Consider the following 54,776-nt stretch of genomic DNA (forward strand, 5'->3'; position numbering starts at 1 on the left):
TCGGCCAAATTGCTGCGCGAATTGGGTGGCGACGCGGTGATCGGGCCCATGCTGGTCGGACTGGAAAAGCCGGTCCAGATCGCGCCGATGACCTCGACCGCGAGCGAGTTGGTCACACTGGCGGTGCTCGCTGCGGGCGGGGTCGCGCGGTGAGCCCGGCGATGGGCGTATGGGTCCTGCTGCCGCAATGGCTGGGGACCGCCGCCGCATTCTGGCTAGTCTGGTGGGCCGCGCAGTCGCGCGACGCAACGGCGCTCAAGATCGTCGGGCTGGTATTGGCGATCGTGCCGGCGCTGCTGATGCCGATCCTGTCGCTGATGATTCCCCTTTATCGCGGCTTCTCGTCTGCCGCGAGCATCGGGACCACGTTCGCGCTCATCAGCGCCGCTGTCGGTATCGCGCGTGCGCTGTTCCTTGCCATCTGGGCGATCGCGTCGAAAGACGCGGCGATATTGCGAATAGTCGGCGGGGTGATCGCGGGGTTGCTGATCGTCTTTTATCTGATCGCAACCATGGCAATGGCGACTATGGGTTTCATGCACTGAGAACACGCCTCTTGCTGCTACGTTTGTAGCATGCTACAAACGTAGCAGGAGGTCGTGATGATCGATTCGTTGCCGCGCCGCGAGCGCGAGATTTTCGAGATCCTGTGCGGCCTGGGGGAGGGCACCGCGTCGGCCGTCCGCGGCGCGATGACCGACCCGCCCAGCGATTCAGCGGTACGCGCGTTGCTCGCGCGGCTGGTGGCCAAGGGGCTGATAGCGCACCGCACCGAGAACCAGGCCTATGTTTATGCGCCCGTGCCGCAGACCGATGCGGTTGCGGAAGGAGCACTGCAGCGATTGGTGCAGACCTTCTTCCACGGCTCTGCCGCGAGCGCGGCGACCGCGTTGCTGGGGATGGAGCCCAAGCTCGCGCCCGACGAGATCGATGCGCTCCAGCGCATGATCGACCAAGCCCGGCGGGATGCGAAATGATGCTGGGCTTGCTGATCGACCTCGGCTGCAAATCGACGCTGATCGCCGGCGCGGCCTTACTCCTCAGCACCGCGATGCGCGGCCGGCCGGCGGCGGAGCGCGCCGCTTTGCTGCAGGCGGCGCTGGTCGCTTCGCTCGCGTTGTTCCTGCTCGCGCCGTTGTTGCCGCCACTCGATCTCGCCTTGCTGCCGGCATCCGAGACCGTATCGAACGCGGTTGCAACGTGGAGCATCCCGGCGACTGCGGCCGAAATGCCGCGCGCGCCTGCTGCGACGCTCGACGGCGCGGTCATGGCGGCGATGCTCTACGCTGCCGGGGTCGTGCTGCTCCTGGTCCGTTTCCTGACGGGACTGTGGACGTTGCGGCGCTGGACGCACGCCGCTCAGCCCGCGATCGATCCGCACTGGCGGCGGGTGATGGATCAGGAAGCCGCCGGCTTCCGCCGACCGCTCCGCTTGCTGGTTTCGCCACATGCCGCGACGCCGCTCAGCTGGGGAATCGTGCCCGCCTGGATCCTGATCGGCCCGGCGACGCATGATCACCCCGAACAGGCGAAGGCGGTCATCGCGCACGAAATGGCGCATATCCGCCGCTTCGATTGGCTGGGGCTGGTCGCCGCCCGCATGGCCATTGCCTTGTTTTGGTTCAATCCATTGGTGTGGCTGGTCGCTCGTCAATTGATGCGCGAGGTCGAGCTGGCGGCCGACGCCGATGCGTTGGACCGGGTCGACCGCTACGATTATGCCCAGGCGTTGCTCGCGGTCGCCGGCGGACGTCCGGTCCATTCCGAAGCCAACGGCATGGCGTTCTCGCGGACCGCGCTGGCGCGCCGGATCAACACCGTGCTCGACGGTGACGCCGGGCGGCGCATGCGGCCGCTGGTGCCGGCGTTGCTGCTCGTGGCGGCGCTGGGCACTGCCGTGCCGCTCGCGGCTGCGCATATCGTGCGCATTGCTCCCGCGCCGCCGGCACCGCAGCCGCCGATTCCCGAACCGCCGGCGCCACCTGTCCCGCCCTCAGCAGCGGCAGCAGCACCGTCGGCTTGGCCCGATGCCGTGCGCAGCACCGGCCACGCTGGCGGCCGAATGTTGAAGCGCCTCGGTAGCGGGATCAAGGGGAGCTCGACCGCACGGTTCGCATTGGCGGCCACGGGCGGTACGGATCGCCAGGTGGCTGGCATGCCGGATGCGCGGGCAGTGATCGATGACTCGCCGCAGGACGCAGAGGCCGCCGCGGCGAAGCGCGAGGAAGAGGGGGGCGCTGCTGCCGCCAAACGCGGCGCGGAGGAACAGCGTCGTGGCCTTGGCGAAGGGATGCGCGGCACCGCCGTGGGATTTCGCGCGCGCGCCGAAGAGCTCGAACGCGTCGCCAATCTGCCAGGACAATCCAGCGCCGTGCGGGCGAGCAATCTGGCTATCGCGAAGGGATTTCGCGGTAGTGCCGACGACCTCGACAACAAGGCCGACAAACTGAGCGGCACCTAGCCGCCACTATCCATCGACGTCACCCAGGCAAGCGCGATTCCGCGCCACGGGACCGGCTTGCCCAATTTCAGGAGATACGAATGCGGGTCACTATTTGTGCTGTCGCAATCCTGCTTGGCGCCTGCGCCGATCATTCGGCATTGGCGAGCGAGCCTCGGCTGAGCATCCGGGTCGCGGACGTTTCGACCGATACGCCATCGGGGCGGGCCGAATTGCGGCGACGTGTGGTCGATGCGACGCGGCGATTCTGCGCCGATCATGGCGCCGAGATCACGCCCTACGAATCGCGGGAGGATCCGCATTATTGCCCCGACATGGCAAGATCCTGGGCGATGAGTGGCATGACGCGCGACATGCGCCGTGCCTATAGCCTGGCGCGGCACGAGGCGAAGGTGGTCGGCAGCGCGCCGTGATTTCGGGTCGCCGTCCGCAGACCTGCTCGGCCGCGCCCCGCCGCCACGAGGCTGGACATAACGCTCAGCCGCCATACATCTAGTCCATGGCAGGTGGCGCGCATGGCTGACGCTCTGGGTGGCTCGTTGCCGCTATATATCCTGATCGGCATCGTTATCGTGCTGATGCTGCTCGCTCGGCGGTTTCGGGTGGTCGGGCGCCTGTTATCGATGACGGCGCTGGTCGTCTCGCTCGGGCTGATCGTGATGCTGGTCGGCGAGCGCGGGCGGTTCGATCCGATGTTCGCGCGTGTCGCCAAGATGCTGCACCTTGAGGACGGGCAACAGGTCGTCGGCAAGGAAATGCGCGTGCCGATGGCTGATGACGGCCATTTCTGGGTTACCGTCCGGTTCGGCCATGTCGAACGCAAGATGCTGGTCGACAGCGGCGCGACGGTGACCGCTTTGTCGACCGATACCGTGGACGCGGCGGGGCTGCGGCTCAGCCCGAGCCCATTCCCGATGATCATCCAGACCGCTAACGGATCGGTTCGCGCCGATACCGCGACGGTGCCCGAATTGCGCATCGGCAATATCGTCGCGCGCGATCTGCCCGTCGTCAGTTCGCCGGCCTTCGGCGACATGGACGTGATCGGGATGAACTTCCTGTCGCGGCTCAAGAGCTGGCGTGTGGAGGGGCGGACGCTGATTTTGACGCCGAACCATCCGCAGAATGGAAAAGGCACGGCGGCTTCCTAACCCCCTCCCTTTGGGCGCGTCGGGTCGGTCATGCCCCCGGCATGACCTGAATGGCGCGGGGCGCCATTCACCCGACGCGGGTCGAGCTGCGAAGTAGCGAAGGGTGAGGGCAGGGGCGGTCGCTGCCCTCACCCTTCCGCGCCTGCGGCGAGTTCGAGCGAGGTCCGGTCCCCCGGACCGGACCTTGACCTGCCGGGGGCAGGCCAAAGCTCGAACTCTCCCTCTCCCACAGGGAGAGGGAATTTCGGCCCTAGGCGTCGATCGACGTGCCCACTTGCGCGTTGACCAGGCCGCCATCGACCACCAGCGTATCGCCGACGACATAATCCGACGCGCGGCTGGCGAGGAAGATCGCGGCGCCGGCCATGTCCTCGTCGGTGCCGATACGGCGCATCGGAATGCTCTTGGCGACCTCCTCCCCATGATCGCGCGCGGCGCGGTTCATCTCGCTCGCGAAGGCGCCGGGGGCCAGGCTGGTGACGATGATCGCGTCCTTGATCAGCCGCGCCGCCATCCGCTTGGTGAGATAGATCAGCGCCGCTTTCGAGGCGTGATAGCTGTACGTCTCCCACGGGTTGAGCCGCAGGCCGTCGATCGAGGTGATGTTGATGACCTTGCTTGGCTTGTCGTAGCTCGCCTGCGCCTTGAGCAGGCCATGCAGTGCCTGGGTCATGAAGAAGGGCGACTTGACGTTCAGGTCCATCACCTTGTCCCAGCCGCTTTCCGGGAAGTCCTCGAACGGCACGCCCCAGGCGGCGCCGGCATTGTTGACCAGGATGTCGAGATGATCCTCATGCTCGGCCAGTTTGGCGGCGAGTGCCTTGCAGCCGTCGACGGTCGAGACATCCATCGGCAGTGGAATGCAGTTGGGTCCGAGTTCGACGGCGGTCTCTTCGCAGGCGGGGGCCTTGCGCGACGAGATGTACACCTTGGCCCCCTGCGCGATGTATCCCGCGGCGATCATCTTGCCGATGCCGCGCGATCCCCCGGTGATCAGCGCGACGCGCCCTTCGAGGCTGAAGAACTTGCTGGTGTCCATGTCTGTCTCCCGTTTTCCAAAAATCGTCATCCCAGCGAAAGCTGGGATCTCGCGTCGCAGAGGGCACGGTCGTCGCGCCGTCGCTTGAGGCCCCGGCCGCCGCCGGGGCGACGGCTTGTTGCGCTCCGTCCGATCACCCCCCGCGCTTCAACGTCTCGCGCGCGATGATGAGTTGCTGGATCTGGCTGGTGCCTTCGTAAATGCGGAACAGCCGCACGTCGCGGTACAGCCGCTCGATGCCGTAATCGGCGATATAACCGGCGCCGCCATAGATCTGCACCGCGCGGTCGGCGACGCGGCCGACCATCTCGCTGGCGAAATATTTGGCGGCGGCGGACTCCATCACGACGTCCTTGCCTTCGTCCTTGGCCGCGGCGGTCTCCAGCACCAAAGCGCGGGCGGCAAGCGCCTCGGTCTTCGAATCGGCGATCATCGCCTGGATCAATTGGTGCTCGGCGATCGGCTTGCCGAACTGCTTGCGCTCGCTGGCATAAGCGACGCAATCGGCGATCAGCCGCTCGGCGACGCCGACGCACACCGCCGAGATGTGCAACCGCCCGCGATCGAGCACGCGCATCGCGATCTTGAAGCCCTCGCCCTCGGCGCCGAGCCGGTTCTCGATGGGGACGATCACGTCGTCGAAAATGACATCGGCGACCTTGGCGCCCTTTTGCCCCATCTTCTTCTCGGGCTCGCCAATCGACACGCCGGCAAGGTCGCGCGGGACCAGGAAGGCGGAAACACCGCGTCCGCCCGGCGCGTCGCCGGTCCGCGCCATCACGGTGAACAGATCGGCCTTGTCGGCATTGGTGATGAAGCGCTTGGTGCCCGACAGGCGATAAGATTGGCCATCCCACACCGCCTTGGTCTTCACCGCGCCCGAATCGGAGCCTACATCGGGTTCGGTCAGCGCGAAGCTGGTAATGATCTCCCCGCTCGCGATCCGGGGCAGCCACTCTGCTTTCTGTTCGGGACCGCCGGCCATGACGAGCCCCTGGCTGCCGATGCCGACATTGGTACCGAAGCTCGAGCGGAACGCCGGGGTGGTGCGGCCGAGCTCGATCGCGACCTTCACCTCTTCGAGCATGGTCAGGCCGAGGCCGCCATATTCCTCGGCGATCGACAGGCCGAACAGGCCCATCGCCTTCATCTCCGCGGTGACGTCGTCGGGGATGGCGTCCTGTGCTTCCACCTCGGCTTCCAGGGGGCGAAGCCGCTCGGTCACAAAGCGGCGGACGGTGTCGATCAATGCGTCGAAGGTTTCGGCGTCGAGCGCCATGACGTTCCTCTCCCCATGTCCAACTCGTCATGCCGGGCTTGTCCCGGCATCCAACGTGCAGCAACGGCTGGATTCCGTTGTGGCGGGTTGGACCCCGGAACAAGTCCGGGGTGACGGTTGGTAGTTTGGCGCAAAGCTCGCTGCAACATCAAACAAACCCGAAATTCGAAAAGCCGGATTGACCGGCCTCAAGCCCCCTCTATGCTGCAGGAAAAATACATGCAGGAGAATGGAATGCGGTTTCAGGGCAAGCGCGCCGTGGTCACTGGCGGCGCCTCCGGTATCGGCCGTGCGACGGCGCTGCGATTGGTCGAGGAAGGCGCCGACGTCCTGATCGGCGACGTCGATGTCGCGGGCGGCCAGGAGCTTGCCGAAACCTCGAACGGCCGCATCCGCTTCCAGAAAACCGACGTGACGCAAGTCGCCGATATCGAGGCGTTGCTGGCCGCCGCCGATGCCGCGGGCGGGCTCGACATCCTGTTCAACAATGCCGGCGCGGCGGGCGCGCGCGACAAGATCGACGAGATTTCGCCCGACGATTGGGATCGCACGATGAGCCTGTTGCTGCGATCGGTGGCGATGGGTATCCGCTATGCCGCGCCGCTGATGGCGAAACGCGGTGGTGGGGCGATCGTCAACACGTCGAGCGTCTCCGCGCTGGGCAGCGGCTATGCGCCGACCGCTTATTCGACCGCCAAGGCGGGCGTGTTGCATCTGACCAAGGTCGCCGCCGCCGACCTCGCCAAGCACAATATCCGCGTCAATGCGGTGGTGCCGGGGTTCATCACCACCAACATCTTCACTTCGGCGCTGGGACTCGAAGGCGAGGTGCGCGATCATGTCAACGGCGTGATCGCCCAGACCGCCGCGCACGCTCAACCGGTGCAGCGCGCCGGACGGCCTGAAGACATTGCCGCAGCGGTCGCTTATCTGGCGAGCGATGACGCCAGTTTTGTCACCGGCACGCATATCCTGGTCGATGGTGGCATGCTGATCGGCACGCGCGCGAGCTGGGACGACAGCGTGCCCGGCCTGTTCTCATCACTGGAGGCGGCGGCCTCGTGAGCAAGCTGGCGACGCCGGCACCGCGCCGGCTTTCGAACTGGACTACGGCAAGCTACGGCTTCGGATCGGTCGCGTACGGCGTCAAGGATGCCGGGTTCGGGACGTTCCTGCTGATCTTCTACAACCAGGTAGTCGGACTCGACGCCTCGACTGTCGGGTTGATCATTTTCATCGCGCTCGTCTGCGACGCGTTCGTCGATCCGCTCATTGGCGTGTTGTCGGACCGCACGCGCGGGCGCTGGGGGCGGCGTCATCCATGGATGTATTCGGCGGCGCTGCCGATTGCGATCGGATGGCTGTTATTGTGGAACCCGCCGCATCTGAGCGGCGGCGCCACGCTCGCCTGGCTGTTCGTGACCGCGGTCGTCGTGCGCAGCGCGGTTAGTTGCTATGAAGTGCCGTCCCAAGCACTGACGCCGGAACTGACGTCGGATTACGACGAGCGCACGCGGATCACCTCCTATCGCTATCTGTTCGGATGGGCGGGCGGCCTGTCGATCCTGTTGCTCGCTTACGGCGTGTTCCTGACGCCGTCGGCCGCCTATCCCAACGGCCTGCTCAATCGCGTCGGTTATGGTCACCTCGCAATCGCCAGTACCGTCATCATGGTTGTCGCGATCCTGGCATCGGCGCTGGGCACGCATCACGAGATCGCGCGGTTGCCCAAGACGGTCGTACGCAGCCAGTCTCTCGGCGAGCATTTCGGCGAGCTGTGGGAAACAGTCAAGAATCGCGGGTTCCTGATCCTGATGCTGGCGGGCGTTTGCGCCTATACCAACCAGGGGATCAGCTACGCGCTGTCCAACTACACCTATAGTTTCGTCTGGCAGTTCAAGTCCTGGACGCTGCAACTGCTACCGTTCGCGCTGATGCTGGGTGCGGCGCTCGCCTTCGTCATCGCGCCTGCGGTCGGCAAGCGCACCAGCAAGCCGCATGCGGCGATGGCGTTCGTGCTGGCGGCGACGGTGTTCCACACCATGCCCTATTGGCTGCGCTTCGCCGGCGTCTTGCCGCCACCGGGATCGAGCGCGCTGGTGTTCCTGCTCCTCCCGATCTTCGTCACCGCGACCGCGCTCAGCGTATCGTCCTTCATCCTGGGCGCATCGATGATGGCCGACGTGGTCGAGGATTCGGAAGCGCGGACCGGCCGCCGGTCGGAAGGCGTCTATTTCGCCGGATCCTTCTTCGTCCAGAAATGCACCTCGGGCCTGGGCATCATGATCGTCGGCCAGCTGCTCGATCTTGTATCGTTCCCCAAGGGTGCGAAGCCCGGCATGGTGCCGGTGGCGGTGATCGACCATCTGACGCTGGCCTTCATCCTGATCTACGGCTCGCTGGCGATCGTGGCGGCCATTCTGTTCTCCAAATTCCCGTTCGGCCGCACCGAACACGAAGCGCGGCTGGCTCGGATGATCGCGGCGGCGGAGGCCGAGGGCGCGCCGCACTCGCCGTGACACCGGTAGCGATTCGGCGGATTTCGGCCACAAAATATGGCTGCCTCAGGCGTGAATTGGGTCCAGGCGGCACCGCATTTGGGCATTCACCGGCGACGAAACACAGTTCGTCGTGAAAGGTTCCATTCATCCTGCCGACAGGGTTCCCATGTCGGTTTTGTCCACCTAACCCACCATCAACAGTTCAACGGACCTTTTGGGGGGTCGCATGAAATTTGGTGGTTTGGCAGCGCGATTCGCGCTGGTGGCGCTCTGCGCCCTGGCGACGACGGTGCCGGCTCAGGCTCGGTTCTGGCAGTGCGCTCCTTATGCGCGCGAGATTTCGGGTATCCAGATTTTCGGCAACGCCAACACCTGGTGGTCGCAGGCCGCCGGCAAATATGAGCGCGGCAACACCCCGAAAGTTGGTTCGGTCCTCGCCTTCGCTTCGTTCAGCCGCATGCCGCTCGGCCACGTCGCGATGGTGTCGGGCATCGTCAACGACCATGAGATCCTGTTGACCCACGCCAATTGGTCGCGCCGCGGCGGCGTCGAGTATAATGTCCGCGCGATCGACGTCTCGCCCGAAGGCGACTGGAGCCAGGTCAAGGTCTGGTACGGCCCGATGGGCGGCCTGGGCACGACGACTTATCCGACCAAGGGTTTCATCTATGGCGCCGGTGCGCCCAAGATGGACAATGGCGATGACGACCAGTTCGACGCGTCGCGCAGCCAGACGGTCGCCACGATCGCCCCGGTTGGTGCGCGCGGAGTGGTCGGCGTTCGCGACTGAGCGAGCCGCTACTATCGGTTGATGAGCCCTACGCCTTACCCGGCGTGAAGGTCATCGCCGCTCCGTTCATGCAGTAACGCAAACCGGTCGGCTTGGGGCCGTCGTCGAACACATGGCCGAGATGCCCGCCACAACGGCGGCAATGGACTTCGGTCCGGGTCATCCCCAGCGAACCGTCGTTACGCGTCTTCACTGTATTGGGCAGCGGCGCCCAAAAGCTTGGCCAGCCGGTGCCGCTCTCGAACTTGGTCTTCGACGAATAGAGCGGCAGCGCGCAGCCCTTGCACGAGAAGATACCGGCACGGTGCTCGTTGTTGAGCGGACTGGTATAGGGCGTCTCGGTCGCCTCGTGGCGCAGCACCTGGTAAGAGAGCCCGGGTAACCGCTTGCGCCATTCGGCGTCGCTCAAATGGAACTCGAACTTTTCGGGCGGCGCGACGGGCGCGGCGCGACAGCCGCCGAACAGCATCGTCGCGGCACCGGTGCCGGCCAGGGTCAGGAAATGGCGGCGGTCGAACGTCATCATACAGGCTCCATCGATCGGACCTATATAAGTACGGACGATAAACGCTGCCGGTTTCAATCCGCCGCGACGCGTCAGCTCAATATTTGCTGATCTCGACCGGCAGCTTGCGATAGCCGTGGACGAAACAGGCCGCGACGCGCTCGGGCTCGCCCAGCACGTTCACGCGCATCCGGCGCTTGGCCATTTCCTCGAGCAGCACGCTGATCTGGAGTTCGGCGAGGCGAGCACCGACGCAGCGGTGGATGCCATGACCGAACGCCAGGTGCCGGCGCGCATTCGGGCGGTCGACGACGATATTGTCGGCGTCGTCGCCGAACACCGTCTCGTCGCGATTGGCCGACAGATACCAGAGTGCGAGCTTGTCGCCTTCCTTGATCATCTGGCCACCCAGTTCGTAATCCTGCGTCGCGGTGCGGCGCATATGCGCGAGCGGGGTCTGCCAGCGGATGATTTCCTGAACCGCATTGGGGATCAGTTCGGGATTCGCCTCGAGCTTGGCGCGCTGATCGGGGAACAGGTCGAGGCCGTAAGCCGCCGCCGACATCGAATTGCGTGTCGTGTCGTTGCCGCCGACGATCAGCAGGATCAGGTTTCCCAGGAACTCATACTGATCCATTTCCGCCATGGCGTCCGAATGGATCATCATGCTGATCAGGTCGGGGGTCGGCTCCTTGCCGACTTTCTGGTTCCACAGATTTTGGAAATAGGCGCCGCACTCGAACATGTGCGTCAGCCGCTCGGCACGCAGTTCGGGTGTCTTCACCAGTTCGATATCGCCGGCCCAATCGGACCAGAAGGTCAGCTTGCGGCGATCTTCCCAGGGAAAATCGAACAGGATCGCGAGCATCTGGGTAGTCAGTTCGATCGACACCGTGTCGACCCAGTCGAACGGTTCGCCATAAGGCAGCGTGTCGAGGATTTCGGCGGTGCGGCGAACGATATCCTCCTTCATCCGCACCATCTCGCTCGGCGTGAAGGCGGGGGCGACGGTGCGGCGCTGGCCGGTATGTTTGGGCCGGTCCATCGCGATGAACATCGGCATCTTGACGTCGCTGTCGGGCAGGAAGTCGGCAAGCGTGATCCCGCCCACTTCGGACGAGAAGACGTCCGGCAGCGATTCCGCCTCGAGGATCGGCTTGTAGGTGGAGATCGACCAATAGGGGCCGTAATCCGAATTCTCGACCTTGTGGACCGGCGACTCGGCGCGGAGCTTCTTGAACGGCTCCTGCCAGACATCGTCGCGATAAAGTTCGGGCCGGCTGACGTCGAGCGGATCGACCGGGCCTTCATATTTGAAGGTCGGACCCTTCGCCAACATCTCGGTCAATTCGGCTTGAGTCGCCATGCCCACTCTCCCATTTATCGGGCGAGACAAACCTATACTTACACAGATGTCAATAGTGGAGCGGCTAGCTGCTCGCCGGCTGCGGCTGCTTGCGTTTGCGCTTGGGGCCTTCGCCCGACTTCAGCACGCCGCGACGGAACCAGCGCGCGCCGAGCGAGATCACCAGCGACACCCAAAGCAATTGCCACAGGATCGCGACCGCGTGCGGCCACAAAGCGGACGAATTGGCGGCATGCGCGGCCATCGCCATCGGTGAGCTGAACGGGAAAATCTCCGCGATCCAGGCGATCGTGCTTCCGGGGCGACCGGCCGCCGCGGTCGACATGCCGACATTGGCCATTTGGACGACGGTCATCGGCAGCGCCATCAGCTGAAGCTCACGCTGGGTAGAGGCCTGCGCGCCGAGGATCAGATAGACCGCGCCGATCAGGAGATACGACATGACGAAATAGGCCAGGAACAGCAACGCGAAGACCGGCTTGCCGACGGCCGGCGCCACACCCGCAAGCGCCGCCGCTGTCCCGGCGGGCAGGATGCTGGTGATCTGGCTCGCGACCGTGCCCCAGAAACCGACGAACAGCAAAGCGACGCCGAACATGCCGATCAGCTTGCCGAAGAACACCGATTCGAGCGGGACCGCGGCGGCAAGGACTTCGATCACCTTGTTGCTGCGCTCTTCCGCCATCGTGCCCATCGTCAGGCCGGCGAGGAACAGGGTCAGCAGGAAGATCGCCATGACCGCGAACAAGGCCGCGGCGTTATGGCCGCTGGTGGTCACCACGGTGCGGACGATCTTCGTCTTGGTCGGCACGCTGAGCGGCGCGGTCGAGCCCAGTTTCTGCGCACGCATGACCTGTTCGGCCAGGCCCGCGAGATAATCCGCCTCATCGCGTCCGCCGCCACCGTAGACGATCGTCGGGCGTTCGAGTGGACCATAAAGCGCCGCGTCAACATCGCCATCGCGGCCCGAGACGCGCGCGCGCGCTTGTGCGGCGGGATCGCCCGACGGCGTCAGGACGTCGAGCGGCGGCGGAATGTCGCCGCGGCCGAACACCCGGCGCAATTGCCAGTCGGTCGCGATGATCGCTGGCGCCTGGTCGGGAGCTGCGATCACGACAATGCGCGCGCGGTCGGCGGCGCCCTGCGCCATGCTCGACGCGCCGAACCCGCCGGCGGCGCCGAACAGGATCGTGAACATCGGCGACAACAGGAACAGCAGGAACGTCGGGGTGAACACGGTGGCGATGAAATCGCGCCGCGCCACGGTCAGCGCCTGGCGCAGCCCGCGACCGATATTACCGCCCATCACAGCGCCTCCGCTTCGGCCTGGGCCAGCGCTTCGGCGCCGACGATGCGGACGAAGGCGTCATGCAATCCAGGACGTTCGATCGACAGGCCCGCCACGCCAAATCCCGATTGAGTCAGCTTGAGCAGCACTGCCTCGACCGCGTCATCGGGGACCGGAAACACCCAGTCGCGGCCGTTATGCTGCGCGTCGGCGGGCAGGATCGCCGCCACTTCGGGTCCGTCGCGCTCGGGTTGGTAATGCGCGCGCATCGGCAGCATGCCGCGGGCATCGGCGACGGTGCCCTCGAACCGGCGCTTGCCCCCGGCGATGATCGCCAGCCGGTCGCACAGTCGCTCGGCATGCGCCATGACATGGGTCGAAAACAGGACGGTGGCGCCGCGCGCCTGCTCGGCACGGATCAGCTGTTCGAGCCCTTCCTGGTTGACCGGATCGAGCCCCGAAAAGGGTTCGTCGAGGACGAGCAGATCGGGCTGATGAACGACCGATCCGAGCAATTGGACCAGCTGGGCCATGCCCTTGGACAATTTGCGGATCTTGAAATCGACCGCATAGCCGAGGCCAGCCTGCTCCATCATCTCGATCGCGCGCTTGCGCCCGATTTTCCAGGGCAGGCCGCGTAACGCGCCCATGAAGGCGATCGCTTCGCGCGCCTTCATCTGTGGATAGAGGCCGCGCTCCTCGGGCAGATAGCCGACATGGTCGCTCGCGTCGCGCGGACGATCGCGGCCGAGCAAGGTGCGCTCGCCTTCATCGGGTTCGATGATGCCGAGCAGCATGCGCAAGGTCGTGGTCTTGCCCGCGCCGTTGGGGCCGAGCACGCCGTAGATCGTGCCGGTCGGCACCGCGAGGTCGACGCCGTCAACCACCCTCCGCCCACCGAAATTCTTGACGAGGCCGTGGGCGGTGACGGCCAGAGACTGAGACACGCGACCTCCCTCGATTGGTTCGTCCGTGGTAGCGGGGCGAAGTGACCGAACACAAGCTATTCGAAGACCGCTTGCGCGACGAAGCCTTAAGGCTCGGTTTCGCCGCGGTCGGCATTGCGCGCGCCGACGCCGCGCCCCGCTCGGGCGAGCGACTACGGCAATGGCTGGCCGAGGGCCGCCATGGCGAGATGATCTGGATGGAGGAGCGCGCGCATCACCGTGCCGCGCCGACGGGGTTGTGGCCCGAGGTCAGGAGCGTGATCGCGCTCGGCATGAGCTATGCGCCGGGGCGTGACCCGCTGGCGCTGGCGGGTGAGGGGGGGCGCGGACGGATCTCGGTCTACGCGCAGGGCAGCGATTATCACGATCTCGTCAAGCGGACCTTGAAGGCTTTGGCGCGGTGGATCGTGGCGGAAGCGCCGGGCGCCGACCTCAAGGTGTTCGTTGACACCGCGCCGGTGATGGAAAAGCCGCTGGCCGAAGCGGCCGGGCTGGGCTGGCAGGGCAAGCACACCAATCTCGTCAGCCGCGATCATGGCAGCTGGCTGTTCCTCGGCGCGATCTACACCACGTTCGACCTCGCGCCCGATCAGGCGGGGCGCGATCGCTGCGGCTCGTGCGATGCGTGCCAGCGGTCCTGCCCGACCGATGCTTTCCCGGCGCCCTATCGGCTCGATGCACGGCGGTGCATCTCTTATCTGACGATCGAGCATAAGGGGCCGGTGCCGGAGGAGTTCCGGGAGGCGCTGGGTAACCGCATTTATGGCTGCGACGATTGCCTGGCGGTGTGCCCGTGGAACAAGTTCGCCTCGGCGGCGGCGGCCAACCGGGCATTCCTGCCGCGTGCCGAGCTCGCCGCGCCGCGGCTGGCCGATCTGCTGGCGCTCGACGATGCTGGGTTTCGTCAGGTGTTTGCGGGGTCGCCGATCAAGCGGATCGGGCGGGATCGGATGGTGCGCAATGCGGCTTATGCGGCGGGAAATAGTGGGGATGTTGGGCTGGCGCCGGTACTTGAGGCGCTGCGCGACGATCCGTCAGAGGTTGTGGCGGACGCAGCGCGCTGGGCGCTGGGACAGCTATCTAGCCCCTCCCCTTCAGGGGAGGGGTTGGGGGTGGGGGATGCCTCGCAGAGCGCGTCGCCCGCGATTGCCCCACCCCAGCCCCTCCCCTGAAGGGGAGGGGCTTATATGGTTACTTACCCCCACCCCTCCGAGCCAACGCCGCGACGCAGCTCGCGCGGTCGATCGGACTTCCATCGGGCTGGCGGGCGTCGAGATAGGTCACGGTCGGCTCTCCGCCGTTCTTGCCGGGATAGAGATAGGTATCGAGCACGCAGAACGTGCCCTGGAACTGCAGCTTGCGCGCCGTGCCTTCGCGGACATCGGCATTGGGCGGCCCGAATGTCTGGGTCAGACCGGCGGCATTCTGCCCCATCACGCGCTCGAGCCCGTTGGCCGGCAGCGGCGGCTGCTTGATCACCGCGCTGACCGGCGTCGCCGGACGCGCCATGGTTGATTCGCCGCAACCCGCAAGCAGCAGCGCCAACCCCGCTATCGCCAGAAGTCGCTTCATCCTTTCCTCCCGTGAAACAAATGCGCCGCCATCGCCGCGCCCAAGACCGGCGCGAACAGGTTGATAACGGGCACGGTCAGCAGTCCCGATACGATTACCCCTAATTCCCAGCGCACCCAGCGGGTCGAGGCGCGCCATGCCTTCATCTCGGACGGCGCGATATGCCGCGCCGCGACCATCTCGCCGAGATCGACTCCCAACAGCCAGCCATTGGCGGCGAAGAACAGCAACGGCGTGCCGAATCCGGTCAGCAGGAGCAGGATATAGGCCGGGAGGAGCACCAGGTTGATCGCCAGCGCGCGACCTGCGGATCGCAATCCCATGTGCAACGACCGCGCGAACGGCACGTCATGGGCGCTCGCCAGCGCGTCGGGATAATGTTTGCGCTCGACCGCGATCACGATCTGATCGCCAAACAGGCCGATCACCGCGATCGCCACCGCGCGGAACAATACCCAGCCGAACATGATCGTCACGACGAACTCGCCGATGATCGCGAGACCGGCGGCGTTCTCACCCCAGCCGAGTTGATCGACGAACAGCCATTGCGTCCCGAACCACAGTCCGGCGCCAAGCAGCAGGAAGACCAGCAACGTCAACCCGATCGATTTGAGGAAGACGCGCAGGATCGCGGAATCGGTGAGCTGGCCGAGCGACAGGAGGAAAGCGCGGATCATCGTTGCTTCTGTCTAGCGGCGGCGATACGGCGCGGCCAACCATTTCCCGGAGATATCTGACTTGACCAGCCCCGCTTATGACGTGGTCGCGATCGGCAATGCCATCGTCGACATCCTTTCGCAGTCGACCGACGAGTTCATCGCGGCCGAGGGCATGACCAAGGGATCGATGGCGCTGATCTTCGATCCCGCCGCCGCCGACGATCTCTATTCGCGGATGGGTCCGGGGCAGGAAGTGTCGGGCGGGTCGGCGGCGAACACGATCGCTGGGCTCGCGGCCTTGGGCCAGCCGACCGGCTTCATCGGCCAGATCGCCGACGACCAGCTCGGCAAGGTGTTCGCGCACGACGTCCAGTCGCTCGGCGTGCATTTCGCCACCCCACCGGCGACCGGCGGCGACCCGACCGCGCGTTGCCTGATCCTGATCACGCCCGACGGCCAGCGCACGATGAACACGTTCCTGGGTGCGGCGCAGTATCTGCCCGAAAGCGCGGTCGACGCGGAGACGATCGGCGCCGGCGCGATCCTCTATCTCGAAGGCTATCTGTGGAACGCCGAACAGTCGCGCGATGCGATGAAGCGGGCGATCGCGTTGGCGCGCGACGCGGGACGCAAGGTAGCGCTGACGCTGTCGGACACCTTCGTGGTGGAAGGGCATCGCGACGAGTTCTTCGCGTTGATCGACGCCGGCCAGATTGATTTGCTGTTCGCCAATGACAATGAAGTCCGCGCGATGATGCAGACCGACGATATCGAGGCGGCGGTGAAGGGCCTGGCGGCGCGGGTGCCGACCTTGGTGTGCACGCACGGCGCGCATGGTGCCGAGGCGCACCATGCCGACGAGCATGCCCGCGTGCCCGCCGAGCCGATCGATCACGTGGTCGACACGACCGGTGCGGGCGACCTGTTCGCGGCGGGCTTCCTCGCTGGCCAGGCGCAAGGCCGCGATCTCGCGACCAGCCTGCGCATGGGCGCGATCTGCGCCGCCGAATGCATCTCGCATGTCGGCCCGCGCCCGCTGGCGGATCTCAAGAAGCTGGTGGCAAGCAAACTGGGCTGAGCAGAAACCCCCTCTCCCGCAAGCGGGAGAGGGGGGGGCCGCCGCGAAGCGGTGGGAGGGTGAGGGTCTTCTTCCTTCTTCCAAGCGGACGAGGCTGAAAAAGAAGAAAGAAGACCCTCACCCAACCTGCGCCGGGTGAACAGCGCCCCGCGCTGTTCAGGTCATGCCGGGGGCATGACCGACCCGGTGCACCCGCAAGCGGGAGAGGGCCTAAAAAAGAAAAGGGGCCGGAGTATCGCTACTCCAGCCCCTTTCTTGTTGCCTGGATCAGGCGCTCACTCGGTGCCGGGCACCGGAGGCTCCAGCTCGCCATATGCTTCGTGTTCGGGAACATCGATGATGCCCTGACCGACATGGCTGCGGCTGCGACTGTAGAGGAAATAAACGACCAAGCCGATTGCGCCCCAGCCCACCAGGACCAGCTTCGACGTCGTATCCAGCGCAAGATAGAGGACGATGCAGCCGATGATCGCCAGTGGCGCGACGATCCATACACCCGGCGTGCGGAAGCTGCGCTTGCGCGTCGGATCTTTGACCCGCAACACCAGCACCGCCAGCGCCACCATCGCGAACGCAAACAACGTGCCCGAGTTCGAATAGTCCGCCAGGCTGCCCACCGGCAGCAGCCCCGCAAAGATGAGAGCGAAAAGGCCGGTGACGGCGGTCACGACATACGGCGTCCTGAACTTCGGGTGCACCTTCGCGAACGACGCGGGGAGCAGACCGTCACGCGCCATCGTGAAGAATACGCGCGTTTGGCCGAACATCATCATCAGCACGACCGACGGCAGCGCGATGATCGCTGCAAGTCCGACGAGCCAGCCGATGACGGGATAGCCGATCGTCTGAAGCACGTGTACCAGTGCGTGCTTCGAACACACCAGCGGCTCGGTCACTCCGCTCGCCACGATCGCGGTACAGCGTCCTGCCATTTCGGGCGATCCGGGCGCGAGGAACGCACCAGCCGCCGACGTTACGGGCTGAGCCCCCATCGTGCCGATCGCGCCGGCCGCCACCAGCAGATAGATAAGCGTGCAGATCATCAGGCTGCCGATCAATCCGATCGGCACGTTGCGCTGCGGGTTCCTGGTTTCCTCGGCGGCAGTCGAAACCGCGTCGAAGCCGACATAGGCGAAAAAGATAGATGCGGCCGCGCCGACATAGCCCGTTCCGCTGGTCAGATTGCCGAACCCGGTGGGCGTGAACGGGCTGAAATTCGCTGTGTGCATCGCCGGGAGCGTCAGCACCATGAAAGCCGTCAGGGCGACCAGCTTGACGACGACGAGCACCGCGTTGACCATCGCGCTTTCGGTCGTGCCCTTGATCAGCAGCGCCGTCACGGCGAGAACGACGACGACAGCGGGCACGTTGATATAGCCGCCATGCTGCGCAGCGGCGAGAAGGTCAGGCGTTGCTTTACTGCCGAACGCCAGCGAGACCTTGGCCATCAAGCCGTCTGCGTTGCTGATAATCGCGGGAAAATGGAATCCGCTGTCTGCTAGCGCACCGACCAGATGGTTCGACCAGCCGACGGCAACCGCACTCGCGCCCAGGGCGTATTCGAGGACGAGCGCCCAGCCGACCATCCAGGCGAGCATTTCGCCCATCACGGCATAAGTGTAAGTGTAGGCCGATCCCGCGACGGGGACCATCGAGGCAAGCTCCGAATAGCACAACGCGGCGACTGCGCACACGAACCCGGCGATCATGAAGCTGAGCATCATGCCCGGCCCTGCCTTTTGCGCCGCGACGGCAGTGAGGACGAAAATGCCTGTGCCGATCACCGCGCCGACGCCCAGCATGGTCAACTGAAACGCCCCCAATGATCGGTGGAGTCCCTTCTTCTCGGCGGTCGCGAGAATCGCGTCCAGTGACTTTACGCGGTCAAAAATCATGAATAGCCAACCCCCAAGGTGGTATTTTGGTGCTGGCGGGGGAGCCTAGTCGCAAAACCCCCGCGCGCAATCCCTTATTGGTTACGCCTGCGACGAACTCAGCGCGCGAGCATCGGGCCCAGCGCCTGCCCGCCGAACAGGTGGACGTGGAGATGCGCGATCTCCTGATGGCCGTGCAGCCCGACATTGGCGAGCAGGCGATAGCCGGGTGCCACGAGGCCGAGGTCGCGTGCGACCGTGCCGACCGCGCGGACGAAGCCGGCGATCTCCGCGTCCGACGCCCTGGCGCTGAAATCGTCCCACGACACGTACGGCCCGCGCGGGATCACCAGGACATGGATTGGCGCCTGTGGGTTGATGTCGTGGAACGCGACCGCCCATTCGTCCTCATAAACGCGCTTCGACGGTATTTCGTCGCGCAGCACCTTCGCGAAGATGTTCTGGTCGTCATAGGGCAGGGTGGCGTCGATCGGCATTGTTACCTCATGTTCCCCTCCCGCTTGCGGGAGGGGCTAGGGGAGGGCTTGTGGCCTCCAATCCGGGGGGTGTGGCGATTTGGACATGCCCTCCCCCGACCCCTCCCGCAAGCGGGAGGGGAGAATTAAGACTTCCGATTGGCTTTTTCGGTAAGGCCCGAGGTGCCCGTACGTCGCGCCAGTTCGTTGCGTACATCGTTGAGGCACAGACCGGAATCGGCGAGTAGGACGAGCAGGTGATAGATCAGATCGGCGGCCTCGCTGGTCAGTTCCTTCTTGTCCTTGCGCATCGCCGCGATCACGGTTTCGACCGCCTCCTCGCCAACCTTCTGCGCGATCTTGGCACGGCCGCGGACGAACAGTTCTGCGGTGTACGAACTGGAGGCGCTCTCGCCCTTGCGCGAGTGGATCAGCGCGTCGAGCGCGTCGAGCGGATCGTTGTTCATGGCGCGAGCGCTGCCTGTCCGCGCCGCCGCCGTCAATCCTTTGGCGTAGCTGTGGTCGCATCTGCCTGTTTGGCGAAGCGCTTGCGCAGCGCCCGCCGCGCCAGCCAGACACCCGCGACGGCCATGCCGAATAACGCGATGTCGGACAGTTCGGGCATCGATCGGGTGTGAATCACCCCGCTATGCGGCGGCACCGAGGCCAGCGCGGGCGTCGCGATCAGTAGGAGGGGCAAGGCGAAGAGGTAGCGCATTTGATGGGCGTGATACCGCGCGGCTCTTAACTTTCCGTCATGCCGGACTTGTTCCGGCACCCAACGTGCAACAACGGCTGGATTCCGCTGCGGAGCGTTGGACCCCGGAACGAGTCCGGGGTGACGGTCAGGAGATGGGCGTGCGCACCGGGATACCCGCCGCGGCCAACGCGCGGTGGGCGTCGGCGATAGACGCCTCGCCGAAATGGAAAATACTCGCGGCAAGCACCGCGCTGGCATGGCCGTCGCGGATACCGGCGACGAGGTCGTCGAGCCCGCCGACGCCGCCCGATGCCACTACCGGCACGCTGACCTGGTCGGCGATCGTGCGGATCAGGTCGAGGTCATAGCCGTCGCGCGTGCCGTCGCGGTCCATGCTGGTGATCAACAGCTCGCCGGCGCCGAGTTCGGCGAGGCGCAGCGCATGGGCGACCGCATCGATCCCGGTCGGCTTGCGGCCGCCATGCGTGAAGACTTCCCAACCATCGGCAGTGCGTCGCGCATCGACCGAGGCGACGCAGCATTGGCTGCCGAAGCGCTCGGCGATGTCGCTGACGAGTTCGGGGCGGGCCACCGCAGCGGAATTGACCGCGACCTTGTCCGCGCCGGCGAGCAGCAAGGCGCGGGCATCCTCGGCCGAGCGCACGCCGCCGCCGACGGTCACCGGCATGAAGCAGACTTCGGCGGTGCGTCGTACGACGTCGAGGATCGTACCGCGCGCCTCATGACTGGCGGTGATGTCGAGGAAGCAGAGCTCGTCGGCACCGGCTGCATCATAGGCCTGCGCCTGCTCGACCGGATCGCCGGCGTCGCGCAGGTCGACGAAGTTGACGCCCTTGACCACGCGACCATTGGCGACGTCGAGGCAGGGGATGACGCGGGCGCGGACGGTCATAAATCCCTCTCCCTGTGGGAGAGGGAGGGAGCCGCGAAGCGGCGGAAGGGTGAGGGCAGGAGTGAGAAAAGCGTGCTGCCCTCACCCTCCCACTCGGCTGCGCCGAGCGGGCCCCTCCCTCTCCCACGGGGAGAGGGGGTTCTCACGCCGCCTCCGCCACCGCGATCGCGGTCGCAAGGTCGAGGCGGCCGTCGTACAACGCGCGGCCGGTAATCACGCCCTCGATCCCGTCGCGGGCGTGGAGCGCGAGCATGTGGATGTCGGCGATCCCGCTGACTCCGCCCGAGGCGATGACCGGAATGTCGACCGCGCGCGCCAGATCGACCGTCGCCTGGACGTTGCAGCCCTTGAGCAGGCCGTCGCGCCCGACATCGGTGAACAGCAAGGCGGCGACCCCGGCATCCTCGAATCGGCGTGCCATGTCTTCGACCGAGACATCCGAGACATCGGCCCAGCCACGCGTCGCGACCATGCCGTCCTTGGCGTCGACCGCGACGACGATACCGCCCGGGAAATCGCGCGCGGCCTCACGCACCAGGTCGGGATTGTCGAGCGCGGCGGTGCCGATCACCAATCGCGAGACGCCGACGTCGAACCAACCTTCGATCGCCGCTCGGTCGCGGATCCCGCCGCCCAATTGGACATGACCCGGGAACGCAGCGACCACCGCGCGGACCACGTCGCCATTGACCGACTTGCCCGCGAACGCGCCGTCGAGGTCGACCATGTGGAGATGCTGCGACCCGGCATTGGCGAAGGCCATCGCCTGCGCCACCGGATCGTCGCCATAGATCGTCGCGCGATCCATATCGCCCTCGGCCAGGCGCACGACATTGCCGCCCTTGAGGTCGATCGCCGGGAAGATGATCAGGCTCATTTCACGGCCGCCATGTCAGGAACCTCTTCAACAATTCCAGCCCGTAGCGCTGGCTCTTTTCGGGGTGGAATTGCACGCCCGCCATATTGTCGCGGGCGATCGCGGCGACGACCGAGCCGGCATGATCGGTCGTCGCCACCACATCGTCGCCCTCGAACGCATAGCTGTGCAGGAAATAGGCCTCGCCCGCCTCGATCAGCGGGTGAGGGACGGTTAGCCGGACATCGTTCCAGCCCATATGCGGCACTTTGGCGGTGGAATCCGACGGGGTCAGCAGGCGGATGCGACCCTTGATCCAGCCGAGTCCCTCATGCTCGCCCATTTCCTCGCCGACATCCGCCATCAGCTGCATGCCGACGCAAATGCCGAGGAACGGCGCGCCATCGCGCCGCACGCGCTGGTCGAGCGCGTCGATCATGCCCGGCACCGCACGCAACGCCGCCGAGCAGGCGCCGAACGCGCCGACGCCGGGGAGCACGATCCGGTCGGCGCCGCGCACCAGTTCGGGATCGGCGGTAATCGCGATGTCCTGTGCGCCTACCGCCTTCAGCGCGTTGGCGACAGAATGGAGGTTCCCCGCGCCGTAATCGATCAGCGCGAGCGTCACGCGAACAGAGGAGCGACCGCTTCGGCCGCCCAACTCGCATTGAACTCGATCACCTCGATCGTCGCCGCGCCGCTGGTCACGAACGGGTCGCTCGCGGCGAGCGCTTCCACCTCGGCCTTATGCCCGCGGCAGATGATCACGCCGCCGGTGCGCGGGTTGCGGCGCCCCGACAGCAGGAACAGGCCTTCGGCATAGCCGCGCTCGAGCCAGCCGATATGCGGCTTCATGTGGCGGTCGACCTCGTCGAGCGAAACGACGTAATTGATCAGGATCAGGCAGACCGGTGCGTCGGCGTTGGTCGCCGGCATCACAACGTCCCCTTGGTCGAGGGAATCGCATCGGCCTTGCGCGGATCGATCTCGACCGCTTCACGCAGCGCACGGGCTAGGCCCTTGAATGCCGCCTCGGCGATATGATGGTTGTTCGAGCCGTACAGCGTCTCGATGTGGAGCGTGATCCCGGCGGTCTGCGCGAACGAGTGGAAGAAATGCTCGAACATCTCGGTGTCCATCTCACCGAGGCGCTTTTGCGAGAATTCCGTCTTCCAGACGAGGTACGGCCTACCCGAAATATCCAGCGCGACCCGAGTCAGCGTCTCGTCCATCGGTGACAGCGCATCGGCATAGCGGCGGATGCCGCGCTTTTCGCCCAACGCCTTGTTGATCGCCTCACCGATCGCGAGGCCGGTATCCTCGACGGTGTGATGCTGGTCGATATGGAGGTCGCCCACGGTCTTGACCTCGAGGTCGATCAGCGAATGGCGCGACAATTGTTCGAGCATATGGTCGAAGAAACCGATGCCGGTCGACACGGCATAGCTGCCGGTCCCGTCGAGGTTGACGGCGACGTCGATCGACGTCTCGCTCGTCTTGCGGTTGATCGTCGCGGTGCGCATCGCGCCCCCATATGGGTGTGTTGCACGTCATGCAATCTTGACCCGACGCTCGCATCGGCTACCCAAGGCATATGAGCGATGGACTGCCCGATAGCCTGATTCCGTATGATGAGATTGTGCAGGAGGCCCTGCGCGCCGTGGTCGGCCGCGTGCTCGGCTCGGTCGCGGCCGGTGGTGGGCTGCCCGGCGAGCATCATTTCTACATCACGTTCAAGACCCAGGCGCCGGGTGTCAGCATCCCCGAACGCCTGATCGAGCGATTCCCGGACGAGATGACGATCGTCCTGCAGAATCGCTATTGGGACCTGATAGTCGATGACGAGCGATTCTCGGTCGGGCTGAGCTTCAACCAAGTGCCGTCGAAGCTCGACATTCCCTATTCGGCGATCACCGGTTTTCACGATCCGGCGGTCAATTTCGAACTCCGCTTCCAGGCGCAGGAAGGCCCCGACGGTCCCGAGCCGCATGACGAGGCCGAGAACGACCATGTCGAGCGCGTCGATGACGGCTCGAACGTCGTCAGCGTTGATTTCAAACGGAAGAAGTAGCCGAAGCGAGCCGCACGGCTCGCGCGGCGGTCGCTTCAGCGACGCGAACGGCCGGCCGGCGCGGCAAAGCCGCGTCCGACGTCACGGAATTTACTTCCGTGACGTCCCGAGGATGCCTGCTTACTGCGGAAAATTGGCCTCATTTTCTGCCGTCACCGCGGCCTTGTGCCTCTCCACAACCGAGCTGAGGCGTTGTTGCACGGTGGATGCCGGGACAAGCCCGGCATGACGAAGGAGATTGGTAACGACCTAACTCAATCGAGCCGCTGACTCGGCCGCCAGCGAGAGACGCGATCGCTGGCGGGCATCTCGACCGTTTCTCCCGGCGTCGCTTCGACCCCCGCCCACAACCGCGCGATCACGTCGCGGTCGAGCTTATCGCTCTCCTGCAGCAGGTGTACGCACAGCGCCGGCCAATCATGCGCTCCCCAATCGGCGGGATTCTCCGCGCGGATGACGGTCTTGCACGCGTCGTCATCGGCCAAAATGATATCGCGTGGATCGACCAGGCTGTTCGCGGCGGTGTCGTAGAAGACGCGCAGGCGGGGCCGACTCGCGCGGCGGCCATTGGACAGTACGATCGCCAAACGCTGCGAGCGAAGGCGGACGACCATGCCGACCGGGAACACGGCAATGCTTTGATAGAAGGTGAATAAAAGGTCGCGATCGAACTGGCCGCGCCAGCCGTGCATCGCGGTCACCGCCTCGATCGGCGACCAGGCGTCCTTGTACGCGCGGTCCGACGTCAAGGCGTCATAGACATCGCAGATCGCGCCCATCCGCGCCGCCAGGCTGATCTCGCTGCCTTTCAGCCCGAACGGATAGCCGGTGCCGTCGATCTTTTCGTGATGATGGCGGCAGACATCGATCGCGGTGGCGGGAATGGCCTCCGCCCGATCGAGGATCGCGCAGCCGCGTTCGGGATGGAGGCGCGCGATGGCGAATTCCTCATCGGTCAGCCGGCCGGGCTTGTTGAGGATCTCGGACGGCACGTCCATCTTGCCGATGTCGTGTACCAGCCCGGCCAGGCCGAATTCGCGCACGGTGTCGTCGGGCAAGCCCAGATGGCGAGCGAAATTGACCATCAGCGCGCACACCGCGATCGAATGCAGATAGCTATAATCGTCCTTCGACTTGAGCCGGACGATGCTGATCAGGGCATATGCGTTGCGTTGTACCGATTCGGAAATCTCGTCGACGACCGCGACGACCTGATCGGAGTCGATCGCCTTGCCCAATCGGGCACCCTCGAAAACACCGCGGATGATTTCCCTGGTCCGCGCGACGATGTCGACGGCGCGCTCGCGCTCGGCTGTGATGCCCGTAGGGACATTGGCGACAACGGGTTCGGTGATGATGATCGGTTCGGGCTCGTCGATCGGCGCGAGCCCCCGCGCGGTGTCGATCGTCACGAAAGCGATATCGGCGTCGCGCAAGGCGGCGATGTCGCTGTCCGAACGTAGCAGGAAGCGGCGGCGCCAGAACGGATGGCTGAGCCAGGAGCCCTCAATGCCGTGGATGAACATGCCCGGCCGAAGCAAAGAGAGCGGGACGCGACGCTGCATGCTGGCGTGGATAATCGACAGCGGTTGACAACTTACTACTTTCGCTGTGTTTTTCTATCCGAGGAGATGGCGGTGGTCGTACTGCGGCTCGGCCGGATCGAGTATGACCCCACCGGAACAAGCCGGCAGCGGCGGCGTAGGGTGGAAATGGCGCAGCAACAGCCGCAAGATCCGACACCAATGTCACGCGCGACGGCGATCGTTTATGCGGTCGCGCTGCCGATCTCGCTGTTGTTGCTCGTCTTCCTGCCGGCCGGCGATATTCTCTGGGTGCCTGGCTGGATTTTCGTCGCCGCGCTGGTGATCGGGTTCGCGGCATCCGGACTGGCGCTCGCCAAGATCAATCCGGTCATTTTTCGCGCGCGCAGTCGCTTCCAGCCGGGGACCGAGCGCTGGGACTTGCCGCTGGTAGCGGTGATCCTGACCGCGATGGTCGTGACCATTCCCGTCGCGAGCCTTGACGCAGGGAGGGTGCATTGGTCGCACGTGCCGCTGTGGTTGGTCGTGATCGGTTATTCCGCCCTGCTCGGTGGGATCGCGGTCACCGCCTGGGCGCAGGCGGTCAACCCGTTCTTCGAGCCCGGCGTGCGCATCCAGTCGGAGCGGCATCAGCGCGTGATCGACTCCGGCCCTTATCGCTTCGTCCGCCACCCCGGCTACAGTGCCGCGGTGGCGATGTTCCTGGGAATATCGCTGGCGCTGGCGTCGTGGTGGGGATTGGTGCCGGCCGCGATCGCGTCGGTCCTGCTTGCCGTCCGTACTGCGTGGGAAGACCGGCTGCTCCACGACAAGCTACCGGGTTATCGGGACTATGCCGGCCGAGTGCGCGCAAGGCTTGTGCCCGGCATCTGGTAACGCCAAATCGGGCGCTCCCGTCACGAGGAGCCTGCGCGATGACCGAAACCCGCACCGAAACCGATTCGATCGGCGCGATCGAGGTGCCCGCGACCGCCTATTGGGGCGCGCAGACGCAGCGATCGATCGAGAATTTCCCGTTCGGCGAGCGCGAGCGAATGCCGATCGCGATCGTTCATGCGCTCGCTTTGGTGAAGCAGGCGGCGGCGCGAGTGAACCGCATGCATGGGCTGGCGGCGGACAAGGCCGACGCGATCGAAGCGGCGGCGACGGAAGTGGTCGCGGGCAAGCTCGATGACCAGTTCCCGCTGGTCATCTGGCAGACCGGCAGCGGCACCCAATCGAACATGAACGTCAACGAGGTGATCGCCGGCCGCGCCAATGAGGTGCTGACGGGCAGACGCGGCGGCAAGACGCCGATCCACCCGAACGATGACGTCAACATGAGCCAGTCGTCGAACGATAGCTTTCCGACGGCGCTGCATGTCGCGGCAGCATTGGCGGCGACGCGGCGGCTGGTGCCGGCGATCGAGCGGCTGGAGGCGGCGTTGCTCGCCAAGACCCAGGCGTGGCAGGACATCGTCAAGATCGGCCGCACGCATCTTCAGGACGCGACGCCGCTGACGCTCGGCGACGAGTTTTCGGGTTATTATGCGCAAGTGCGTCTGGCGCGGACGCGGTTGGTTCCGCTGATCGAGCATGGCCTGTCCAAGCTCGCGCAGGGCGGCACCGCGGTGGGAACGGGGCTCAACGCGCCGAAGGATTTCGGCCCAGCGATCGCCGCCGAGCTGTCCGATCTGACCGGCTTCGCGTTCGAGACCGCGCCGAACAAATTCGAGGCGCTGGCGTCGAACGACACGTTGGTCGATTTCTCGGGGCGGTTGAACAGCCTGGCGGTCGCGCTGACCAAGATCGCCAACGATATCCGCCTGCTCGGCTCGGGCCCGCGCTCGGGGATCGGCGAACTGATGTTGCCCGCCAACGAACCGGGCAGCTCGATCATGCCGGGCAAGGTCAATCCGACCCAATGCGAGATGCTGACGATGGTCGCGGCGCAAGTGATCGGCAATCATCAGGCGGTGACGGTCGGCGGGATGCAGGGGCATCTCGAGCTCAACGTGTTCAAGCCGATGATCGGAGCGGCGGTGCTGCGCTCGATCGATCTGCTGGCGGTCGGGATGGAGAGTTTCGCCGAGCGCTGTGTCGAGGGGCTCGAACCGGACCGGCGGCGGATCGCCGAACTGGTCGATCGCTCGCTGATGCTGGTGACCGCGCTCGCGCCCGAGATCGGGTACGACAATGCGGCGAAGATCGCCAAGCATGCACATGAAGAGGGGATGACGCTCAAGGAAGCGGGGCTGGATCTGGGGTTGGTCGATGAAGCGACGTTCGATCGCGTCGTGCGGGCGGAGGATATGGTCGGACGGTAAGATGAGACAGACCCTCACCCTTCCGGCGCTTCGCGCCTCCCTCCCTCTCCCGCATGCGGGAGAGGGAAGGGGCCCGCCGCCGAAGGCGGTGGGAAGGGTGAGGGTCTGTTTTTGATCAGCCCTTGATCCGAGCCACTTCGGCTTCGAGCTTGTTGAGCGTGGTCCGCCAGCCCTCGGGCGCGCCGCCGATCATGGCCTTGGCCGACTCGTCGTAGATCTCATATTCCTGGCGCACCGACATCAGCGATCCATCACCGTCGTCGCTGAAGGTCACGTAGGTCCGCACCGCGAACGGCGCGTTGCCGCTGTCGTCGACATGCGCGCCGGCCTCGAACGACAGGCTTTCATTCTCGACCACGTCGATGAAGCGGCCGTGGTTCCAGAATTTCTGGCCGTCGGGCGCCTGCATGCAGAGGTCGAAGCGGCCGCCGGGGCGACATTCGATCACCGCCTCGGGCGTGGTGAAATGTTCGGGGCTGAACCAGTTTTTCATATGCTCGGCCGTCGTCCAGGCCTGGAACACGATGGCGCGCGGCGCATCGAAATGGCGCTCGATCACGAGCGGTTCCGGGCGGATGATCGTCTTCTCGGTCATTTCTGCTGTCCTTTCAGGGTGTTGACATAGTCCTCCAGCTTATCGAGCCGGTTCTCCCACTCGCTGCGGCAATCGGCGGTCCAGCGTTCGACCAGGCCGAACGTTTCGGTGTCGATGCGGCAGGTCCGGACCCGCCCGGCCTTGTGCGACCGGACCAGCCCCGATTCCTCGAGCACCGCGAGGTGCTGCATGACGGCGGGGAGCGACATGGCGAAGGGGGACGCCAGTTCGCTCACCGACATCGGCCGAAGCGCGAGCCTTTCCACCATCGCCCGCCGCGTGGAGTCGGCGAGGGCGTGGAAGACGCGATCGAGGGAAGGTGATTCGTTAAGCATGCGCTTAAGTATTCCGGGCAAAACACTTTAGCAAGTGCTTTAGTGTTTGCCGCCGCAATTTTTCGTCACCCCAGCGAAAGCTGGGGTCTCAGGCGAAGGCGCCATATGGCTTGAGATCCCAGCTTTCGCTGGGATGACGTTTTGGGGAACCTTCCCCGCTATCCAACGCTTACCTCTCGGATTTTAGGGAGATTTTGCGTGATCGGAGACCTCGTCGCCGCTGCCATCGGCCGCAACATCGATCAGCGCGACGGCGAAGGCGGAACGCTCGGGGCGCTCGCCGGGGTCGCGACGTGGAAAGTCGCCAGGCGAGTCGTCCCCGCCGCGATCGTGATCGGCGGCGCGGTGCTCGGGGCACGCTATCTGATGCGCAAGTTCGGGAACGAACCCGCCAGCGCTTGACGCGCCCCCTGCGCGCACGCCACTAGCGCGCATGGTCGATCACCGTTCCTCGCAGCCGCCGGGCTTCAAGCGCCGTGGCTTGATGTTCGTACTGTCCTCGCCGTCCGGCGCGGGCAAGTCGACCATCGCCAACCGGCTGCTGGCGGAAGAGAACGGCCGGCTGAAGATGTCGATCTCCTACACCACCCGGCCGATTCGCCCGGGCGAGCAGGAGGGGCGCGAATATCATTTCGTCGACACAGATACGTTCAAGGACATGGTCGAGGACGACGCTTTCCTCGAATGGGCGCGGGTGTTCGACCAGCGCTACGGCACGCCGCGCGAGACGGTGTTCAAGGATCTCGAGGCCGGACAGGACATATTGTTCGACATCGACTGGCAGGGCGCGCAGCAATTGTTCCAGCTCGCCGGTGGTGACGTCGTCCGCGTGTTCATCCTGCCGCCGGGCCTGAAGACGCTGCGCGAGCGGCTAGAGGGGCGCAACACCGACAGCCAGGAAATCATCGAGCGTCGCATGGAGCGCGCGCAGGCCGAGGTCAGCCACTGGGACGGCTATGACTATGTCCTGGTCAATGACGATCTCGACGATTGTTTCGAGTGCGTCCAGACGATCCTGACGGCCGAACGGCTCAAGCGCTCGCGCCAGCGCGGGCTAATCGGGTTCATTCGCAAGCTGCCGGATAATTGACCAAGTCGGCGCTGGGTGATGAGGTGCTCGCCCGCCACAATTTCGCCCGTCATCCCGGGCTTGTCCCGGGATCCACCGTGCCGCGTATCCTGAACTGTTAGGGTTTGTCGCGCGGTGGATGCCGGCACAAGGCCGGCATGACGAATTAGGGGTTAGCTGACGAGGCTCAGAAACCGCGCGGCCGCCGCGAAGTCGTGCTGGCGGGTCTCGCGCGCTTTGACTGCCAGATCGTCCTCGCCCCAGTGCTCGGCCTGCCAGTCCTCGTCGAGATTGGCGGCCGCCCAGACCGCTTCGGCCTCCATCGCGCGCTCGGCGAGCGCGAGCGCCAGGACCAGCGACCCGGTGATCGTCACGATCGGTGACAGCGGCGCCAACTCGAACGGGCGGCGCGTGGCGATCGCGGCGCCCAGCCGCGCGATCGTCGCCTCGGGCTGGGGCCGGTGGATCACCCCGATGACGATCTCGAAATGGACGTCATAGCGGTCGCGCGCCCAATCGAGCGGCGGATCCCACAAAGCGGCCTGACGCGCGACCAGGTCGGGCGGGCTCTCGGCGCGATAGCAGAGGAGATCGCTCTCGCCATAAGCGGCGAGGCCAGCAGCGAAGGCGGCGGGATCGGGTGCGATACGGTCGATCGCGGCATTGGCCAGGCCGGTCAGCGGCATCGCGCGCGGGTCGATATCATCCGTTACTTCGCGCCATTCGTCGGCGACCGCTTCGGCCAACATGTCGGTCGGCAGCAATAGCGGCACGCGACCAGGGGTGCGCACGGGCCGCTCGTCGAGCCGCACGCCACGCTCGGCGTCGACCGTCACAGTCTTCCAGAACCGCTTCATCGCCGCGTCTTGGTCGTCCGCTTGGGCGCGTCTTCGTCGGGTGTGCGCCAGCGATGCGCGAGCGAGGCTGGAACCGCCCAGGACATGTAGAGCGCCGACAGTACGATCGCGACGCCCAGCACTTTTGGCGGCCAGGTAGGCGCCCGGCCGATCAGGATCACCGCGAACACTGCGCCGGCGATGGCGAGCAAACGGATCGCGGTGATGATCAGCCAGCGATTGCGGGATTGGATTGCGGAATCGGTCATCGTGCCTCCAGATGATGCGGCAAATCGGCGACGGCGAGCGCGACGCCATGCGCGCCCGCGGCGACCAGCTCGTCGGCGGGGTGATAGCCCCAGGCGACTCCCACCGCGCGGACCCCGGCATTGACTGCCATCAATATGTCGAAGCTGGTGTCGCCGATCATCACCGTACGCGCCGGGTCTGCGCCGGCCTCGGCGATCGCCGCCGCGATCATCGACGGATGCGGCTTGGACGGATGGCGGTCGGCGGTTTGCAAGGTGACGAAATGATGCTTCAGGCCGTGCGCCGTCAGGATATGGTCGAGCCCGCGATCGGATTTGCCGGTGGCGACGCCGAGCATCCAACCGTCGCCGGCGAGTTGCTCGACGATCGCGTCGATGCCGTCGAACAGCGGTTCATCGGCGAGCACGCCGCTCGTCCGCATCGCGAAGAACTTGTCCTTATACGCTTGCGCCAGCCAACGGTGATCCACGTCGGATGCGTCGGGGAGCAGCGCCTGCATCGCTTCGACCAGGCTCAACCCGACGATGCGGCGGATGCGGTCGCGCGACGGCACCTCGACCCGCGCTTCGGTCAGCGCCTCTTCCACCGCGCGACAGATATTGGCTTGGCTGTCGACCAATGTCCCGTCGCAGTCGAAGATCGCCAGTCTGGTTATCGGGCTGCTCATGCGTTGCGCATCCAGTGCGCGATGCCGCGCCGTCCCGATGCCTCGACGCCATCGGCGGCCGCCAGCCGCGCCGCTTCGGGCTTGTTCTGGCCGAGCTTGAGCGTGCCTCGCCAGGCGGCGATCTCCAGCCGGAAACCGACGATTGCGCTGGTCATCTTGTCGAACATGGCCGGATCCATCTTGCTCCGCGTCCATGGCGTTTTGTCGAGCCGGCCTTCCTGTTGGGTAGTCAATTGATCGACCTGCGCGACCAGCGCGTCATGCTCCATCCGCCGCATCGTGCCTTCGAGTTCGACCGCGACATAATTCCAGGTCGGCACCTGATTGTTGTCGAGCCCGTACCAATCGGGGCTGACATAGCCGTCGGGCCCTTGCGCGACGAACAAGGCGGTCGCGCCGTCGAGATGACGGACGATGCCGTTGCCGCGCGCCAGATGGAGGCCGAGGGTCGCGTCGTCGAGCCACACGACCGGCACATGCGCGACGCGCGGGCCGTCGGGCGTCGCACAGAACAACGCGCCGAAACCGAGTTCGGCGACCAGCGCGCGCATCGCGTCGCGATCTTCCCAGCGGAACGCGGCATTGGGATGCATCAGCGGCCCCTGCGCGGCGGGCCCTTGGGGCTTGCGGGCTTGGAGCCCGAAGACTGGGGGCCTGACGACTTGCGACTTCCAGGCTTGGGACCCGCCGATCTGGCACCCGCGGGCTTGTTGCCCGAAGACTTGGATCCCGTGGACTTGCTACTTGCAGGCTTGGGACGCGACCCAGATTTGCGTGGCTCGACAGCGGCACCGCGGCTGCGGCGTTCGCCTTTGCGTTCCTTGCGCATCGTCTTGGCGTGCGCCTTCGCCCAAGCCTTTTTCACCTGCTTGGTCGGCGGCGCCGGTTCGTCGAGCGGCATCATGTTGCCCGCCATCTGGTCGAAGCCCAGGCCGGACAGGCTTTCCGCGAAATGGGTCGGCAATTCGGCCTCGACGTCGATCTTGCCGCCATCGGGATGGTCGACCGCGATGCGCCGCGAATGGAGGTGCATCTTGCGGCTGATTCCGCCGGTCAGGAACGCTTCGGGGCCGCCATATTTGCCATCGCCGACGATCGGATGGCCGATCGCCGCCATATGCACGCGCAATTGATGCGTGCGGCCAGTGAACGGCTGCAACTCGACCCAGGCGGCGCGATTGCCGGCGCGCTCGATCACCCGGTAGCGCGACCGGGCGGGCTGGCCCTCGGCTTCGTCGACATGCATTTTCTCGCCGCCGGTGCCGGGCTGCTTGGCGATCGGCAACTCGATCATGCCGTCCTCGATCGACGGCACGCCAACCACCAAGGCCCAATAGACCTTCTTGGCGGTGCGGCCCGAAAACGCCTTGGCGAAGAATGCCGCTGCGCGCGAGGTGCGCGCGACGAGCAGGGCGCCCGACGTGTCCTTGTCGAGCCGGTGGACCAGCTTGGGCCGCCCCTCATTGTCGAACTGCAATGCGTCGAGCAGGCCGTCGACATGCTGGAGGGTCTTGGTCCCGCCTTGCGTCGCCAGTCCGGGCGGCTTGTTGAGCACGAAGGCCTGGGCGTCCTGATGGATCACCAATTCGCGCGCGAAGGCGATCTCGTCGTCGGTGAGGGGAGGGCGTTCGCGCTTGGGCTTGCCGGCGACCGGGACCGGCTCGGGCGGCGGGAAGCGCAAGGTCTGGCCCGCGGCGATGCGGTCGCCCGGCGCGGCGCGCGCGCCATCGACGCGCAACTGGCCGGTGCGCGCCCATTTGGCGACGGTGGTGAAGCTGGTGTCGGGCAAATGCCGCTTGAACCAGCGATCGAGCCGGATGTCGTCGTCATCGGGCGCGACGATGAAGGTGCGGATCTCGCTCATGCCACCGCCCGGATCAGGTGCAGGCCGGCGAACAACGCGAGGATCGAGCCGATCGCCGAGACCAATACATACGCAATCGCCATACCCAATTGCCCGCGTTCGATCATCAGCACGGTGTCGAGCGAGAAAGCGGAAAAGGTGGTGAAGCCACCCAGCACCCCGACGCCGAGCAGCAGGCGAGCATGTTCGCTGCCGCCGGTGCGCGCCAGCATGCCGGCGAGCGTGCCCATCAGGAACCCGCCGATCAGGTTCACCGCAAGCGTACCCCAGGGATAATCGGGCCCGAACCAGCCGAGCGTCAGCTTGCCCACGAGGTAGCGCGCGGCGCTGCCCAGGGCACCGCCGGCCATGACGAGAAGGAAATTCATTCGCGCGCTGTAGCCGCACGCGGGCATTCGGACAAACGGCGGTTTGGGAAGAGGAGTGCGCGCCATGCTAATCGTCACCCCGGCCCTGTGCCGGGGCCAACCCTCCACAACGGAATCAAGCCGTTGTTGCGCATTGGAAGCCGGGACAAGCCCGGCATGACGAATTCTGATGAGGTCGCTTGATGGGCCCCGGCCTTCGCCGGGGCGATCGCCACTTGGTGGCGATCGGTTTCAGCATCGACGCGAACGGCGTGACCCTTGCTGTCCGTTATCGGGAGGGTGAGCTCGCGTCGATGCTGAAGCGGCTAGAAGAGATGAGAACCCAATCAGTTCCCGTTATTTGCGACTAAATCGACTTCGGTCCTGCCGTCACCGCGCTTTTCGACATAAATGACATAGGCGCCGCCGTCCTTGCCGCGGACGCCGCCCAGCACGTGCTGGCCGCCATCGGCCTGATGTTCGGCCGAATAGCCGGCGGCAGTGACGCGGCCATAATAATAATCGAGTACCGTCTGGACCGAGGCGCCGGTCGAGAAGCTGACGACGCGAAGCGCGCAGCCATTGCCGGCGACACCCGCCGCTTCGTCGACGCGGGCGTCGGGATAGAGCGGGATGTCGGCGGGCAGGCGCTGCACCCAAGCGGTCGAATATTGCAGACCACGCGCGCAGCCTGACGTGCGCTTGTCGGCCTGACGCTGGGCCAGTGCTCCCAGTGTCACCGAATCGCGCTTGACCTTGCATTGCGGGCAGTCGCCGGCCGGGGCAGGGGCCGGTTTGCTGCCGCCGCTCGACGAACCGGTGCCGTCGGCGACATTGGTGCCGTCGGTCTTGGACGGCGCCACCGAATCGGGCGGGGTCGCCCCCGAATAGGGCTGTTGCGGCGGGCGGACGGCGTCGTTGTTGGCCTGACCGGTCAGCGCGGGATCGACCATGATCTGGTCCTGGAGCGCGCTCATCATCGCCGGGTCGCGACTATTGCCTGTCGTATTGCCGCCGGCCAGTTCGGCATCGAGCGAGTCGATATTGCTGTCGGCGGGCGGCTTCGATCCGCACGCGGCGAGCGCAAGCGGGGCAAGTGCCCAGGCCAGATTGCGAAAGGTGATGCCCACCCAAAAAACTCCGATCGGTTCGGCGCTCGCCATGCCTGCGAAGTGGTTAAGAAACGGCCTATGATGACGACATTGGACTTGCGCCCGAAGTGTATTGCCCACATATGACGCGACATGCTCAATGTGCTCTCGATCATCATCGGCGTGATCCTGCTGGTCGTCACGCTCGTCGCCTTGATCCCTTTTCTGGGCTGGCTGAACTGGCTCGGGCTGCTGATCGGTGCGGTTGGGCTGCTATTCGGCGCGCTGTCGAAGAACAAGGCGGGGCTGATCATCAACCTCGTCCTGATGGCGATTGCCGCGTTCCGCCTGTTCCTCGGAGGCGGCATCCTGTAAGATAGTCCCGCGCGCCCGTCCGCTTAGAGGCGGGAGGCTTAGGGGACGTCATATGCGCTACCGTTTCGGGGTGGGCGTCGCGATGCTGGGGCTGGCCGCTCCCGCTTATGCTGACGCTTGGGATTTCATCCTGATCAACAATTCCGGCAAGGAAATCACGCTGATCGAACTGTCGCCGGCCGGTGCCAATCAATGGCAGAAGAACAAGGTCGACGAAGGCGAGAAGCCCAAGAACTTCAAGGTCGGCGGCCGAAATACGGTCCATTTCGACAAGGCCGCGTCGCAGTGCAAATGGGAAATCAAGGCGACCTTCGCGGACACTAGTTCCGCTGTCTTCCCGGCGGTCAATCTGTGCGACGCCTCATTCGTCACGATCCGCTTCAACGGCACGACACCCGTCTCGAGCGCGAACTGACGCGAAACGAGGGCCCGGTCGGGGACCGGACCCTCGCATTTTTATCGCCTGAACGATCAGGATCTTAGCGGCACTGCACCCGACCGCGGTCGATCGAGGACCCCAGCGCCGCACCACCCGCGACGCCGAGCAGGGTGCCGAATGTCGCCGAGCGTCCATTCGACAGGGCGTTGCCAAGCAGCCCGCCCAGCGCCGCGCCGGCGATCAGTCCAGTCGTGCCGTCCGAACGTCGGCAATAATAGCGTCCGTCATAGCCGCGATAGACGCGGTCGTTCCGGCTCAGGTGATAGGGACGATAATAGCGGCCGTCGCGATAATAGCGGTCGGCATAATAATATCGCTGACCCGGCTCCGTCCGGTTCCAGTCGTACGAGCGATAGCGGCGCCAGTCGCGCGTGTCCCTGCGATAATCCCTGCGCGCATCGCGAATCTCGCCGTTGCGCTCGCGATTCGCGCGCTGAACGTCGCGCCAATTGTCGGCATGACGCAGGTCCTTACGGTAATCCTTGTTGGCGTCGCGGACCTCGTCGCGATATTCCTTGCGCGCCTGGTACGGATTGTCCTGGGCCATCGCCGCGATCGGGGTAATCGTCACGCTGGTGGCCAGGGCGGCCATGATTAGCCGTCGCATCATCATTCTCCCGTTGTTTGGGTGCGGTTAAAACAAACCGCAGGGCCGGGAGGTTGCGTGAACGGGAAACTACCTCGCGTTCATCAGGGCGACAGATTGGCGTTGCTCAACCGTTGAGCGTATGCGCCAGCGTGATTTCGGCGTTGAGGACTTTGGATACCGGGCAATTGGCCTTGGCGTCCGCGGCGATGCGCGCGAACTGCTCCTCGTCGATCCCGTCGATACGCGCCGCGAGCGTCAGGTCCGAACGCGTGATCGCGAAGCCTTCGCCCTGCTTGTCGAGCGTCACTTTCGCGCTGGTTTCGAGCGTGCCGGCGGTAAAACCCTCACGAGCGAGGGCGAAGCTGAGCGCCATGGTGAAGCAACTGGCATGCGCCGCCGCGATCAGCTCTTCGGGATTGGTGCCGGGTTCGTCGCCGAAGCGGGTGTTGAAACCGTATTTCTGGTCGCTGAGGACGCCCGATTGGGTCGAGACATGGCCGACGCCGTCCTTGCCGAAGCCTTCGTATTTTGCCGAGCCGCTGCGTGTGGGCATGATGCATTCCTCATAGAAGAAGGGCGCGGTCCTTGCGAACCGCGCCCCATTTTAATCGTATCGCCTTAGCGGCAACGACGCTTCTTGGTGATCGTCTTGTCGATCGCCTGACCACCGAACGCGCCGGCGACGCCGCCGACGATCGTGCCGAGCGTCTTGTCGCCGCGGCCGGCGACACCATGGCCGATCAATGCACCGGCCACGCCGCCGACCACCAAGCCGGTGGTGCCGTTCGAGCGGCGGCAATAGGTGCGGCCGTCACGGCCGCGCCATTCGCGATATTGCGAGCGGCGGGCATCGGCCTGCGTGAGCGGAATGACCGCCGAGGTGACCATCGACGCTGCGCTGAGCGCGAGCAGAACTTTACGCATATTGTTTCCCTTGCTTGGTAGTGGATGTGATTCAATGCCGGGTGCGTAACGTTCTCGCAGCGATTGGGTTGCATGGCGTGCCGAATCCGGGACGAAATGATCGCGCGACACTTTGTTTCAACGCTTCTGCCATCTGTGCACGTTATCCACGTTATCCACAGGGACGGGTACGTGTTTCGTGCTTGGTGCGACTCGGCTTTGGTGACAGCATGATGACATCGAGAACGAGAGCGGTTCACCGAGAAATCGGAAGAAAGTTCAAGAACTTGATCTTCGAGAAGGTGCATCCGACCCGCAAGGGGAGGAAAGCGGTTTCGAGGTAGGGACGGCAGCGCTGCTGCGTCCGATTGGAGCGCGCAAGCGCGACGGCCGGACTATGCATCTGACGGACCGAACGTGATCAGGAAGCTTTCGGGTGGAATGATCGCGGGTCGCAACGGAACGCTGTTCATGAACCGGGCAACCGGGAAAATGAAAAGGGCACCGAGGCGACAAAGCGAAGACAGGGTGCTTCGGCAAACTATCTTCGTAGGCCGCCGGTGGCCGGGTTGCTGAGACTCTTCGGATGATCGCACCCGGCCCCGACGACCGACCCGGGAAGCTCAGGTGGGTCTTCGGATCAAACCGAACGGAACGGCGCGATACCAGGGCAGCTTTCGGGCCAGCCAGGTGGAGCAAACCGCGATGGACGAAATGCCTTCGGGTGGTTCGGCCGGAACGGAGCCGAGGGAAGAACGTCGCAAGACGATCTGAACGAAGCAAACGCGAGATTCCTGGGACTTTCGGGTCTGAGGGGTGGAGCGATCCGCGAAGGGAGAAGTGTCTTCGGACAATTCGATCGGAGCGGTGCAAAGGGAGGAGCGTCGCAAGACGATCCGAACGGAGCAAAGCGCGAAACCTGGCGCCGTCTTCGGACAGCACGGGCGTAGCGAGCCGCCGAAACCAGAAAGCGCGGTCAGGTCGCAAGACGTGATGAGCGGATCGAAGTCCGGCGACAGGGGAGTCGGTGGCAACACCGGCTCCCCAATTGCGTTTGGGGACTGGCGACATAGTCGGCTGTCCACCCCTGCTCCCCCGATTCCGCCCTCATTTATCTTTAGCCCTCTCCCGTATACGGGAGAGGGTTGGGTGAGGGTCTTCTTTCTTCTTTCAAGCAGCTGGAATTCAAGAAGAAAGAAGACCCTCACCTCCCACCGCCTTCGGCGGCGGGTCCCTCCCTCTCCCGCAAGCGGGAGAGGGAATTATCTTCCGAGCTTGCTTGCCGCGAGCGCCTTGAGATCCGCTAGCGGGCGCCGGCTGACGTACGGGATGCACTTTTTGCGGGGAACACCTTACCCTCGCTCTTAGGGGATAAGCACCGTTTACGTTTGGGGGAGCCTAGACACCTTTGGTTCGTCATCCGGGCTTTGCAGAACTCAAACCCTGTGGCGAAGCCTGGTGCGTCGCGCTACCCTTCGTCCGATGCTCCCCCACACCCCAGAATGGCTCCCGGCGATTGCGCCTTGGCTCGACCTTGCGGGGCTCGTCGTATTCGCCGCGTCGGGCGCGCTCGCGGCGGCGAGGCGCGGGCAGACGATGGTGACGCTCTGCTTCTTCGCGCTCGTCACCGGCGTCGGCGGCGGGACGGTGCGCGATCTGTTGATCGGGGCGCCGGTATTCTGGATCCATGACAGCCGCGCGGCGGCGGCGTGCCTGGCGGTTGCCTTCGCCGTGTGGCTGACTCCCGTCCGATGGTGGCGTGGGGCGGCGCTCGATTGGTTCGATGCGGTCGGGCTCGCCGCTTATGCCGTGTTCGGCGCGGCCAAGGCGATCGGGTTCGGCGTGCCCCCGGTGCCGGCGGCGCTGATGGGCGTGGTGACGGCCTGCGTCGGCGGGATCATCCGCGACGTGCTGGCGGGGGAGCCGTCGATCATCATGCGGCCCGAAATCTATGTCACAGCGGCCGCGCTGGCGTCAGGCTCCTATGTCGCTTTGGGGTTGCTCGGCGTGCCGCTACCGGTTGCCGCGGCCATTGCTGCCGTCGCGGGGTTCAGCCTGCGCGCGGCGGCGTTGCACTGGAAGCTGGCGCTGCCGGCCTATCGCAAGGGCGAGCCGGGTTAGCGCGCTTCGCAAGCACGGGTTGGGCGACGCGGGGCAAAGCGCAGCCCGGTGACGAACGCCACCCCGGCCAGCACGAGCATCACGCCGGCGAAGATCTCGCTGGCCCTGACCGGTCCGGCCACGGCGCCGACCATCGCGACGCCGATCACCGGAAGCGAATTGCCGATGAAGCAGATCACCAGATAGACCGACACCAAGCCGGCGCGGCGGTCGGCGGGTGCGATCGTGTTGACGATCTCGAGGCTGCCACGATAGCCGAGCGCCAGCGCGATGCCGCCACATGTCGTTCCCAGCATCAACAATGCGAGGCTCTGCTGCGACTGCGCGAGCACCAGCAGCGCGAGGGCGGGCGCGATCGTCACCAATCCGCTCAGCATCGCCATCCGGCTCGACAGGCGGCGCGTCGCCAGCATCGTCGCGGCGGCGACCGCGAACAATTGCGCCAGGATCGCGCCGCTGATCGCCGGACTGGCGAGATGCATCGCCTGGTGCAGGATCGACGGCACCAGCGCCGCGTAGAAACCGACAAAGGCGAACGTGGCGAACGAGGTGATGGCGGGCGCGACAAAGGCGGCGCGCGCGTCCTGCGGCAGCGCGAATTGCGGGCGGAACAACGCGGCGTCGATCGCGCGGGTTGAGACCGTCTCGCGAGTCCGCGTCACTATCACGGCGACCGTGGCGATAGCGGCGCCATAGACCAGAAAGGGCAGGGCAAGCGGCAGCGGTGCGTAGCTCGCGAGCAGCCCTGCGATCAACGGCCCCAGGCCAATCCCCGCCATGTTGGCCTGGATCGCGAGCAGGGTCGCGCGGGGGCGGTCGTCGGGTCGGAGGTCGACCAGCCAGGCAGTGCCGGTGCCCGATGCTAGCCCAACGGCGAGGCCGCTAACGACGCGTCCCGCGAACAGCCACGCCGTGCCGTGCGCCGTCAGGAAGACCAGCGCCGCGATCAGGCATAGAGTGATCGCGGCGAAGGCGATCGGGCGTCGGCCGATGCGATCCGACAGCCGGCCGAGGAACAGCAGCGCTAAGAGATTGCCGATGACATAAGCGGCATAGACGATCGTCAGCACGACGGCGGAGAAGCCGAACTGGGCCTGATACAAGGCATAAAGCGGCGTGATCATCGTGCTGCCGGCAAAGCCGATCGCGATCAGTCCCATCGCCGCCGCGGTGCCGCGCGGTGCCTGGGGTTGCGAGGACAGGTGATTCATGCCGGGGACAACGCGCCGTGCCGGTACAGGTGCCGACACTTAGGTCGGGATCGAACTATCGCGGCATCAGGCGCGAACCAAGCCGATCTCGCTGAACGGCTTGGGCTCGGCCGGTGGAATCGCGGCATCGTTGAGCTCGCGCTGCCAGAAGCCGACATCGATCCAGCGACCCTGTTTGAAGCCGAGCTCACGCAGCACACCCTGACGGCGAAAGCCCGCCGCTTCGTGCAGCCCGATCGTATAGTCGTTGGGCAGCGAAATCACGCTCACCGCCTGGACGAATCCCTGCGCGCGCAACGTGTTGATCAGCGCAGGGTAGAGCAGCCGTCCGACGCCTTGTCCCTGGACCGGCCCGGAGACGTAGATCGAGGTCTCGACGACATAGCGATAGGCCGGCCGTTCGCGGAACTTGGTAGCATAAGCATAAGCAAGGACGGCATCGCCATCCTCGACGCCGTTGGTCGCGACGATCCAGGGATAGAGCCCATCGCTCGCCGTCATGCGGTTACGCATCGCGCGCGCGTCGGGCGCCTCCGTCTCGAACGAGACCGTCGCGGTCAGCACATAGGGCGCGTAGATCGCCGCGATCGATGCTGCATCTTCGGGCCGGGCGGGGCGCAGCGCGATCACTGCCAGAAGGCCTTGATCAGCAGCTGCGCCAGCGTGCGGTCGTCGTTGTCGGGGCGGGCATCGGAGAAGCCGGCGCATTCGAGGCAGCGTGCCTGGACCGAATTGACCGTCGCCAGCCGCTTGGCATCGCCCAGCGCTCGGGCGAACACGTCCTGACGCTGCGCGGCAAGCATCGCGAACAGGTCACCAGCCTTGGCGTCGTCGGTCGCGCTGGCGTCGTCATCGTCATTGTCGGCAAAGCCCTGAACCAACTTGGCGAACCAGCCGGGCTGCTTTTCCAGATAGACGCGGCGCACGTTCTTGGCGTCGATCCCGGCGCGCTTGGCGGCTTCCGCAACGGCGTCGTCGAGCGAGCCGAAACGATCGACCAGCCCGAGCTGACGCGCGGTCCCGCCGTCCCAGACACGGCCCTGGCCAATCTCGTCGACGCGTTGCGGCGTCATCTTGCGGGCGGCAGCGACCCGGCCGATGAACTCGGCATAGCCGTGCTCGATCGAAGCCTGCAGGATCGAATCGACCTGGGGACTGGTGCCGCCAAAGACGTCGGGCTGGCCTGACAGAGGGGTGGTCTTCACCCCGTCGGTAGTGATGCCGAGCTTCTTGAGTGAATTCTCGAAGGTCGGGATGATGCCGAAAATGCCGATCGATCCGGTGATCGTATTGGGCTCGGCGAAGACCACGTCGCCGGCAGTCGACACCCAATAGCCGCCCGATGCGGCGAGCCCGCCCATCGAGACGACGATCGGCAGCTTTTGCGCCTTGGCTTCGAGTACCGCCTTGCGGATCGTCTCGGACGCGAGCGCCGACCCGCCGGGCGAGTCGATGCGGACGACGAGCGCCTTCAGGTCCTTCTTGGCCAGGCCGTCGAGCACTGCCTTGGCGATCGTGTCGCCGCCGGCGGTGCCGGGTCCGGCCTTGCCGTCGATAATGTCGCCGGCGACCGTGACGATGCCGATCCTGTCGCCGGAGGTGGACATCGGGTGGGCGGCGACAAAATCGTCATATTTGATCGCGGCGAAGCTACCGGCGACCTTTTTCGGACCGTCACCCGCCAGTTGCGCCACGCGCTTGCCGAAAGCGAGCCGATCGCCGAGCTTGTCGACCAGGCCGGAGGCGAGGTTGGCGTGCGCGATATCGCCCTTGGTCGCGGCGATCGCCTGATCCGGCGCGGTCAGAAAGGCGTCGATCTGCGCCTTGGGCCGCGCCTTGTGGATCAGGTCCTTCCACTGGCTGAAGATCGATGCGTAGAGCGCGGTGAGCGCTTCCTTCGCTTCTGGCGACTGCGCGTCGCGCTCATAGGGTTCGACGAACGACTTGAACTTGCCGACGCGATAGACGTGGACGTTGACGCCGAGCTTGTCGATCAAGCCCTTGTAATAGAGCTGGTTGCCGCCGGGACCCATGAACAGCGTGCCGCCCATCGGGTTGAGCCAGACCTCACTGGCATTGGCGGCGAGCAGATAGCTGCCGTCGGTATAGGCAGTGGCATAAGCCAGCACAGGCTTGCCCGATGCCTTGACCCGGCCGAGCGCATTGGCGACCTCGGTCACCGCGGCGGGATAGCCGCCGCCATAGCCGTCGAGATCGAGCACCACGACCTTGACCCGCGAATCGTCCTTGGCCGCATCGATCGCGCGGACCAGGTCACGCAGGCGGAATTGGTGCTGCTTGCCGCCACCTTGCATCGCGGCGAACGGGCTGACGTTCTCTGGTTGTTCGACGATCGGACCGTCGAGCTTGAGCAGCAGCGCTCCGTCGCGGACCGTGCTGTTGGGCTTGGCCGACAAAGCGGCGAACAGGATGCCGAAGAACAGCAGCATGAAGATCAGCACCAGGCCGTCCTTGATGCCGACCAGAATCTTCCAGGCGCCGCGTACCAATTTCACGTCGATCGTCTCCCACTGCGCCATGCAGCGTGTCTTAAAGCCGCGATAGCCGCAAGTGTGATGGTTGAGCAATACGCATGATTGGGTTCAGGCCTATGGCTCCTATTAGCCCCTCCCCTGCAGGGGAGGGTCGGGGGTGGGGGATGCCTCGCAGAGGGTGTCGCCTGCCGCGCCGCCCCACCCCAACCCTCCCCTGAAGGGGAGGGGCTTAAGTGTCCTCCAGAGTGTTGCCGCTAGACAATACACGCCCTAGAGCCTCCGTCCCTATGGTCGCGTTAGCTGCCCCCATGCCGCTGGCCGGCCCTGCCCCTGCCTCGACGCGCGCCGAACTATGGGCGCTGTTTCGCCTGTCCGGCCCGCTGGTCGGCGCGAATCTGCTGCAGATGGGCGTCTATGCCGTCGACGTGATGTTCGTGGCGCGGCTGGGCGCGATCGATTTCGCCGCGGCGACGCTGGGCGTGTTCCTGTTCAGCCTGATCATGTGGGCGATGATCGGCTTCACCGGCGCCTGCGCGCCGATCATCGCCGCCGAACTGGGTGCGCGGGCACATGCCGTTCGCCAGGTAAGGCGGTCATTCCGCATGGCGATGTGGCTGGGGCTGATCAGCGGGCTGTTCTTCATGGTGGTGCTCGCGTTCAGCCGGGAGATCCTGCTGCTGTTGGGGCAGGATCCGCGGGTGGCGGCACGCACCGGCGCGTTCCTCGACATCCTGTTGTTCATCATGGTGCCCAATATCTGGGCGGGAGTGATGCGCACCGTCGCCGCCGCGCTCGGCCGGCCGGGCTGGGCGATGCTGGTGACGGCGGGCGCGCTCGGCATGGGCGCGCTGGGCAATTGGTTGCTGGTGTTCGGCCATGCCGGCTTTCCCGCGCTGGGGCTGGAGGGATCGGCGATCGCCAGCCTGGTCACCGCGATCGCGATGATGCTGGCTTATGCCGCGATCCTGGCGTTCGACGGCAAGCTGCGCCGCTACCGCCTGTTCGGCAAATGGTGGCTGCCGCATTGGACGCGGATGGGCGAAATCGCGCGACTCGGCGCGCCGATCGCACTGACCTTTACGCTCGAAGGCGGGCTGTTCGGTGGCGCGGCCTTCCTGATGGGGCTGATCGGCGTGACCGAAGTCGCGGCGCACGCCATCGCGCTCAACATCGCCGCGCTCGCCTTTCAGGTGCCGTTCGGCATCGCCCAGGCGGCGACGATCCGGGTCGGCATGGCCTATGGCGCGCGCAACCGCGTCTGGATCGGCCGCGCCGGCTGGGCGTCGATCGTCACCGGCACCGGCTTCATGGTACTGACCGCGACGACGATCTGGATCGCGCCGAAGCTGATCGTCGGGATCTACGTCAATGTCGACGACCCGGCGCGGGCCCGCGAAGTGGCGCTGGCGATCCAGTATCTGGCCGTCGCCGCGATGTTCCAGTTGTTCGACGGAGCGCAAGCGGTCGCGGCGGGCGCGCTGCGCGGGCTGCAGGATACGCGCATTCCGATGGTGGTCGCGGCGTTCGGCTATTGGGTGGCCGGGTTCGGCACCGCGATCCTGTTCGGTTTCCATTTGCAGTGGCAAGGCGTCGGCATCTGGGTCGGGCTCGCCGTCGGGCTGGCCGTCGTCTCGGCGCTGCTCGTCGCGCGCTGGGCGATGCGCGAGCGGCTGGGATTGCTGCCCGCGGCCGGCTGACCCAGTCCGTCGCGGGTTTGAATGCTCTCGCCCCGCTTAAGCAAAAGAATCTTCCGACCCCGTTGACGAGTTGGAAGACGAGACACATATGCGCTGCGTTGGCACTCGGGGGAACTGAGTGCTAATCCCAATTCAATTCCTATTGAGGGACTCACGCAAATGAACTTTCGTCCGTTGCATGACCGCGTCCTCGTCCGCCGTGTTGAGGCGGAAGAGAAGACTGCGGGCGGGATCATCATCCCCGACACCGCCAAGGAAAAGCCGCAGGAAGGCGAAGTCGTCGCCATCGGCACCGGCACCAAGAGCGAGGACGGCAAGGTCACCCCGCTCGACGTCAAGGCCGGCGACCGCATCCTGTTCGGCAAATGGTCGGGCACCGAGGTCAAGGTCAATGGCGAAGACCTGTTGATCATGAAGGAAAGCGACATCCTGGGGATCGTCGGCTGATCAATTCCGTCACCCCAGCGCACGCCGGGGTCTCAAGCACCACAAGCTCCCAGCTTTCGCTGGGATGACGAACCATAAGGAAAGGTAGCCAACATGGCAGCCAAGGACGTTAAATTCAGCCGCGACGCGCGTGAGCGCATCCTGCGCGGCGTCGATATCCTGGCCGACGCGGTCAAGGTCACGCTCGGTCCGAAGGGCCGTAACGTCGTGATCGAGAAGTCGTTCGGCGCTCCGCGCATCACCAAGGACGGCGTTACCGTCGCCAAGGAAATCGAACTCAAGGACAAGTTCGAGAATATGGGCGCGCAGATGATCCGTGAGGTCGCGTCCAAGACCAACGATCTCGCCGGCGACGGCACCACCACCGCCACCGTGCTCGCCCAGGCGATCGTTCGTGAGGGCATGAAGTCGGTCGCGGCCGGCATGAACCCGATGGACCTGAAGCGCGGCATCGATCTCGCGGTGACCAAGGTCGTCGAGGACGTGAAGGCGCGCTCGAAGCCCGTCTCGGGTTCGAACGAGATCGCCCAGGTCGGCATCATCTCGGCCAATGGCGACACCGTCGTCGGTGAGAAGATCGCCGAAGCGATGGACAAGGTCGGCAAGGAAGGCGTGATCACCGTCGAAGAGGCGAAGGGTCTCGAATTCGAGCTTGATGTCGTCGAGGGCATGCAGTTCGACCGCGGCTATCTGTCGCCTTACTTCATCACCAACCCGGAGAAGATGACGGTCGAACTCAACGACCCGTACATCCTGATCCACGAGAAGAAGCTGTCGAACCTGCAGGCGATGCTCCCGATCCTGGAAGCGGTCGTCCAGTCGGGCCGTCCGCTGCTGATCATCGCCGAGGACATCGAGGGCGAGGCTCTGGCCACGCTCGTGGTGAACAAGCTGCGTGGTGGCCTCAAGGTCGCCGCCGTCAAGGCGCCGGGCTTCGGCGATCGCCGCAAGGCGATGCTCGAGGACATCGCGATCCTGACCAAGGGCGAGATGATCTCGGAAGACCTGGGCATCAAGCTCGAGACCGTCACCATCGGCATGCTCGGCACCGCCAAGCGCGTCTCGATCGACAAGGACAACACCACTATCGTCGATGGCGCCGGTGATGCCGATGCGATCAAGGGGCGCACCGAAGCGATCCGTCAGCAGATCGAGAACACCACGTCGGATTACGACCGTGAGAAGCTCCAGGAGCGCCTGGCCAAGCTCGCGGGCGGCGTCGCGGTGATCAAGGTCGGCGGTGCCTCGGAAGTCGAGGTCAAGGAGCGCAAGGATCGCGTCGACGACGCGCTGCACGCGACCCGCGCGGCCGTCGAAGAAGGCATCGTCCCCGGTGGCGGTACGGCTCTGCTGTACGCGACCAAGGCTCTCGAAGGCCTCAAGGGTGCCAATGACGATCAGACCCGCGGCATCGATATCGTCCGCAAGGCGCTCTACGCGCCGCTGCGCCAGATCGCGCAGAACGCCGGTCATGACGGTGCGGTGATTTCGGGCAAGCTGCTCGAGGGCAACGACCCGTCGCAGGGCTTCAACGCGCAGACCGACGTGTACGAGAACCTCGTCACCGCCGGCGTGATCGACCCGACCAAGGTCGTTCGCACTGCGCTGCAGGACGCGGCCTCGGTCGCCGGCTTGCTGATCACCACCGAAGCGGCGGTGTCGGAATTGCCGGAAGACAAGCCCGCCATGCCCATGGGCGGCGGCGGCATGGGCGGCATGGGCGGGATGGACTTCTGATTTCGGACGGGAGCAGCGAGAGCTGCTCCCGACACGAAATCGGAACGGACGGCGGGTCTTCGGCCCCGCCGAATATCCCGACCGACGTCAGGCAGCGGCTTTGCCGCTGCCCCGACCACAAAAAGAAAGGCCGACGGAGCGATCCGCCGGCCTTTCTTTTTATCCAGCGCGATGGCCGATGTCACGATTTACTCCCGGTTTTCCGTTTGATAGCGGTGCTCCGTGCAGAGCACCCCGTCAGTAAAACGAAAGCTCGAAAAGCCGGCTATCGGATGGCTTGCCGTCTGCGGGTGTCTGCTCTTGCTCAGCTTTGTTCTGGGCAGGATCGACGACGCCACCGAGTTGGCGCCGGACCACAGCAACGTCATCGGATGGGATTTCGCAACAGGCGTTGTTGTCGCTCTCGTCGGCGCTGTCGTCCTGTGGCCGACGACAAATTCATGGCCGGCCTACAATCGGATCGGCTTCACGATCGCCAGTTCTTTTCTGAGTTTTTTGGCGGTCTCGATGACGCTCCTGCCGGCGAGCGAGATCGTCGAGGGATGGATCGACTTTCCGCCCGCGAAGACAGTCACATATCGGCAGGTGCCAATCGCGATATCGCGAGCTTATCGGACGCATGGAAAAGGTCAGAGCTGGAACATCCAGACCATGCCGCTCTGGTCGAATATCGAGATCAGCGAAGATGACTATGCCTGGATGCTCGCCCATCGGCGTCCTGGGGACGTTGCGTCAGGTCCGGACGAGATAAAAAGCGAGGGGTATTTCTGCGTTCTGGCCAGCATCCAGAAGGCCGGGGATGCCATTCGGATACTCCATGGAGGGCGGGCGGGGCTGCCACGCGGAAGTATCGAATTGTGTCCTTCCGACGTCCAGAAAACGACCTAAGCAACGACGGTCGTTGAACTAAATCTGTCTTGCGTGCCCCGATACAGCATCGCCACATTGCACCGCGCGTAGCGCTTGCCGAACTCTTCCATAATTCCCTCGTCGTGCACGAACCCTGCCTTCTCATAGAGATGCACGCCCGCCGCACCCTTGGCGTTGCTCAGCAGATACAGCCGGTCGCACCCCAGCGTGAAGGCGCGCTCGATCGTCGCGTGGAGCAGGAATTCGCCCGCTTTGCGCCCGCGCGCTTTCGGCACGACGCCCATCTTGGTCAACTCGAACTGACGCTCGCCCGTCTTTTGCAGCGCGCACGTCCCGATGATGCCGAGCTCGGGATCCTCGACGAACAATATGTCGCCGCCCGGCTCGATCAGCCGTTCGCGCGGGTGGCTGAGCACGTCGATATCGGTTGGTTCGAGCGAGTACATGTCCTCGATCCACTGCGCGTTGATACGATAGAAATCGGGCGCGAGTTCATCGCTGAACCGGCGGATGGCGAGGCCGCCGCGCGGGCGCTGCTCGAGCGGTTGCGCGGCGAGCGCGGTCTCTATCGCGGAGATCTGTGCCAGGAAGGCATCGACGTCGCACACTTCGGCAACCGCGGCGCGTAGCCGCGGCCACAGCACCGTCCTCGCCAGGTCCATCGCCTCGTGACCCTTGTCGGTCAGCGCGATCGTCCGGGTTCGCTGGTCGCGTTCGTCGCGGCTGGTCTCGATCAGGCCGAGGTCGAGCAGTCGTGATTGGATGCGCGTCACGGCGGGCTGGCTGATCCCGATCCGCTCGGCCAGATCGCCCACCGTCTGGGGGCCGTGGCGGTGGAGGGCGGTCAGCAAGGGCATCTGGCTCGGTTGGGTCGGTAGGCCGCAATCCATGGCGATGCGTTCGGCGCCGGTCTGGAAGCGTTCGGCCAGTCGCTTGAGGCGGCTGCCGAGCATAACCGCTCCCTCGAACGCTATCGCATCGTCGACCATCGAATCGTCCTCGTGTTGCTATAAATATAACGTGATATATATCGCGTTATGGAGTCAAGCCCAGATCAGAAAAATCTCCCCTCGCCGAGAGGATTTTGGCCGTCCGTTAACTATAAAGTAGCGCAGGTCGGGCAAGCCGCTGGGGTGCGCGCGCTTCTGCCTCGATTGCCTTTGCTGCTGTTGCCGCTGGCGCTGTTCCTTGCGCTATTCCACCCGGCAACGCTCGATATCGGCAATGCCGGCTGGCTGATCCGTGGGTCGGACAATGGCGAGAATGCGTTGGGGATTCACGCGTGGCTGCACGATCCTGCGCCGGGCGTGCTGCGGACGCGCCAGCTCAACGCGCCCGACGGCGTGCCTTTATTGTTCACCGACAGCAATCCGCTGATTGGTGTCGCAACGCGGCCGCTCGCCTCGCTGTTGCCCACCGATGCGCAGTTCGTCGGTCCATGGATTCTGGTCTGCTTGTTCCTGCAGGTCTTCTTCGCTTGGCTGTTGCTCAGGAAATACGCACCAGGGCCGATCGCCTTGTGGTGCGGCGTCGTGCTGCTCGCCGCGCTGCCGACGCTCGCCAATCGCTATGTCCACGCCAATCTGATGGCGCACTGGCTGATCCTGTGGGCGCTGTGGCGCTTCCTCGATCCGGGGCGGGCCGGATCGAACCGGGGCTGGGCGGTGCTGCTGCTGATCGCGGCATTGGTGCACAATTACCTGCTGATGATGGTCGGCGCGATCTGGCTGACCGCAATGATCGAGCGCTTCGTGATCGCGGATCGGCGTCGGCGCGTCGTCCTGGTTGGCGGCGCGGCGGCGATTTTGGCGATGGTTGCGGGTCTAGCCTGGCTGCTCGGCGCCGGAGAGGCACATGCGCTGGCTGGCAATTACGGCGCGTTCGCGATGCCGATCGACGCGCCCATAAACCCAGGCACGCCGGTTTATTCGCGCCTCCTGCCGTCCGTCGCGCAGCGCGCGGGTCGCGGGTTCGAGGGGTTCCAGTATCTCGGCGCGGGGCTGCTCCTGCTGCTCCCGATCGCTGCAGTGCTTATGTGGAGGCGACCGGCGGCGGATAACCAGCGTTCGTCGTTACGTCGCTTGCGCTGGCTGATCCCCGCGCTCGTCGCGCTGACCTTGCTCGCGATCAGCAATTATCCCGATATCGCCGGACAGATGCTGCCGCGCGTCCCGTTGCCGAGTTTCCTCATAGCGGCGCTGGATTTGGTCCGGGCCTCGGGCCGGCTGTTCTGGCCGGTCGCCTATGTCCTCGCCCTGGTCGCGATCCTTGCCGCTTATCGCCTGCCGCGTGCCCAGGCCGACGGCCTGCTCGCATTGCTGCTGGCGATCCAGATCCTCGATCTGTCGGGCATGGCGGCCGTGGTCCGCGCACAGAGTGCCGAGGCGGGTGCGCATCGCCTCTACGTCTTGACGCCCGATCTCCGCTGGGATCGCGCGGTCGCGGCGGCGAGCGACGTCACCTTCGTACCGCCCGACGCGACGCGTGACCTCTCGCTGTTCCAGGAAGTCGCTTGGCGCGCGGTGGGCCAGGGCAAGCCTGTCCGATTGGTCTATGCGGCACGCGATTCGGTTGCGACCGTCGAGCGCCAGCGGCGCGAGCTCGCGGCGTTCACCGCGGGGCAGGTCGATCGGCACCGCCTTTACGTGCTGGCGCCCAACGTCGCGGTGCCAGCGACGGCGGCCGGGCGGCTCACACGGATCGACAATATTCCGGTGATCCTGCCCGTCGGTGCGCTAACCCGCTAATACACACTTCCCTTTGGCAGACCGTCGCGGCAGGATGAGCGCGTTCATGATGCCGGTCCACCGGCGCGCTCAAAGGGAAACAGCATGACCGAACTTTCGCGCCGCGAGGCGCTGACCGCCGCGGCAATGGTGTCGATCGTCGCCGCGATGCCGGCCTGGGCGCAGGATGCGGCGGCCGGTGCGATGTGGGATTTGACCGACCTCTATCCCAACGACGCGGCGTGGGACGAGGCGCGCAAGAAGACGCTCGCCGAGGTGCCGAGCCTGGCCAAATACCAGGGCAAATTGGGCGACAGCGCCGAGACGCTCGCGGCCTTCCTAGTCGCGCAATCCGACATCGGCCGCGCGGCGAGCCGGGTCTATACTTATGCCAGCCTCAATGCCGATGCCGATCTGCGCGTATCGGCCAATCAGGAGCGTCAGGCGCAGGCGATCGACCTGTTCACCGCGCTTGGCGAGGCCACCGCCTGGTCGACTCCCGAAATCCTGTCGCTGGGCAAGGCGAAGATCGACGGGTTCATCGCCTCGAACGACACGCTGAAGAAGCGCTTCGACTTCGCGCTCGCCGATACGTTGCGTCAGGCCGAGCACACCTTGTCGCCGGAAGGCGAGACGCTGTTGGCGGGCGTGGGCTCGCCTCTGTCGGGGCCGAGCGACATCCGCGAGCAGCTCGTCGCGTCGGACATTCCCTGGCCGACCGTGACCCTGTCGACCGGCAAGCAGGTGCGGCTCGACGATCAGGCCTATACGCTCAACCGCGACGCGCCCAACCGCGCCGACCGCAAGCTGGTGTTCGACACCTTCTGGGCAGAGTATGGCAAGTTCCAGAACTCGCTCGGCGCGGCTTATGCCGCCAAGCTCAAGGCCGACGTGTTCCGCAAGAAGGCGCGCAAATATCCGACCTCGCTCGCCATGTCCTTGTCCAACAACAATGTGCCGGAGGGCGTGTATCGGACGCTGGTCGCGGAGACGAACAAGGGCCTGCCCGAACTGCACCGCTATTTCGAGCTACGCCGCAAGCTGCTCGGCCTGCCCGACATGGCTTATTACGATATCTATCCGCCGCTGGTGAAGCTCGATCAGAAGGCCGAGCTCGCGGACATGCGGACCAACACGCTGGCGGCGACCAAGGTGCTCGGTCCAGAATATGTCGATCTGCTCGGCAAGGCGACCGCGGGCAAATGGATGGATCCGTTCCCGCGGCCGGGCAAGAAATCGGGCGCCTATATGAACCCGGGTGCGGCGTATGACCTGCACCCGTATCTGCTGCTCAACCTCGGCCACAATTACGAGGGCATGACCACCTTCGCGCACGAATGGGGCCATGCGATGCACACGTTGCTCGCGAACAAGAACCAGGTCTACGAGAAGTCCGACTACCCGCTGTTCCTCGCGGAGATCGCCTCGACCTGTAACGAACAACTGCTCGCCGCGTACATGGTCGCGAATGCCAAGACCAAGCAGGAGAAGCTCTATTATCTCGGCATGCAGCTCGAGGGCATGCGCGGGACTTTCTACCGCCAGGCGATGTTCGCCGAGTTCGAACTCGCCGCGCACGACAAGGCCGAAGCGGGCGAGGGGATGTCGGGCGAGAAGTTCAGCGCGATGTATCTCGATCTGCTCAAGCGCTATCACGGACCCAAGGTTGCGGTGTCCGACGCATACGCGTCCGAATGGGCGTACATTCCGCATTTCTATTCGAGCTTCTATGTCTATCAATACGCCACCTCGATCTCGGCTGCGTCCTATTTCGCGCGCGCGATCCTGAAAGGCGGCGCCAAGGAGCGCGACACTTACCTCACCGTCCTCAAGTCGGGCGGGTCGGATTATCCGACCGAGATCCTCAAGCGCGCCGGCCTCGATATGGCGAGCCCGGCGCCATATCAGGCGATCATCCAGACGTTCCGCGAAACGCTGGATGCCTGCGAGAAGTTGATGGCGTGAGACTATCTATGCCCCTCGCCTTTAGGGGAGGGGCTTTATAGCGCCACGTCGCAAAACCGATCCCGAATCGTAACGCGGACGTCACCCCGGTGTCGCGCGAATGTCGCGCGCCGGGAATAGCGCGCGCTGCGACGGGACGTTGGGATTTACCAATGTCTCAGCTCTTCGGGGGTTACGACATGGTCAGCTTCACGCTGCGCGGCACGACGTCGCGCTTCGCTCTCGCCGCTATCGCTCTGTGTGTTGCGACGCCGTCATTCGCGGCCGACGGACAGACCGCGCCTGCCTTGCCGGCCACGAGCGATGCCCCGCAGACTGCGGATAGCGGTGCTGCTCCGAGCGATGCTCCGAGCAGCGACATCATCGTGACTGGCAGCCGCGCCGCGCTGCGCGCCGCCACCGCCGAGAAGCGGGACGCCGACAATTTCGTGGAAACGCTCCACGCCAACGATGTCGGCAAGCTGCCCGACCAGAATGTCGCCGAGGCGGTCAAGCGCCTGCCCGGGCTGTCGGTCGCCAACGATCAAGGCGAAGGGCGCTATGTCGTCATTCGCGGTATCGACCCGAGCCTGGTCAACGTCACGCTCAACGGCCAGACTTTGCCCGCGCCCGAGCCGGACGGCCGCGTGGTCAAGCTCGACGATCTTCCCTCGGCGATGATCCAGTCGGTCGTCGTCACCAAGTCGCTGCTCGCGAGCCAGGATGCCAATGCGATTGGCGGCGAGGTCAATGTCCGGACCAAGACCGCGTTCGACAACAAGGCGCCGTTCTTCTTCGACGCGCGGGGCGCGATCGGCTTGTATGGCATCAACAAGAAATCACCTTATGAGGTCGACGGCACGATCGGCGGCCGGTTCGGCGCCGGCGAGACGTTCGGTGCGGTGCTGTCGGTCAATTATTCGCGACGCCCGATCGAGTCCGAGAATTTCCAGGGTTCTTCGGACTGGACCAACACCATTGGTGGCGTGGCCGTTCCGGCCGGCGGCGGCTATCGCGACTACAACCTGTACCGCACGCGCCTGGGCATTGTCGGCAATTTCGATTGGCGGCCGAGCGACGACGTCAAGCTCTATATCCGCTCGAGCTATTCCAAATATCAGGACCATGAGACTCGCGATCAGAACCTGCTCGCGATCAATTTTCCGACAAAGGGTACCGCGGCCTATAACGCTCTCACTTTGTCCACGCTGCCGGCCACCGCGACGATCCTGGTCCGCCATCGCGAAGAGGACGACAACACCAAGTCGGTGACCCTGGGCGGCGATTTCAATGTCGGCGGCGGCAAGCTGTCGATGTCTGGCGGCTGGACCCGGGCCGAAAAGGTCGACCCGATCCGCAGTGAATTCACCTTCACCTATACGCCGCCCAAGACCAACCCGCTGTTTGCGACCTATGATCCCTCGACCTACCCCTATACGTTGGTGCCGAGTGGTACGAATGCGGGGATCTTTTCGGACCCGGCCAATTTCATCCAGAGCAAGCTGAAGGCCGAGCATCGCTTCACGTTCGAACGCATCTGGCAGGGTCGAATCGACTATAGCCATCCGCTCGCCATCGGCACGGATTCATCGTTTCAGGTCGGCTTCAAATATCTCGACCGTCACAAGAATGACGATCACGATCTGACCAGTTACAAGAGCACCAAGGGCGCCAATTGGACGCTCGATACCGTCGGGTTTCTGGGCGACAGCGACTTCTACAACGGGCAGTTCAACTTCGGTCAGCGGATCGACTGGAACAAGGCGCGGGCCTATCTCGCCGCCCATCCGAGCGCCGCGACCTTTGACTATGCCGGCAATCTGGGCGGCTCGCTGGCACCCGATTACGACGTCAAGGAACGCATCCTGGCGGGCTATGCGATGGTCACGCTGAAGTTCGGCAATTTGACCGTCATCCCAGGGATGCGCGTCGAGAATACGCGCGATCAGACCGCGGCGAAGATCGTCGGTCCCGCGATCACGGCGATCGGCAAGACGATCACGACCGACGCGGCCTATGCCGCGGCACTGGCCGCCAATAACAGTTTCAACGCCCGCGCCACCAACAGCTACACCGACTGGTTCCCCGGCCTGAACGTCAAGTTCGCGGCGTTGCCCAATTTGTTGCTACGCGGCGCGGTCACGACGTCGATCGGCCGCCCCAATTACAGCACGCTGGCGCCGTTCATCACGGTGACGCCGAATGACCCGAACCCGGCTACAGTCGCCGCCGGCAATCCTTTCCTGAAGCCCTATAAAGCGGTCAATTTCGACGCCGCGATCGAATATTACCCGACCAAGGACAGCCTGTTCAGCGTCGGCTTCTTCTACAAGGACATCAAGAACCCGATCTATCAGATCGTCCAGAAGGGTATTGCCAATCCGGGCGACATTCCGGGCGCGTCGGCGGCCGATTATCCGAAGATCGACCTCACCCAATATACCAATATGGACAAGGAGTTCATCGGCGGCGTCGAGCTCAACGCCCAGACCCAGTTCACCGGTCTTCCGGGCTTCCTGAGCGGCTTCGGCCTGTCGGCCAATTACACGCATGTCTGGGGCCATGCCACCGGACCGGGGTTCCGCGCCGGCGCCATCCCGCTCGCCTATCAGTCGCATGACCTCGGCAATGTCAGCCTCTTCTACGAGAAATACGGCCTGACCGCGCGGCTGGCGTTCAATTACCGCTCGGCCTTCTCCGACGTGGTCGGCACCAGCACGGCCACCGACTCCTATTGGGATGCACAGGGACAGCTCGACCTGCACGTCGGTT

At 65.0% G+C, this 54,776-nt stretch carries 60 protein-coding genes (2 of these 60 cut by a window edge); 26 read left to right on the top strand and 34 right to left on the bottom strand.

Annotated features, from left to right (window positions below; translation table 11 throughout):
• The 6 genes from AC1DRD_RS03610 to AC1DRD_RS03635 all read left to right on the top strand — a co-directional run.
• A protein-coding gene (locus AC1DRD_RS03610; RefSeq protein ID WP_478040337.1) for an NADP-dependent malic enzyme crosses the window boundary here: on the top strand, positions 1-153 show its 3' portion. 2,106 nt of this gene lie to the left of the window's left edge; the window shows 153 of its 2,259 coding nt (coding positions 2,107-2,259); its start codon lies beyond the left edge, outside the window; it ends in the stop codon at positions 151-153.
• Positions 154-161: 8 nt separating this feature from the next.
• Entirely contained in the window at positions 162-545 is a 384-nt protein-coding gene (locus AC1DRD_RS03615; protein ID WP_478040338.1) for a hypothetical protein, read from the top strand.
• A gap of 57 nt (positions 546-602) precedes the next feature.
• Entirely contained in the window at positions 603-977 is a 375-nt protein-coding gene (locus AC1DRD_RS03620) for a BlaI/MecI/CopY family transcriptional regulator (protein ID WP_478040339.1), read from the top strand.
• Positions 974-2,461 (top strand): M56 family metallopeptidase, encoded by a 1,488-nt coding sequence (locus tag AC1DRD_RS03625; RefSeq protein ID WP_478040340.1) that lies wholly within the window; start codon positions 974-976, stop codon positions 2,459-2,461. Before AC1DRD_RS03620 ends, AC1DRD_RS03625 begins: the two co-directional genes overlap by 4 nt.
• 80 nt (positions 2,462-2,541) lie before the next feature.
• Complete coding sequence (locus AC1DRD_RS03630) at positions 2,542-2,874, top strand: UrcA family protein (protein WP_478028141.1); 333 nt, start codon at positions 2,542-2,544, stop codon at positions 2,872-2,874.
• Positions 2,875-2,976: 102 nt separating this feature from the next.
• Positions 2,977-3,612 (top strand): retropepsin-like aspartic protease family protein, encoded by a 636-nt coding sequence (locus tag AC1DRD_RS03635; RefSeq protein ID WP_478028143.1) that lies wholly within the window; start codon positions 2,977-2,979, stop codon positions 3,610-3,612.
• A 250-nt stretch (positions 3,613-3,862) separates the two neighbouring features.
• Here the strand turns inward: AC1DRD_RS03635 and AC1DRD_RS03640 are convergent, their stop codons facing one another.
• Positions 3,863-4,651, bottom strand: a complete 789-nt coding sequence (locus tag AC1DRD_RS03640) for an SDR family oxidoreductase (protein ID WP_478040341.1) — start codon at positions 4,649-4,651, stop codon at positions 3,863-3,865.
• 133 nt (positions 4,652-4,784) lie between these two features.
• Positions 4,785-5,930 (bottom strand): acyl-CoA dehydrogenase family protein, encoded by a 1,146-nt coding sequence (locus AC1DRD_RS03645; RefSeq protein ID WP_478040342.1) that lies wholly within the window; start codon positions 5,928-5,930, stop codon positions 4,785-4,787.
• Between the two features lie 234 nt (positions 5,931-6,164).
• On the opposite strand from AC1DRD_RS03645, the gene AC1DRD_RS03650 reads away from it, so the two are divergent.
• From AC1DRD_RS03650 to AC1DRD_RS03660, 3 genes are all read left to right on the top strand, one after another.
• On the top strand, positions 6,165-6,995 hold the full coding sequence (locus AC1DRD_RS03650) for an SDR family NAD(P)-dependent oxidoreductase (protein WP_478028261.1): 831 nt from the start codon (positions 6,165-6,167) through the stop codon (positions 6,993-6,995).
• Positions 6,992-8,449 (top strand): MFS transporter, encoded by a 1,458-nt coding sequence (locus AC1DRD_RS03655; protein ID WP_478040343.1) that lies wholly within the window; start codon positions 6,992-6,994, stop codon positions 8,447-8,449. Before AC1DRD_RS03650 ends, AC1DRD_RS03655 begins: the two co-directional genes overlap by 4 nt.
• A 208-nt stretch (positions 8,450-8,657) precedes the next feature.
• Positions 8,658-9,221 carry a CHAP domain-containing protein gene (locus AC1DRD_RS03660; protein ID WP_478028150.1) on the top strand — a complete coding sequence of 188 codons (564 nt, stop codon included), beginning with the start codon at positions 8,658-8,660 and terminating at the stop codon, positions 9,219-9,221.
• Positions 9,222-9,249: 28 nt separating this feature from the next.
• Here AC1DRD_RS03660 and msrB read toward each other — a convergent pair whose 3' ends face one another.
• The 4 genes from msrB to AC1DRD_RS03680 form a co-directional block, all read right to left on the bottom strand.
• Entirely contained in the window at positions 9,250-9,744 is a 495-nt protein-coding gene (gene msrB, locus AC1DRD_RS03665) for a peptide-methionine (R)-S-oxide reductase MsrB (RefSeq protein ID WP_478040608.1), read from the bottom strand.
• A 79-nt stretch (positions 9,745-9,823) separates the two neighbouring features.
• On the bottom strand, positions 9,824-11,065 hold the full coding sequence (locus AC1DRD_RS03670; RefSeq protein ID WP_478040609.1) for a cytochrome P450: 1,242 nt from the start codon (positions 11,063-11,065) through the stop codon (positions 9,824-9,826).
• A gap of 91 nt (positions 11,066-11,156) precedes the next feature.
• Positions 11,157-12,398 (bottom strand): ABC transporter permease, encoded by a 1,242-nt coding sequence (locus AC1DRD_RS03675; protein ID WP_478028152.1) that lies wholly within the window; start codon positions 12,396-12,398, stop codon positions 11,157-11,159.
• Entirely contained in the window at positions 12,398-13,327 is a 930-nt protein-coding gene (locus tag AC1DRD_RS03680) for an ABC transporter ATP-binding protein (protein WP_478040344.1), read from the bottom strand. Before AC1DRD_RS03680 ends, AC1DRD_RS03675 begins: the two co-directional genes overlap by 1 nt.
• Positions 13,328-13,368: 41 nt before the next feature.
• Between AC1DRD_RS03680 and queG the strand changes: the two genes are divergently transcribed.
• Complete coding sequence (gene queG, locus AC1DRD_RS03685; protein WP_478040345.1) at positions 13,369-14,499, top strand: tRNA epoxyqueuosine(34) reductase QueG; 1,131 nt, start codon at positions 13,369-13,371, stop codon at positions 14,497-14,499.
• Between the two features lie 19 nt (positions 14,500-14,518).
• Here the strand turns inward: queG and AC1DRD_RS03690 are convergent, their stop codons facing one another.
• Positions 14,519-14,899 (bottom strand): hypothetical protein, encoded by a 381-nt coding sequence (locus AC1DRD_RS03690; protein WP_478028157.1) that lies wholly within the window; start codon positions 14,897-14,899, stop codon positions 14,519-14,521.
• Positions 14,896-15,576: an EI24 domain-containing protein gene (locus AC1DRD_RS03695; RefSeq protein ID WP_478040346.1), complete on the bottom strand. Its 681-nt coding sequence runs from the start codon at positions 15,574-15,576 to the stop codon at positions 14,896-14,898. The genes AC1DRD_RS03690 and AC1DRD_RS03695 overlap by 4 nt, the downstream gene beginning before the upstream one ends.
• Before the next feature lie 61 nt (positions 15,577-15,637).
• On the opposite strand from AC1DRD_RS03695, the gene AC1DRD_RS03700 reads away from it, so the two are divergent.
• On the top strand, positions 15,638-16,636 hold the full coding sequence (locus AC1DRD_RS03700; RefSeq protein ID WP_478028159.1) for an adenosine kinase: 999 nt from the start codon (positions 15,638-15,640) through the stop codon (positions 16,634-16,636).
• A gap of 275 nt (positions 16,637-16,911) precedes the next feature.
• On the opposite strand, the gene AC1DRD_RS03705 is transcribed toward AC1DRD_RS03700, so the two are convergent.
• The 9 genes from AC1DRD_RS03705 to hisB form a co-directional block, all read right to left on the bottom strand.
• A complete protein-coding gene (locus AC1DRD_RS03705) occupies positions 16,912-18,531 on the bottom strand; it encodes an amino acid permease (protein WP_478028161.1) in 1,620 nt (539 codons plus the stop codon).
• A gap of 98 nt (positions 18,532-18,629) precedes the next feature.
• Entirely contained in the window at positions 18,630-19,007 is a 378-nt protein-coding gene (locus AC1DRD_RS03710) for an HIT domain-containing protein (protein WP_478040347.1), read from the bottom strand.
• Between the two features lie 125 nt (positions 19,008-19,132).
• Positions 19,133-19,453 carry a phosphoribosyl-ATP diphosphatase gene (locus tag AC1DRD_RS03715; RefSeq protein ID WP_478040348.1) on the bottom strand — a complete coding sequence of 107 codons (321 nt, stop codon included), beginning with the start codon at positions 19,451-19,453 and terminating at the stop codon, positions 19,133-19,135.
• Between the two features lie 32 nt (positions 19,454-19,485).
• On the bottom strand, positions 19,486-19,704 hold the full coding sequence (locus AC1DRD_RS03720) for a hypothetical protein (RefSeq protein ID WP_478040349.1): 219 nt from the start codon (positions 19,702-19,704) through the stop codon (positions 19,486-19,488).
• Between the two features lie 127 nt (positions 19,705-19,831).
• Positions 19,832-20,599: an imidazole glycerol phosphate synthase subunit HisF gene (gene hisF, locus AC1DRD_RS03725; RefSeq protein ID WP_478040350.1), complete on the bottom strand. Its 768-nt coding sequence runs from the start codon at positions 20,597-20,599 to the stop codon at positions 19,832-19,834.
• Between the two features lie 142 nt (positions 20,600-20,741).
• A complete protein-coding gene (gene hisA / locus AC1DRD_RS03730) occupies positions 20,742-21,476 on the bottom strand; it encodes a 1-(5-phosphoribosyl)-5-[(5-phosphoribosylamino)methylideneamino]imidazole-4-carboxamide isomerase (protein ID WP_478040351.1) in 735 nt (244 codons plus the stop codon).
• A 1-nt stretch (position 21,477) separates the two neighbouring features.
• A complete protein-coding gene (hisH, locus tag AC1DRD_RS03735; RefSeq protein ID WP_478040352.1) occupies positions 21,478-22,083 on the bottom strand; it encodes an imidazole glycerol phosphate synthase subunit HisH in 606 nt (201 codons plus the stop codon).
• The gene (locus AC1DRD_RS03740) at positions 22,080-22,391 is read right to left on the bottom strand and encodes a YciI family protein (protein ID WP_478040353.1); all 312 of its coding nucleotides are present in this window, start codon (positions 22,389-22,391) and stop codon (positions 22,080-22,082) included. Before AC1DRD_RS03740 ends, hisH begins: the two co-directional genes overlap by 4 nt.
• Positions 22,391-22,978 carry an imidazoleglycerol-phosphate dehydratase HisB gene (gene hisB / locus AC1DRD_RS03745; protein ID WP_478040354.1) on the bottom strand — a complete coding sequence of 196 codons (588 nt, stop codon included), beginning with the start codon at positions 22,976-22,978 and terminating at the stop codon, positions 22,391-22,393. The genes AC1DRD_RS03740 and hisB overlap by 1 nt, the downstream gene beginning before the upstream one ends.
• A gap of 71 nt (positions 22,979-23,049) precedes the next feature.
• On the opposite strand from hisB, the gene AC1DRD_RS03750 reads away from it, so the two are divergent.
• A complete protein-coding gene (locus AC1DRD_RS03750) occupies positions 23,050-23,526 on the top strand; it encodes an SspB family protein (RefSeq protein ID WP_478028174.1) in 477 nt (158 codons plus the stop codon).
• A 254-nt stretch (positions 23,527-23,780) separates the two neighbouring features.
• On the opposite strand, the gene AC1DRD_RS03755 is transcribed toward AC1DRD_RS03750, so the two are convergent.
• Positions 23,781-25,091: an HD-GYP domain-containing protein gene (locus AC1DRD_RS03755; RefSeq protein WP_478040355.1), complete on the bottom strand. Its 1,311-nt coding sequence runs from the start codon at positions 25,089-25,091 to the stop codon at positions 23,781-23,783.
• Between the two features lie 180 nt (positions 25,092-25,271).
• On the opposite strand from AC1DRD_RS03755, the gene AC1DRD_RS03760 reads away from it, so the two are divergent.
• Together AC1DRD_RS03760 and fumC are read left to right on the top strand one after the other, a co-directional pair.
• Complete coding sequence (locus tag AC1DRD_RS03760; RefSeq protein ID WP_478040356.1) at positions 25,272-25,946, top strand: methyltransferase family protein; 675 nt, start codon at positions 25,272-25,274, stop codon at positions 25,944-25,946.
• Between the two features lie 38 nt (positions 25,947-25,984).
• A complete protein-coding gene (gene fumC, locus AC1DRD_RS03765) occupies positions 25,985-27,376 on the top strand; it encodes a class II fumarate hydratase (protein ID WP_478040357.1) in 1,392 nt (463 codons plus the stop codon).
• A gap of 115 nt (positions 27,377-27,491) precedes the next feature.
• Here the strand turns inward: fumC and AC1DRD_RS03770 are convergent, their stop codons facing one another.
• A complete protein-coding gene (locus tag AC1DRD_RS03770; RefSeq protein WP_478040358.1) occupies positions 27,492-27,971 on the bottom strand; it encodes an SRPBCC family protein in 480 nt (159 codons plus the stop codon).
• Positions 27,968-28,240: an ArsR/SmtB family transcription factor gene (locus AC1DRD_RS03775; RefSeq protein WP_478040359.1), complete on the bottom strand. Its 273-nt coding sequence runs from the start codon at positions 28,238-28,240 to the stop codon at positions 27,968-27,970. The genes AC1DRD_RS03770 and AC1DRD_RS03775 overlap by 4 nt, the downstream gene beginning before the upstream one ends.
• Before the next feature lie 264 nt (positions 28,241-28,504).
• Between AC1DRD_RS03775 and AC1DRD_RS03780 the strand changes: the two genes are divergently transcribed.
• Both AC1DRD_RS03780 and gmk read left to right on the top strand, forming a co-directional pair.
• Positions 28,505-28,708 carry a hypothetical protein gene (locus AC1DRD_RS03780; protein ID WP_478040360.1) on the top strand — a complete coding sequence of 68 codons (204 nt, stop codon included), beginning with the start codon at positions 28,505-28,507 and terminating at the stop codon, positions 28,706-28,708.
• Between the two features lie 31 nt (positions 28,709-28,739).
• Positions 28,740-29,396, top strand: a complete 657-nt coding sequence (gmk, locus tag AC1DRD_RS03785; RefSeq protein WP_478040361.1) for a guanylate kinase — start codon at positions 28,740-28,742, stop codon at positions 29,394-29,396.
• A 152-nt stretch (positions 29,397-29,548) separates the two neighbouring features.
• Here the strand turns inward: gmk and AC1DRD_RS03790 are convergent, their stop codons facing one another.
• The 7 genes from AC1DRD_RS03790 to AC1DRD_RS03820 all read right to left on the bottom strand — a co-directional run bounded on the left by AC1DRD_RS03790 (position 29,549) and on the right by AC1DRD_RS03820 (position 34,489).
• A complete protein-coding gene (locus tag AC1DRD_RS03790) occupies positions 29,549-30,232 on the bottom strand; it encodes an ATP12 family chaperone protein (protein ID WP_478028188.1) in 684 nt (227 codons plus the stop codon).
• Positions 30,229-30,480, bottom strand: coding sequence for a hypothetical protein (locus AC1DRD_RS03795; RefSeq protein WP_478028190.1), 252 nt, complete (start codon positions 30,478-30,480; stop codon positions 30,229-30,231). The genes AC1DRD_RS03790 and AC1DRD_RS03795 overlap by 4 nt, the downstream gene beginning before the upstream one ends.
• A complete protein-coding gene (locus AC1DRD_RS03800) occupies positions 30,477-31,148 on the bottom strand; it encodes an HAD-IA family hydrolase (RefSeq protein ID WP_478040362.1) in 672 nt (223 codons plus the stop codon). Before AC1DRD_RS03800 ends, AC1DRD_RS03795 begins: the two co-directional genes overlap by 4 nt.
• On the bottom strand, positions 31,145-31,741 hold the full coding sequence (locus AC1DRD_RS03805; protein ID WP_478040363.1) for an FMN-binding negative transcriptional regulator: 597 nt from the start codon (positions 31,739-31,741) through the stop codon (positions 31,145-31,147). Before AC1DRD_RS03805 ends, AC1DRD_RS03800 begins: the two co-directional genes overlap by 4 nt.
• Positions 31,741-33,012 carry an RluA family pseudouridine synthase gene (locus tag AC1DRD_RS03810; RefSeq protein WP_478040364.1) on the bottom strand — a complete coding sequence of 424 codons (1,272 nt, stop codon included), beginning with the start codon at positions 33,010-33,012 and terminating at the stop codon, positions 31,741-31,743. The genes AC1DRD_RS03805 and AC1DRD_RS03810 overlap by 1 nt, the downstream gene beginning before the upstream one ends.
• The gene (crcB, locus tag AC1DRD_RS03815) at positions 33,009-33,380 is read right to left on the bottom strand and encodes a fluoride efflux transporter CrcB (RefSeq protein WP_478040365.1); all 372 of its coding nucleotides are present in this window, start codon (positions 33,378-33,380) and stop codon (positions 33,009-33,011) included. The genes AC1DRD_RS03810 and crcB overlap by 4 nt, the downstream gene beginning before the upstream one ends.
• A 326-nt stretch (positions 33,381-33,706) precedes the next feature.
• Positions 33,707-34,489 carry a hypothetical protein gene (locus AC1DRD_RS03820; protein ID WP_478040366.1) on the bottom strand — a complete coding sequence of 261 codons (783 nt, stop codon included), beginning with the start codon at positions 34,487-34,489 and terminating at the stop codon, positions 33,707-33,709.
• A gap of 114 nt (positions 34,490-34,603) precedes the next feature.
• Between AC1DRD_RS03820 and AC1DRD_RS03825 the strand changes: the two genes are divergently transcribed.
• Positions 34,604-34,825, top strand: a complete 222-nt coding sequence (locus tag AC1DRD_RS03825; protein WP_066812729.1) for a hypothetical protein — start codon at positions 34,604-34,606, stop codon at positions 34,823-34,825.
• A gap of 52 nt (positions 34,826-34,877) precedes the next feature.
• Positions 34,878-35,240, top strand: coding sequence for a hypothetical protein (locus tag AC1DRD_RS03830; protein WP_478028200.1), 363 nt, complete (start codon positions 34,878-34,880; stop codon positions 35,238-35,240).
• 64 nt (positions 35,241-35,304) lie between these two features.
• Here AC1DRD_RS03830 and AC1DRD_RS03835 read toward each other — a convergent pair whose 3' ends face one another.
• The 3 genes from AC1DRD_RS03835 to AC1DRD_RS03845 all read right to left on the bottom strand — a co-directional run bounded on the left by AC1DRD_RS03835 (position 35,305) and on the right by AC1DRD_RS03845 (position 36,777).
• Positions 35,305-35,871, bottom strand: a complete 567-nt coding sequence (locus AC1DRD_RS03835; RefSeq protein WP_478028201.1) for a glycine zipper 2TM domain-containing protein — start codon at positions 35,869-35,871, stop codon at positions 35,305-35,307.
• Positions 35,872-35,977: 106 nt separating this feature from the next.
• Entirely contained in the window at positions 35,978-36,406 is a 429-nt protein-coding gene (locus AC1DRD_RS03840) for an OsmC family protein (RefSeq protein ID WP_478040367.1), read from the bottom strand.
• Between the two features lie 65 nt (positions 36,407-36,471).
• A complete protein-coding gene (locus tag AC1DRD_RS03845; RefSeq protein WP_478028205.1) occupies positions 36,472-36,777 on the bottom strand; it encodes a glycine zipper 2TM domain-containing protein in 306 nt (101 codons plus the stop codon).
• A 1,461-nt stretch (positions 36,778-38,238) separates the two neighbouring features.
• On the opposite strand from AC1DRD_RS03845, the gene AC1DRD_RS03850 reads away from it, so the two are divergent.
• A complete protein-coding gene (locus tag AC1DRD_RS03850) occupies positions 38,239-38,877 on the top strand; it encodes a trimeric intracellular cation channel family protein (RefSeq protein ID WP_478028207.1) in 639 nt (212 codons plus the stop codon).
• On the opposite strand, the gene AC1DRD_RS03855 is transcribed toward AC1DRD_RS03850, so the two are convergent.
• From AC1DRD_RS03855 to sppA, 3 genes are all read right to left on the bottom strand, one after another.
• Positions 38,874-40,088 carry an MFS transporter gene (locus AC1DRD_RS03855; RefSeq protein ID WP_478040368.1) on the bottom strand — a complete coding sequence of 405 codons (1,215 nt, stop codon included), beginning with the start codon at positions 40,086-40,088 and terminating at the stop codon, positions 38,874-38,876. The genes AC1DRD_RS03850 and AC1DRD_RS03855 overlap by 4 nt on opposite strands.
• A 66-nt stretch (positions 40,089-40,154) precedes the next feature.
• On the bottom strand, positions 40,155-40,718 hold the full coding sequence (locus AC1DRD_RS03860) for an N-acetyltransferase family protein (RefSeq protein WP_478040369.1): 564 nt from the start codon (positions 40,716-40,718) through the stop codon (positions 40,155-40,157).
• On the bottom strand, positions 40,715-42,604 hold the full coding sequence (gene sppA, locus AC1DRD_RS03865; protein WP_478040610.1) for a signal peptide peptidase SppA: 1,890 nt from the start codon (positions 42,602-42,604) through the stop codon (positions 40,715-40,717). Before sppA ends, AC1DRD_RS03860 begins: the two co-directional genes overlap by 4 nt.
• 287 nt (positions 42,605-42,891) lie before the next feature.
• On the opposite strand from sppA, the gene AC1DRD_RS03870 reads away from it, so the two are divergent.
• The 4 genes from AC1DRD_RS03870 (at position 42,892) to AC1DRD_RS03885 (ending at position 47,352) form a co-directional block, all read left to right on the top strand.
• Positions 42,892-44,280: an MATE family efflux transporter gene (locus AC1DRD_RS03870; protein ID WP_478040370.1), complete on the top strand. Its 1,389-nt coding sequence runs from the start codon at positions 42,892-42,894 to the stop codon at positions 44,278-44,280.
• 159 nt (positions 44,281-44,439) lie between these two features.
• Entirely contained in the window at positions 44,440-44,727 is a 288-nt protein-coding gene (gene groES / locus AC1DRD_RS03875; protein WP_066812912.1) for a co-chaperone GroES, read from the top strand.
• 93 nt (positions 44,728-44,820) lie between these two features.
• Positions 44,821-46,464: a chaperonin GroEL gene (gene groL / locus AC1DRD_RS03880; RefSeq protein WP_478028212.1), complete on the top strand. Its 1,644-nt coding sequence runs from the start codon at positions 44,821-44,823 to the stop codon at positions 46,462-46,464.
• 222 nt (positions 46,465-46,686) lie between these two features.
• Positions 46,687-47,352: a hypothetical protein gene (locus tag AC1DRD_RS03885; RefSeq protein WP_478040371.1), complete on the top strand. Its 666-nt coding sequence runs from the start codon at positions 46,687-46,689 to the stop codon at positions 47,350-47,352.
• Here AC1DRD_RS03885 and AC1DRD_RS03890 read toward each other — a convergent pair.
• Positions 47,349-48,323 (bottom strand): bifunctional helix-turn-helix transcriptional regulator/GNAT family N-acetyltransferase, encoded by a 975-nt coding sequence (locus AC1DRD_RS03890; RefSeq protein ID WP_478040372.1) that lies wholly within the window; start codon positions 48,321-48,323, stop codon positions 47,349-47,351. The genes AC1DRD_RS03885 and AC1DRD_RS03890 overlap by 4 nt on opposite strands.
• Positions 48,324-48,467: 144 nt before the next feature.
• Here AC1DRD_RS03890 and AC1DRD_RS03895 point away from each other — a divergent pair, with 144 nt between their 5' ends.
• The 3 genes from AC1DRD_RS03895 to AC1DRD_RS03905 form a co-directional block, all read left to right on the top strand.
• Positions 48,468-50,081, top strand: a complete 1,614-nt coding sequence (locus AC1DRD_RS03895) for a DUF6311 domain-containing protein (RefSeq protein WP_478040373.1) — start codon at positions 48,468-48,470, stop codon at positions 50,079-50,081.
• A gap of 84 nt (positions 50,082-50,165) precedes the next feature.
• Entirely contained in the window at positions 50,166-52,025 is a 1,860-nt protein-coding gene (pepF, locus tag AC1DRD_RS03900) for an oligoendopeptidase F (protein WP_478040374.1), read from the top strand.
• 152 nt (positions 52,026-52,177) lie between these two features.
• Positions 52,178-54,776: the 5' portion of a TonB-dependent receptor gene (locus AC1DRD_RS03905; protein WP_478040375.1), read on the top strand. Its footprint extends 149 nt past the window's final position; only the first 2,599 of its 2,748 coding nucleotides appear in the window; the start codon lies at positions 52,178-52,180; its stop codon lies off the right edge, out of view.

It is taken from the genome of Sphingomonas sp. P4_G2 (genome assembly GCF_056401155.1).

Excerpts from the sequence above, each read along its gene's own strand:
- AC1DRD_RS03615 (WP_478040338.1), top strand. The coding sequence starts at position 162 with ATGGGCGTATGGGTCCTGCTGCCGCAATGGCTGGGGACCGCCGCCGCA.
- AC1DRD_RS03620 (WP_478040339.1), top strand. The coding sequence starts at position 603 with ATGATCGATTCGTTGCCGCGCCGCGAGCGCGAGATTTTCGAGATCCTG.
- AC1DRD_RS03625 (WP_478040340.1), top strand. The coding sequence starts at position 974 with ATGATGCTGGGCTTGCTGATCGACCTCGGCTGCAAATCGACGCTGATC.
- AC1DRD_RS03630 (WP_478028141.1), top strand. The coding sequence starts at position 2,542 with ATGCGGGTCACTATTTGTGCTGTCGCAATCCTGCTTGGCGCCTGCGCC.
- AC1DRD_RS03635 (WP_478028143.1), top strand. The coding sequence starts at position 2,977 with ATGGCTGACGCTCTGGGTGGCTCGTTGCCGCTATATATCCTGATCGGC.
- AC1DRD_RS03640 (WP_478040341.1), bottom strand. The coding sequence starts at position 4,651 with ATGGACACCAGCAAGTTCTTCAGCCTCGAAGGGCGCGTCGCGCTGATC.
- AC1DRD_RS03645 (WP_478040342.1), bottom strand. The coding sequence starts at position 5,930 with ATGGCGCTCGACGCCGAAACCTTCGACGCATTGATCGACACCGTCCGC.
- AC1DRD_RS03650 (WP_478028261.1), top strand. The coding sequence starts at position 6,165 with ATGCGGTTTCAGGGCAAGCGCGCCGTGGTCACTGGCGGCGCCTCCGGT.
- AC1DRD_RS03660 (WP_478028150.1), top strand. The coding sequence starts at position 8,658 with ATGAAATTTGGTGGTTTGGCAGCGCGATTCGCGCTGGTGGCGCTCTGC.
- msrB (WP_478040608.1), bottom strand. The coding sequence starts at position 9,744 with ATGACGTTCGACCGCCGCCATTTCCTGACCCTGGCCGGCACCGGTGCC.
- AC1DRD_RS03670 (WP_478040609.1), bottom strand. The coding sequence starts at position 11,065 with ATGTTGGCGAAGGGTCCGACCTTCAAATATGAAGGCCCGGTCGATCCG.
- AC1DRD_RS03675 (WP_478028152.1), bottom strand. The coding sequence starts at position 12,398 with ATGGGCGGTAATATCGGTCGCGGGCTGCGCCAGGCGCTGACCGTGGCG.
- AC1DRD_RS03690 (WP_478028157.1), bottom strand. The coding sequence starts at position 14,899 with ATGAAGCGACTTCTGGCGATAGCGGGGTTGGCGCTGCTGCTTGCGGGT.
- AC1DRD_RS03695 (WP_478040346.1), bottom strand. The coding sequence starts at position 15,576 with ATGATCCGCGCTTTCCTCCTGTCGCTCGGCCAGCTCACCGATTCCGCG.
- AC1DRD_RS03705 (WP_478028161.1), bottom strand. The coding sequence starts at position 18,531 with ATGATTTTTGACCGCGTAAAGTCACTGGACGCGATTCTCGCGACCGCC.
- AC1DRD_RS03710 (WP_478040347.1), bottom strand. The coding sequence starts at position 19,007 with ATGCCGATCGACGCCACCCTGCCCTATGACGACCAGAACATCTTCGCG.
- AC1DRD_RS03715 (WP_478040348.1), bottom strand. The coding sequence starts at position 19,453 with ATGAACAACGATCCGCTCGACGCGCTCGACGCGCTGATCCACTCGCGC.
- AC1DRD_RS03720 (WP_478040349.1), bottom strand. The coding sequence starts at position 19,704 with ATGCGCTACCTCTTCGCCTTGCCCCTCCTACTGATCGCGACGCCCGCG.
- hisF (WP_478040350.1), bottom strand. The coding sequence starts at position 20,599 with ATGACCGTCCGCGCCCGCGTCATCCCCTGCCTCGACGTCGCCAATGGT.
- hisA (WP_478040351.1), bottom strand. The coding sequence starts at position 21,476 with ATGAGCCTGATCATCTTCCCGGCGATCGACCTCAAGGGCGGCAATGTC.
- AC1DRD_RS03740 (WP_478040353.1), bottom strand. The coding sequence starts at position 22,391 with ATGCCGGCGACCAACGCCGACGCACCGGTCTGCCTGATCCTGATCAAT.
- hisB (WP_478040354.1), bottom strand. The coding sequence starts at position 22,978 with ATGCGCACCGCGACGATCAACCGCAAGACGAGCGAGACGTCGATCGAC.
- AC1DRD_RS03750 (WP_478028174.1), top strand. The coding sequence starts at position 23,050 with ATGAGCGATGGACTGCCCGATAGCCTGATTCCGTATGATGAGATTGTG.
- AC1DRD_RS03755 (WP_478040355.1), bottom strand. The coding sequence starts at position 25,091 with ATGCAGCGTCGCGTCCCGCTCTCTTTGCTTCGGCCGGGCATGTTCATC.
- AC1DRD_RS03760 (WP_478040356.1), top strand. The coding sequence starts at position 25,272 with ATGTCACGCGCGACGGCGATCGTTTATGCGGTCGCGCTGCCGATCTCG.
- fumC (WP_478040357.1), top strand. The coding sequence starts at position 25,985 with ATGACCGAAACCCGCACCGAAACCGATTCGATCGGCGCGATCGAGGTG.
- AC1DRD_RS03770 (WP_478040358.1), bottom strand. The coding sequence starts at position 27,971 with ATGACCGAGAAGACGATCATCCGCCCGGAACCGCTCGTGATCGAGCGC.
- AC1DRD_RS03775 (WP_478040359.1), bottom strand. The coding sequence starts at position 28,240 with ATGGTGGAAAGGCTCGCGCTTCGGCCGATGTCGGTGAGCGAACTGGCG.
- gmk (WP_478040361.1), top strand. The coding sequence starts at position 28,740 with ATGGTCGATCACCGTTCCTCGCAGCCGCCGGGCTTCAAGCGCCGTGGC.
- AC1DRD_RS03790 (WP_478028188.1), bottom strand. The coding sequence starts at position 30,232 with ATGAAGCGGTTCTGGAAGACTGTGACGGTCGACGCCGAGCGTGGCGTG.
- AC1DRD_RS03795 (WP_478028190.1), bottom strand. The coding sequence starts at position 30,480 with ATGACCGATTCCGCAATCCAATCCCGCAATCGCTGGCTGATCATCACC.
- AC1DRD_RS03800 (WP_478040362.1), bottom strand. The coding sequence starts at position 31,148 with ATGAGCAGCCCGATAACCAGACTGGCGATCTTCGACTGCGACGGGACA.
- AC1DRD_RS03805 (WP_478040363.1), bottom strand. The coding sequence starts at position 31,741 with ATGCATCCCAATGCCGCGTTCCGCTGGGAAGATCGCGACGCGATGCGC.
- AC1DRD_RS03810 (WP_478040364.1), bottom strand. The coding sequence starts at position 33,012 with ATGAGCGAGATCCGCACCTTCATCGTCGCGCCCGATGACGACGACATC.
- crcB (WP_478040365.1), bottom strand. The coding sequence starts at position 33,380 with ATGAATTTCCTTCTCGTCATGGCCGGCGGTGCCCTGGGCAGCGCCGCG.
- AC1DRD_RS03825 (WP_066812729.1), top strand. The coding sequence starts at position 34,604 with ATGCTCAATGTGCTCTCGATCATCATCGGCGTGATCCTGCTGGTCGTC.
- AC1DRD_RS03830 (WP_478028200.1), top strand. The coding sequence starts at position 34,878 with ATGCGCTACCGTTTCGGGGTGGGCGTCGCGATGCTGGGGCTGGCCGCT.
- AC1DRD_RS03835 (WP_478028201.1), bottom strand. The coding sequence starts at position 35,871 with ATGCGACGGCTAATCATGGCCGCCCTGGCCACCAGCGTGACGATTACC.
- AC1DRD_RS03840 (WP_478040367.1), bottom strand. The coding sequence starts at position 36,406 with ATGCCCACACGCAGCGGCTCGGCAAAATACGAAGGCTTCGGCAAGGAC.
- AC1DRD_RS03845 (WP_478028205.1), bottom strand. The coding sequence starts at position 36,777 with ATGCGTAAAGTTCTGCTCGCGCTCAGCGCAGCGTCGATGGTCACCTCG.
- AC1DRD_RS03850 (WP_478028207.1), top strand. The coding sequence starts at position 38,239 with ATGCTCCCCCACACCCCAGAATGGCTCCCGGCGATTGCGCCTTGGCTC.
- AC1DRD_RS03855 (WP_478040368.1), bottom strand. The coding sequence starts at position 40,088 with ATGAATCACCTGTCCTCGCAACCCCAGGCACCGCGCGGCACCGCGGCG.
- AC1DRD_RS03870 (WP_478040370.1), top strand. The coding sequence starts at position 42,892 with ATGCCGCTGGCCGGCCCTGCCCCTGCCTCGACGCGCGCCGAACTATGG.
- groES (WP_066812912.1), top strand. The coding sequence starts at position 44,440 with ATGAACTTTCGTCCGTTGCATGACCGCGTCCTCGTCCGCCGTGTTGAG.
- groL (WP_478028212.1), top strand. The coding sequence starts at position 44,821 with ATGGCAGCCAAGGACGTTAAATTCAGCCGCGACGCGCGTGAGCGCATC.
- AC1DRD_RS03890 (WP_478040372.1), bottom strand. The coding sequence starts at position 48,323 with ATGGTCGACGATGCGATAGCGTTCGAGGGAGCGGTTATGCTCGGCAGC.
- pepF (WP_478040374.1), top strand. The coding sequence starts at position 50,166 with ATGACCGAACTTTCGCGCCGCGAGGCGCTGACCGCCGCGGCAATGGTG.